Below are 57,671 nucleotides of genomic sequence, written 5' to 3'. Positions count from 1 at the left end.
GTAACTGATTAATATCATTTGGTTTAACCAAGATTACTTTACGCTGTGCATTAACTTCTATAGATTGTTTTAAGGCCGCAATATCTGGGTGATTTATTGCTGAAACTATTGCAATTGTTGATTTTTGATCGATTATTTCGACTGCAAAATTCTTGATATTATTGTAGCTATTTTTCTCTTTTGCGTTTGATGAAATATTGGCTCTAAAAATTTGTAATCCTACTTTATCTGCAGGTAAAAGCAAATTTAAAGTGGCTGTTTTTTTAGATGGAGAAAAAGAAACTTTCTCTTTTGCAACAACTGAATTTCCCTGCGAAATTGTAAAATCGGCAGTTGTGGTTTTGTCTCCGGCATATTGCAGGAATACTTCAACGGGAAATTTATTTTTGTGGAATGCATATTTATTTACGTTTAGCTGATTTATTTTTAAATCAAAAAACGTCGTTGTATCTCCTACAACCAACGGATAAACTTTATTGGCAGGATCGAATCTGTAAACGTAGTCGTTTCCTGTAGTTTGATTTCCGTCGGTAATAATAACCGTTGGGAAAGTCAGGTTTTTGTTAATGCTTTTTAAATTCTTGGCAACTTCGTCTAAATTGGTTTGTTTTCCTTTGAAATCAAATTTATCTGAGGTTTTAAATTCGTCGTCAAATTGATACGACTGAATTTCGAATTTTTCTTTTAAAGCAGGATTTGAAATTAGCTTTTGGTATAATTCGACTGCTTTTTTATCTGATTTTAAAGCTGTTATTGAACTCGAATTATCAAATGCAATGGCTAATGGTGTTTTGGTTATTTCGAGCGAACTTTTAGAAATTATCGGATTTATCAATAAAACCAATAATCCAAATATGGCCAGAAAACGTAAAAAAGCCAAAAACCAAATCAGATTTGATTTGTTTTTGGCTTTATAAAAGTATTGAAAGTACGACAAACCACCCGCTATTACTAAAGAAAGTAATAATAATAAAATCGTGTTTGTAGTCATATTTTTTTAGTAATTGGAAGATTTAACAATTCAAAGATTTCAAAATAAAATCTTTGAACCTTTGCAACTTAGAACCTCAGTACCTTAAGTAAGCATTCCTCCACAAACATTAAGAACTTGTCCTGTAACGTATGCACTCATATCTGAAGCTAAGAAAAGACAAGCGTTTGCAACATCTTCTGTAGTTCCACCACGTTTCAACGGAATTCCGTCTCTCCATCCTTTTACTACATCTTCTGGTAATTTTGCAGTCATTTCAGTTTCGATAAAACCTGGAGCGATTGCGTTGCAGCGAATATTACGAGAACCTAATTCTAAAGCTACTGATTTTGTAAAACCAATTGCTCCGGCTTTTGAAGCTGCGTAGTTCGTTTGACCTGCGTTTCCAGAAACTCCAACTACAGAACTAATATTGATAATAGATCCTGCACGTTGTTTTAAGAAAGTTTTTTGGATTGCTTTTGTCATATTGAAAACAGATTTCAAGTTAACATCTATAACTTGGTCAAAATCAGCTTCAGACATACGCATTAGTAAGTTATCTTTTGTGATTCCGGCGTTGTTAATTAAAATATCAACTGTTCCAAAATCTGCTAAAACAGCATCTACAAAAGTTTGTGCCTCATTAAAATCGGCTGCGTTAGATTGGTAACCTTTTGCTTTAACTCCTAAACTATTTAACTCAGCTTCAAGAGCTTCTGCAGATGCAGCAGATGAACTGTATGTAAATGCTACGTTTGCTCCGTGTTTAGCAAAAACTTCTGCAATTCCTTTACCAATTCCGCGGCTCGCGCCAGTAATGATTGCTACTTTTCCTTCTAGTAATTTCATATTAAGGTATTCGTTTTTATTTTTCGAATTACAAATATAGAGTATTTGGGCATTTAATAAAATTTGTTTTATAAAAATTGGCTCAGAATTTTCTTTTATTACAAACAAAAAAACAGCTCAAAAAACTGAGCTGCTTCCACCAAAATAAATAAAACTAAAATCTTAACATCAATTTTTAAAGGATATTTTATTTCTACTGATGCTAGTTTTCTTTTTTTCGTTTTAAACGATCATATATTATAGCAATAACTGCAAGAATTATAGAGATATATAAATAGTATCTTAAATACTCATAGTACATCTCATTTATAAATAAAAGCCCTATTCCCCAGATGAAAATGGCAATATTTGCTGGTGTTATATATTTTTTCATACTAATCTATTCTTTAGGATATCTGATTTTAATAAAAAAACAGCTCAAATGAATGAGCTGCTTTCTCCAAAATAAAAATTAAAACTAAAAATTACTATAATTGATATGTTGTTGTTCTAAAGTTATTCGTAGGACTTGTAACTGTATAGATGTTGTTTGTAAACTGGATTTTAAATGCTTCTTTTTTCAAGTAAAGTCCTGCTGCGTTGAAGAATTCATCGTCAAGATTTTTTAAGAATGCCGGAGCCGGAATAAATGCTGATCCGTTATCCCATGAATCGTGAGTTAGAATAATTCGTTTGTTTGTATCATCTGCACTAGTTGTAAAGTTGTGATAAACGCTTGGTCTTCCGCCTGCAAAACGATATTCGATATAGTTACCAAAAGCTGAATTGAAATAAATTTGAATTCTGGTTATTTTTTGGTTTGCTGGTAATGTAGCATTTGCAGCATCAAATAATGTTTTAAAGTATGTTGAAGTTGTTGGCGCTGTGTAAAGGTTTGCAGTAATAAAACTTATAACCATTTGCGGTTTACCATCTAAGAAGTTTTTATAGTCATCTGTAATGATTAAAGGTTTACTAGAATATTTAATTTCAGCCTTAACTCCTCCAGTTCCGGTAGCTGTAAAACTTCCGTCTGCATCATTATACACAAAATTGGTTAATTTTTGTCCGCCTACTTCTACCGCAGGACTTACTACAATTCCTGTTGGCGTATATCCTACACCCATGTTGTAGCTGATAGAGTAACCAGTTTCGATAGAATTTGACTCTGCAAAACGAGTTATTTCGCTAAAAGAAAAATCAAATTTGTGCGTTGTTGTACCGTCAGTAGTTTCTAATAATCTAAAAAGTGGTCTTGTGTCACTTCCAATTACGTTTTCTTCCATTACCAAATTCTGAGGCAGTTTTGCCCAATCATCAGCTGTTGCTTTTACAAAACGAATTTCTGTACCGTTTCTGTTTGCTTTAAAAATGATTTCTCCGTTTTCTTGTCCGTAGTATAAAAACTGAAAATCTCCTAAATATCCTTTGGCTCTTAATGCCGGAATTGGATAACTATCTGAATCTGATAAAAGGTGAATTCTGTTATTTGTTGTAAACGTCAAACTAACTGTACTTCCAAGTTGTATGGCGTATTCACTTTTGTAAACATTAGTATCAGCATCAAAATCAGAAGCCATTTCTACAGTTCCATCTTGTGCAAACTTAAACAAATGTGTGTATCCGCCTAAAACTGTATTATCTGTAAAATAAACCGCTTTCCAACCAAACTGTGATGAAAGTAATGCAGTATTAAGTTCAGATTTTTGATTGTTTAAACGTGTTGTAGGCGTTTCGTCAAATAATTGGTCGGCATCTGTATTGTTATTACAGCTGCTTAAATGCAGTATCAAAATAGCTGCAAATAAATACTTATATATGTTTTTTATTTTCATGATACTTGTGTTAGTTGTTTATTACAGCAGTTGTGTTTTTCTCAGCTTCGTCTCTTAAAGCATAAAAATCCATGTTGAATGCTTCTTTGAAATATTTTACTACCAGCGCTTCTTTTGTTTTTAATGCCTGATATGCAAAAGGGCTTTCGATACCATCTAAAAATGCTTCGTATTCTGCTTTTGTAAAAATTAAAATCATTGAAGCTGTTTCTGCAAAATCTTCATTAATATTAGATCTTGCATAAGATGTAATAAACCCGATTTCGTTTGATTCCGGAATATCATAATTATACCAATCAGCCGTATATCCTACAGGTGTTACTGCAGCCCATGCTTTTTCGTCAAAAGGTTTGTTTTGATTCAAAATATGGATGTACTCGTGTTGGATTGTATGTATAAATTCTGAAACGTTTCCACGATCTGTCTGATCAATATAATCTGTTTCAAACAATGTAACTCGTTGTCCTCCTTCGGCTATACCTAAGGTTCTTGTTCCTACACTGTTTAAGTTTACTCCTCCAACCAGAACAATTTCTCTTGGTGCAATTTTCTTCACGAAATCTGCCCCGCCAACTGTTGAGTAGCTTTTTAACCAAATTTCTTCAACAATTTCAAGTGCCGGCTGTACTTTTTCAACTGATGGCGGAAATAAATAACGGCTGTTATCTACTGTATTTTGGTTCCATTTGTATTGTACATTAATATTAAATGGGTTTAAATATGTAGTTGTAATCCAATTATCTAAGGCTGTTTTTGTTGGCTGTGTAAAGTCTAACTGGCTTTCTCCCGGCTGATCGTCGCTTCCGCATGAAATTAGAGCTGCAGAAACCAAGGCCATAACGATAATTTTATTGTATTTGAATAGTTTCATAAGTTTTTAATTTTAAGATTATCTAGGATTTAATTCGACACCTGTATTTGATGCGTGCAAAGGAATTTGTATTGCTCTGCGGTTGTCATCTTTTACTAATGTGTTTACCGGTTTGTTTGTTGTTTCGTGATTCACTACAATGTTAAAACGTTTTACATCAAACCATCTCATTCCTTCGTGTATAAAATCTCTACGTCTTGTTTCTGCAATTGCTTTTACGTATGATGTTTGTACTGGCGTCATTGTGTAGAATGGCGTGTATTCATCTGCAATTACAGGATATTTTGCTACCACTTTTGCTTCTGTAACTTTGTCTGTTGGCACATATCCTACAGTTCTTGTTGATAGAAAATATTCTAACTCGTCGTTTGCTGTTGCAATATCTCCTTTCATTACGTGAGCTTCGATTCTGTTTAAGAAAAACTCATCATTACTTAATAAAACTTCTGCAACATATGGATCTCCAATTCCTGCTGTTACATTTGAATATTTGAAATATTCATAAAATTTAGGGAGAAATACTGTAATACTGCTGTTTGATGAGTAAAAATTGTATAACCAAGGTTTATTAAACAAACTTGTTGCTGTACCAAAAATATCTGGATATCTTGCTCCCGAAAGGTAAAAACGGTTTGAATAGTAAGATCTGCTTACGATTGAATTTGCTGAAACGATTAATAAATTTGTTTCGGCATCGCTGCTTGCGTAAGCTAATCTTTGGTCAACGGCACTAAGTAAATCATAAGATGCAAAATCTCTTAATTTTCCTACTGGTTTTGAACCTAAATCGCTTGTTAATTCAAGTACTCTGTCCCAGTCACCTTTTATTAAATAAAATCTGCTGGCAAAAGCTTTTGAAGCACTTACGTTGAAGTGAAATTTCGGTTGTTTGTAATCGTTTGTTACGATTTTTAAACCGTCTTCGATATCTTTTTCAATAAAGTCAAAAACTTCTTTTACAGTATTACGTTTGTATTTTGTTACTAATTCTGTTTCTGGTTTTGTAACGTAAGGAATTCCTAAATCTGATGCAGCAGTTGCAGGATTATAACGTTTTGACCAAAGTGAAACCAGCATAAAATGAGAATAGGCTCTTGCAATTAATGCTTCTCCTTTTTGCGGATTTAAACTTGCCGGGCTTCCTAAATCTTCAATTGCTTCAAGTGCTTTATTAGCGTGTGCAATTGCAGTGTAGCAGGCATCCCAATAGTAAGCCTGAGTGTCTATATCTGTTGTTTCTGTTTGAATATCCCAGTTATAACTTTGCTCATTTTTTCTTAATGTTTCCGGCATTCCGCTGTCAAAAACATTATCTGACATTGTTTCTGCAATATCAAAATAACTCATTTGCGGATAGGCTTGAACTAGTAATTCTGAGATTTTTGCAGGTGTGTCAATTTCTGTTCTGTTATCTGGTTTTTCCGAAAGGAAATCATCACAGCTAGTAATACTTATTAGTATTAATAGGGATAAAGCTATTTTTAAGTTTTTCATGTTTCTGACTATTATAATGAAAGGTTTAAAGTAAAGGTGTATTGAGATGTTACTGGTAAAGCAACTCCTCCAGAATTACGAAACTCAGGATCCTGACCGTTTAATCTTTTATCAGAGTAAAGTAACCAAGGATTAACTGCAGAACCTTTTAATGTAAAAGTGCTTAGTCCTAATTTTTTCTTGAAATCTTTAGGAAATTCCCAGCTTAATGAAATGTTTTTCAAACGAATGAAATCACCATCTGCAATACGAGCATCTGAATAGTTATAAGTATTGTAAGCTCTTGCAAGTGTACGTTCTCCACCATAATTAGCATTTAAACGTCTGTCTGCAATAACCGGAATATTTGTAATATTCTCATCTCCAGGATTGATCCAACGGTTTGTAAAATCTTTTGTAAATACTGTTAAATCATCATAAGTACTATCATACACAGGGTTTAAACGAACTTTGTTTCCTCCTGATCCAACAAAAAACACATACAATGACCAGTTTTTATAAGTAAATGTGTTTGCTAAACCTATCGATTTGTTTGGCTCGATTGATCCTTCATATTTAAGATATTTCGTAACATTTAAGTTATCCTGAAAGTTAGCATCTGTAATATTATTTTCTGCTCCGTCTTGTAAAATAAAGGTTGGAAGACCTTGATTGTTTAAACCTGTAAATTGGTAAGAATACAATGAGTTTCTTGGGTGCCCAACTGTGTTTCCTCCGTTTGGATCAATTAAGTCGAATGCCGTTGGTGTGTTTTCTAACTTCGTAATTTCCTGGTGATATACCGAAAAGTTCAGTGTTGTAGACCATTTAAAATCTTGGTTGTCAATATTTTTAGTTGTAATACCAACCTCTAAACCTTTAGTTTCCATATCGGCATTGTTTCCTTGTCTGATTCTTTGTCCTCCAATTCCTGAAGTAATTACATAATCAACTAAGTCAAATGCTTTACGACGGTAAATATCAGTTGTTAACTGTACTCTATTATTGAACATTCCAAGGTCAAGACCAATGTTTGTTTCAAATTGTTTTTCCCAAGTTAAATCACTGTTTTGTAATTCGTCAATTCTAATTCCAGTTTCTCTGTCATCAAGACCAAAACGATCTGTAATAGCACTTTTGTAAATTGCCAATGAGTTTGTTGCAGGTCCTGCAGTAGCTGTTAAACCGTAAGAAGCTCTAACTGCCAATGTATTTACTGACTCAACGTTTTTCATGAAGCTTTCTTCGGCAACGTTCCATTTTCCACTAAAAGTATACGTTGGTAACCATCTTGAAGAATCGCTGTTTCCTTGTCTGTTTGATCCGTCATAACGTCCTGTTACAGAAGCTGTATAACGACGATCGTATGTGTATCCAATTTTTCCGAAGAAACCTACTGTTCTTTCTTTTTCTTCATTAAATCCGTAGTAAGAATCTCCACCATTAATGATTTTTTCAATGATTCTTGGATCTGTAAAAGCTGTTAAACCTCTGTCGTATTGTAAACCTGCAGCGGTAAATTGATCGCTTGTTCTGTCTACAACTCTCATCTCTGTTCCAAATAAACCTTCTACTTCGTGTTTATCTGCGAAAACATTTCTATAGTTAACACTATTTCTTAAGTTATAAGATGTCATGTCGTTTGTAAATTTTCTTAAGAAACCTCCATTTGGTAAAACAGAAACTTTTGGCGCTGTTAAATCATTTGGATCCTGGTATAAGAAAATATTCTGATCTCTTACTAATGTGTTTACACCATCTTCTCCATCTGGAGTTCCAGCTTTGTAAGCACCCACTACGTTTGAGTTTTCTAAAATTTTATGTTCGCGGCTTGTGTTTGCGTAACGTGCTGAACCTGTTAAGTTATACGTTAAATGCGGCGTAATTTTATAATCAAGATCTAACTGGAAACGGATATCTTTTACTTCGATTTCCATGTAGTTGTTTTTCAACTCATTGATGATATTCATTTTAGCCCAGTTGTTTCTGTAGTATTCTAAGTTTCCATTTTCGTCATAAGGACGTAATGTTCTACTTGTGTTTAATACATAGTTAAACGGGTTGATATCGAAATCACGAGTTACTTTTCCAAAAACTACGTCTTTCTCACTTTCGTAACTTCCAGGAGCGCCCTGATCACGAATAGAGGCCAATGTAGATAATGTAATATTCAATTTATCGTTTACATAAAATGTTCCTTTAATATTACTTGAAATTTGTTTTACATCATCAGCAATTGTCCATCCCGGATCTGTATAATATCCTAAAGATGCGTAGAATGTGTTGTTTTTTCCACCACCAGAAAAACTTAAAGAGTGGTTTTGTGTAATAGATGGTCTAAACAAAACACCAAACCAGTCTGTATTTGCTAATTCGTATTTTTTCAAGAAATTGTTACGGCTTACAGGATCATTGTTTACTAAATATCCTCCAGTTTCTGGTACGTAAGTGTTGATTGCTCTCCCTAAAATGTTATAAGCTCCACCGTATCTTCCGTTTACTGTTGAAGGTAAATCTAAATATCCTTTTTGTTCCATTTCTTTTAAAATACTCATAGATTCCTGAGAATTTAAAATATCATATTGGCTGTAGTTTGGCACCGCTCTAACAGTTTGCTCTAAACCGTAAGTAATTTTTAAAGGAGCATCTCTACGACCTTGTTTTGTTGTTACAACCACAACTCCGTTTAATGATCTTGAACCATAGATAGAAGTTGCCGATGCATCTTTAAGGATCTCAATGCTTTGAATATCATTTGCATTTAAACCTGCTACAGATGAACTTAATAATGTTTCTGAGTTTCCAGATGCTAAATCTGCAAATGACATATTGATAATATCTTCCTGAACTACACCATCAATAACCCATAATGGTTTTGTATCTCCAAAGATAGAAGACGATCCACGAACTGTAATTTTTGGAGCTGTACCAAATGTTCCTGTAACGTTTTGTACTGTAACCCCTGCTGCTTTACCTTCAATCATTCTGCTTACGTCAACAACACCATCCACTTTTAATTCGGCACCAGAAATTTTACTGATTGCTCCTGTAAAGGTTCTTTTTGATGTTTTTTCGTAACCTGTTGTTACTACAACTTCTTTTAAGTTTTGTCCTACTTCACTAAGTACTACGGTTGGTGTAGTATTTTCTATACCAATTTCTTTCGTGTCCATACCTACGTAAGAAATGATAAGTCCTGTTGAATTTGCAGGCATTTCGATAGAAAAATTACCATCAAAATCTGTTAATACTGCTATTTTAGTACCTTTTGCCATAACTGTAGCTCCAGGAAGCGGGCTTCCTGACTGGTCTGTAACTTTACCTTTGATAATTGGACCTGCAGTTAATACTTCAAAAAGTGTATCATGGTTATCAGCACTTGCAAATGGATCTGCGCTGGCAGTTTTTTGCAAAATAATCTGATTGCTTACTTCTGAAAATGTAATATTAAATGGAACCAGAACTCTGCTCAATATACTTGAAAGCGTTTCCTGATTGGCCTCTATACTTACTTTGTTACTCAACTGAGGAAGTCTTGAGTTATACGAAAACTTTACATGTGCAGACTTTTCAATTTTAGACAAAGCATTATCAAGAGTCAAATTTTCAACTGTAATTGTAACTTTGGTATCTAATTTCTTTTGCCCATTTACATTATTTGCCACTGCAAAGCTTGAAAACACAAGTGCTAAGACAAACTGAAATAGTGTTATTTTCATGATTCTATGGAGTAATCGTTGTTTAACAACTGGTTTTTTCATAATTTTGATTTGTTTTGATTAATACTGATTCGAGTGTATTTTAAGAAACGTATGAATAACTCTTTACAGAGAGAAATTCGATTTAATGAAGTGTCGATAATGTTACAGCATTTCGGCACTTTTTTTATGGTATTCACTTTTACATAGGCATTTAGTTATTTCTGGTTGAGTTTAGTTTTTGGTTGAGTTTAGTTTTTGGTTGTTATTTTGGTGAAATAAATTACATTTCTTCCAAGAAATGAAAGGCTTTACTTCGAAAAATTAATTATTAGAAACAAGGGTATTTTTGGTGTAATTACAGTTACACTAAAAAAGATTAATTACAACCGTCTGAGGTAATAATTATTTGGTTCCCATTCATTTCAAAACTGGTATTATTGCCTATGCTTTTACAGACAATTTTTAGTTTTTCTGTTAAAGGCTGATCACTTAATGATGTCGTTAAGTGGCAGTCAGTTAATTTATTTTTTGGATAATCGATATTTACTAAGTAAGCCTGCTCTATTGTTTCAAAAATCTGCGAAACCGGAATATCATTAAATTCAAAACTCAACTGTTCGATGTTTCCAACACTTTGAGTTAAAGCTGCATCCTGAGTAATATTGGTAATTTTATTAAACTTTAAATCGCTTCGCAAAAATCGTAATGCCTGATTAGGCAGTAAGATAATTTCTTCTTCATCAGATTTAGAAACCAGTTCATTTGACTTTACCTTAACTTTACCGGTGCGAACAAGAATTTCTACATCAGGCTGGTCAGAATAAGCTTTAACTCTAAAACTAGTTCCAACAACCTTGGTAACAATTTCGTTTGCATAAACGAAGAATGGTTTGTGGGGATTTTTACTAATTTCAAAGAAACCTTCGCCGGATAAATACACCTTTCTTTCGTTTCCGGTAAAGATTTTAGGATAACTTAATTTACTGTTAGGCTGCAGTAATACAGAACTGCCGTCTGATAAGGTAATAATTTGAGGTTTGTCAGAATTATTAGTTTGCTCAACTAATCCTTCGCTGTTTTCGTCAATAAGTTCTTTATAGGTTACAACGGTACTTTCGGTTTTAAAATAGCTGTTATAAAACCAAACAGCCATAAAAGCAAAAAACAATGTTGCTGCTACGCCAGACAGAAATTGTCTGCGGAAAAACTTAACTTTTAAATTTTCTAAAGTTTTTTGATTTTCTTTATCTCGAACTTTGATCCAGGTATTGTGCAACGCCCTGTGAATATCAGAGCTTGAAAGATTGTTTTCGGGAACTTTCATTGCCAGAAGCAGTAATCGTGCATCTTCAACTAATTTAGCACGCTGGCGGCTTTCTAAAGTCCACTCTTCCCAGCCATCTTCATCAATTTTGGATAAAACCCACGATTGGAATGATTCATCAGATAAAAAATCTTCTATTTCGGTATATTTATTACGTTTTTGCATCTAAAAAATAAGGTTACAAAAACATAGAGGACAGCTTTCTTATTATATACTCACCAAATTATGATTTTTTTTAAGTTTTTTTAACTTTTTTTAAAGAGTGCTTGAAAATAGTAGTGTGATTAAGGCAAAACTACCCTTCCATTCTTTACGAAGAGTCAGTAAACCACGGTGCAGTAAATTACTTGCCGACTGATAATTAACATCCAGCATTTCTGCAATTTGTTCTACAGATAAACCTTGGTGATAACGTAAATAAAGTGCTTCTTTTTGTCTGGCAGGTAATTCGTTAAGTAATTTGTTTAGATATATTACTTTTTCCTTCGCTGCATAATCGTCGTCCAGAAGTTCGTTTTCTACAGAAAATTCTAAAAGAAAAGCAATCGCATCTGTACTTGCCGTTTTTCTAAAAATATGATCACGTTCATACAAACGGGCAATTCTTTTTCGAACGCTCGATAATAAATAAGCTTTTACCACTACTGATTCCTGCAGGGAATTGCGATAAACCCAAATATCTGTAAAAACATCCTGAATACAATCTTGTACTTTTTCGGCGTATGGAGAAAGGGAATTTCCATAATTTACAAGATCACTATAGTATCTTTCGAACAATAACGAAAATGATTTTTCATCTCCATCTATTAAGTTATTCCAAAGTGTATTGTCATCAATAGCATTGATCGGCAGGATTCGCGTCTTCATATTTTGGGGGGCTTATAGTTCTGCAAAGGCAATGTTCCTTAATGCAGAGAATACATTATTTTAACATTATCATTTACTTTTGTTCGATAAATATATAAAAGCAAAAACTTAAAAACAATTATTTTACACAAAAGAGACAGTTTCCTAATATGGAAAACTGCCTCTTTGGTTGATATAACTGGGTTCTTAAGGAAATGTTAAAATTATTATTTAACTAAAATTAATCCATAAAATATAAGATTTATCTTAATTAAATAGAATTGCATTTTATATAAAATCTATACATAGAGGTTTTAAAACAAAAAAGCCCTGCTAAGTTCTAGCAAGGCTTTTCTATATTTATTAAGTTCAGCTTAAAAAGCCACATTCCATCTTGGTAATTTTGCATTTTCATCTAAGAAATTTTGCAAAACCTGTCCTTCAACTGCAGTTGGAATTGCTTTTACATCTGCATTAAAAGTTTCGTACCAAACTACTTCAAGAACAGAAATATTCTCTAATTTCATTTGAGCCGGCCATGAATATTTTCTTCCTGTTTTAGCAAATTGGTGTCCGTTTACAATTTTATCGTATAATCCGCCATTTTTGCTTTTTAGCGTTCCATCATTTTGAACAGTTCCTGTAGAACCTACCATGATTAATTCTTTTGCATCTCCGTCAATTTCATAAACTACAAAGATTCCAGCACTTCCTTCCGGAGCATTGCAAACTTCTTCTAAACTATCATTTACAGTAAAAGTAAAACTATTACTTGCTTTAAACTTTTCTAATTCTTTACTCATCATTTCTTTTTTAAGTTTCTAAGATACTGAGGTGCTAAGATTCTAAGTTTTTTCTTTTTGCGCCTCAGCCTTTAAAATGTAAAAAAGTCTCAACAAAATATTGAGACTTTTTGGAATTTGTTATTTTGAATATTTGGAGATTATCCTAATACTTCTTTTACTTTTTTACCAATTTCAGCTGGTGAATCAACAACGTAAATTCCGTTGTCTCTCATAATTTGTTTTTTAGCAGCAGCTGTATCATCAGAACCACCAACAATAGCACCTGCGTGACCCATTGTTCTACCAGCAGGAGCAGTTTCTCCAGCGATAAAACCAATAACTGGTTTACGGTTACCATCAGCTTTTACCCATCTTGCAGCATCAGCTTCTAATTGACCTCCAATTTCACCAATCATAATGATCGCTTCAGTTTCTGGATCGTTCATTAATAATTCAACAGCTTCTTTAGTTGTAGTTCCAATGATTGGATCTCCACCAATACCAATAGCTGTAGTAATTCCTAAACCTTGTTTTACAACCTGGTCAGCAGCTTCGTAAGTTAAAGTTCCAGATTTAGAAACGATACCAACTGTTCCTTTTTTGAAAACGAAACCTGGCATAATACCAACTTTAGCTTCTCCCGGAGTGATAACACCTGGACAGTTTGGACCAATTAATCTAGAATTTCTTTCTTTAACATAATTATTTGCTTTAATCATATCTGCTACAGGAATTCCTTCTGTAATAGCAATAATTACTTTAATTCCGGCATCAGCAGCTTCCATAATTGCATCAGCAGCAAAAGCTGGCGGAACAAAAATGATAGAAGTATCAGCTCCGGCTTGATCTACAGCATCTTTTACTGTATTAAAAACCGGACGGTCTAAATGGCTAGTTCCTCCTTTTCCCGGAGTAACACCACCAACAACATTAGTACCGTACTCAATCATTTGAGAAGCGTGGAAAGTACCTTCGCTTCCTGTAAATCCCTGAACAATTATTTTGGAATCTTTATTAACTAAAACACTCATGATATATATTTTATGTAGTTTTTAAAATTGTGTTGCAAAAATAAGGTTTTGTAATGTAATTTGCCTCTTTTATTGTCAAAAAAATATTAAGAAAATTGACTCATTTGATAACCTCTATAAAGCTTATCATCTTTTATTTGCCAAATCGTTGAAAAATGCGCCAATAACATTTCCTCACGCGGATTCTCGATTGTTTTTACATAATGAGAATAACGTACTGAAACTAAGTCATCTTCGGCAAGAATGTGGCTGATTCTAACTTTAGAACGCACATAAGCTCTGCTGAGTTCATTTGTTAATTCAACTATAGCATTATGATCTAACTGAATAAAACCTTTCGTACTGTTCCATTCAATGATTACCTCTGGATGCAGATACGTTTTTAAAATTTCACTATCAATTAAGGCATCCGACTTATAAAATTTTTGAACAAACTCTTTTATAGACATATTACTTCAATTTATTTAGAATTTCAGGAATCTTTTTGATATTGGCTAATTGTTTTAACTTTTCTCTTGATTCTTCAATTGGAGTTCCAAAATAGGATTTTCCTCCTTCAACCGATTTAGTAACTCCAGTTTGTCCCATAATAACAGCCTTCGCTCCTATCGTAATACCGCTGGTTGTTCCAACTTGTCCCCAAATTGTAACTTCATCTTCAATAACAACACAGCCTGCAATACCAGTCTGTGAGGCAATTAGACATTTTTTTCCGATAACAGAATCGTGTCCAACATGCACTTGATTGTCGATTTTTGTACCTTCTTTAATTGTAGTGTCTCCCGTAACTCCTTTGTCAATTGTACAAAGTGCTCCAATCCCAACATTATCTTCAATTACAACTCTTCCGCCAGAAATTAACTGATCGAAACCTTCCGGACGTTTTTTATAATAAAAAGCATCTGCGCCTAGAATAGTTCCGGCATGAATAATCACGTTATCACCAATTACGGTATGATCGTAAATAGAAACATTAGAGTGAATCAAACAGTTTTTTCCGATTTTTACATGATTACCAATAAAACTATTAGGCTGAATTACAGTCCCTTCTCCAATACTAGCTGAAGATGAAATCGCAACATTTGCAAATTGGAATGGTTTAAAATGTCTCGTTAAAGTATTAAAATCTCTGAAAGGATCATCAGAAATTAAAAGAGCTTTACCTTCTGGGCATTCAACCTTTTTATTTATTAAAACAATTGTTGCTGCAGATTGTAAAGCTTTGTCATAATATTTTGGATGGTCAACAAAAACAATATCACCTGGTTCTACAACATGAATTTCGTTCATGCCTAAAACCTCAAAGTTTTTGTCACCAATAAATTCGCAGTTAAGCAAATTTGCAATTTCTTCTAAAGAGTGAACTTTTGGAAATTTCATATTTTTTAATTAGAAAATTTGTCAATTAGAGAATGTGTCAATTAGAAAATGAGTCAGTTAGGAATGAATGTTCAAATTGTCGATTCACACATTATCTAATTGACTCATTGACAAATTATCTTAATTAATAAACTACTCTTTTACACGCTCCATGTAAGAACCTGAAGCAGTATCGATTTTAATTTTATCACCTTCGTTGATGAACAACGGAACGTTTACAGATGCACCAGTTTCTACTGTAGCATTTTTTGTAGCGTTTGTAGCTGTATTTCCTTTTACTCCCGGTTCAGCGTAAGTAACTTCAAGAACTACAGAAGATGGCATATCTACTGATAAAGGTAAATCTGTTTCCGTATTTACCTGAACCATTACACTTGTTCCTTCTTTTAATAATCCCGGAGCATCCAAGATATTTTTATTCAAAGAAATTTGTTCAAATGTCTCTGTATTCATAAAATGAAATTCATCTCCTTCAGCATATAAAAACTGATAATTATGTGTTTCTACACGAATAACGTCGATTTTATGACCTGCAGAAAATGTATTATCTAATACTCTTCCTGTAGTTAAACTTCTTAATTTAGTTCTTACGAAAGCTGGACCTTTTCCAGGTTTTACGTGAAGAAATTCGACTATTTTATAGATATCGTGATTAAATTTAATACACAATCCGTTTCTAATATCTGATGTAGATGCCATTTGTTTTTTATTTTAGATTTTTGAATGTAGATTTTAGATTTTGAAAAACTGATCTACATATTTTTTTTTAATGTTTTAATGCTTAATTAATTTATAATGTTTAGAAATCTAAAATCAGAAATCTAAACTCTAAAATTAATAATTTCCTGAATAACCTTTCATAATTCCTCTTGATGAATTTCTGATAAAATCTAGAATTTCATCTCTCTCAGGAGTCGCTTCCATTTCTGCTTCAATAATACTTAAAGCTTGTGTTGTATTGTAATTCTTTTGATATAAAATTCTGTAAATTTCCTGAATTTCTCTAATTTTTTCAGTACTAAATCCTCTTCTTCTTAAACCAACTGAATTGATACCAACGTATGATAATGGTTCTTTAGCTGCTTTTGTATAAGGAGGAACATCTTTTCTTACCAAAGATCCACCAGAAATCATTGCGTGATCTCCAATATGAATAAATTGGTGAATTGCTGCCAAACCACCAATTACGGCGTGATTACCAACAACTACGTGTCCTGCCAATGCAACACCATTTACAATGATAGCGTTATTACCAATCTCACAATCGTGTGCAATGTGAGCATAAGCCATAACTAAACAATTGTTTCCCAAAATAGTTTGTCCAGAAGCTACTGTACCTCTATTAATAGTAACACATTCTCTAATGGTACAGTTATCTCCAATAATTGCAAGAGAATCTTCTCCTCCAAATTTTAAATCTTGCGGCACCGCAGAAATTACTGCTCCTGGAAAAATGTTACAATTTTTACCAATACGAGCACCTTCCATGATGGTCACATTTGAACCAATCCAAGTACCGTCTCCAATAACAACATTATTGTGAATTGTTGTAAAAGGTTCAATTACAACATTTTTAGCGATTTTAGCGCCTGGATGAACATATGCTAATGGTTGATTCATCTATGTTTTATATTTTAATTAAAATAGTCTAATTTTTAGGGCAACAAACCTAAACAATAAATTTGATTAATTATTGTTTTCTTGCAATTTGTGCCATTAATTCTGCCTCAGTTACTAATTTTCCGTTAGCGTAGGCATTTGCCTGCATATGGCAGATTCCTCTTCTGATAGGAGAAATCAACTCACATTTAAAAATTAAGGTATCACCCGGCAATACTTTGTGCTTGAATTTAACATTGTCAATTTTCATGAAATATGTCAAATAATTTTCAGGATCCGGAACAGTGCTTAAAACCAAAATTCCACCTGTTTGTGCCATTGCTTCAACAATTAAAACTCCCGGCATTACTGGAGCTTCAGGAAAATGCCCTACGAAGAAATTCTCATTCATAGTAACATTTTTCAAACCAACCACATGACGATCAGACATTTCGATGATTCTGTCAATCAACAAAAATGGCGGTCTGTGAGGTAACATAGCCATGATTTTATGAATATCCATCAATGGCTCTTGGTTTAAATCATAAACCGGAACATGATTTCTTTGCTCTATTTTAATGATTTTTGCCAGTTTTTTAGCAAACTGAGTGTTTACAAAGTGACCTGGTTTATTTGCAATAATTTTTCCTTGAATACGAACTCCAATTAAAGATAAATCTCCAATAACATCAAGTAATTTATGTCTTGCAGCTTCGTTTGGATAATGTAAAGTTAGATTGTCTAAAACTCCGTTTGGCTTAACAGAAATCTCTTCTTTACCAAAAGCTTTCTTTAAATTAGCCATTGTAGATTCAGATATTTCTTTGTCTACATAAACAATAGCGTTATTTAAATCGCCGCCTTTAATTAAACCGTGCTCTAATAAAGATTCTAGTTCATGTAAAAAACTAAAAGTTCTTGAGCTTGCAATTTCTTGTTTAAAATCTGATAAACTTTTAAGTGTAGCATTTTGAGTACCTAAAACTTTTGTACCAAAATCTACCATTGTAGTTACTTGATACTCATCGCTTGGCATAACAAGGATTTCGCTTCCAGTAGCTTCATCAGTAAATGAAATAACTTCTTTTACTACATAAACATTACGGCTTGCGTCTTGTTCTTCGATTCCTGCATTTTCAATTGCTTCAACAAAATATTTTGATGAACCATCCATAATAGGTAGTTCAGAGGCATCCAATTCAATAATAATATTATCCAAATCGCAACCAACTACTGCCGCTAAAACGTGTTCCGGAGTTTGTATTTTAACACCTAATTTTTCTAAATTAGTTCCTCTTTGCGTATTAACAACATAATTAGCGTCAGCCTCAATGACTGGCTGGCCTTGCAAATCTACTCTTACAAAAGTGAAACCATTATTAATTGGAGCTGGTTTAAAAGTCATTGTAACTTCTTTTCCAGTATGTAATCCAACGCCTTTTAGTGAAATTTCATTTTTGATGGTCTTCTGTTTAACCATTATTTCCATTTTTTGGGTTTATTATTTGTTTTTTTATTTCTTCAACTTCGGCAACTATTTTAGGAAGATTTTTGAAATGAACATACGACTTATTAAAGTCAGTATATCCAAGTGATGGCGTTCCTTGCAGAATTTCATCATCTTTAATGTTTCTCGCCACTCCAGACTGCGCCTGAAGTCTCACATTATTTCCTATTGTTAAGTGGCCTGCGATACCAACCTGTCCGCCAATCATACAATTTTCGCCAATTTTAGTAGAACCTGCAACACCGCTTTGCGCAGCAATTACAGTGTTTTTACCAATTTCAACATTATGGGCGATTTGAATTTGATTGTCTAATTTAACTCCTTGTCTAATAATTGTAGAACCCAGAGTTGCTCTGTCAATTGTAGTATTTGCGCCAATATCTACATTATCTTCAATAATTACATTACCTATTTGCGGCACTTTACTATAAACTCCTTCTTCATTTGGTACAAAACCAAAACCGTCTGCACCTATAATAGTACCTGAATGTATAGTGCAATTATTACCAATTATAGTCTCTGAATAAATTTTTGCACCGGCAAAAATAAACACATTATCGCCAATAACAACATTATCGCCAATAAAACTGTTTGGATAAATTTTTACATTATTTCCTAAAACTACATTCTGACCTATATAACTAAAGCTTCCTAAATACAGATTTTCGCCATATTTAGTTCCTTCAGACATAAAAGACTGTGGTTCTATTCCGTTTTTATTCAATTTTACCTGATTATAAAAATGCAATAGTTTAGAAAAAGAAGCATAAGCATCTTCAACCTTTATTAATGTAGTAGTGATTTCCTGTTCAGGTATAAAGCTGTCGTTAACAATGGTAACAGTTGCTTTTGTAGTATATATATAGTTGATATATTTCGGGTTAGCCAAAAAAGTAAGAGATCCTTCCTCTCCTTCTTCTATCTTAGAAAGTCGAGAAACTTCGGCATTGGGATTCCCAACAACTTCTCCTTCTAAAATTCCTGCTATTTGTTCTGCTGTAAATTTCATCGCGACAAAAATATAAAAAATAGATTTTAAATGTTAATTTTAGATAAGTTGTTTTGGAAAACAGATATAATATTTTGTCACCAATTTAGATAACGATTTCAGATTCAACTGATCAGAAGCTTCGACAACATCCTCAATTGTTTTATCTTTTTTCAAAATTCGTATTGGTTCGGCAGCTTTACTATAAGCCTGATTCTTAATTTTACCTCTAAAAATAAAATAACCGGCATCTAGTGCCGAAATATTATGTGCTTCTGCAAATTCTTCTTTTAAAGATTGGGATTCTTCCATCGGAATTTTGTCTGCACTAAGTTTAATCTTTAATAAATCTCTGTTAATGATCATTTTACTTAAAGTAGAAAGTATAAAATCAGGATTTCTCTGCCATGCTTTTAAAGCACTAATGATATCAAAATCATCTAACTGTGAAAATAAATCCAGTTTTTCGGCATCAAAATCTTCAAGACTAATTTTGTTTTGCATAAAATACAAAAGCGGTTCACTACAAGGAAGTTTAATTCCTTTTAAAGTCAATTCTTTAGCTCGTTTCAGTACTTTCATCAAAATTAACTCGGCAACCAGACTTGTTTTATGCAAATAAGCCTGCCAATACATTAATCTTCGCGAAAGCAGAAATTTCTCTACAGAATAAATACCTTTTTCCTCAATCACCAAAACGTCGTCAACTACATTCATCATCTGAATCAAACGTTCTGAATTCACATTTCCCTCTGCAACTCCAGTATAAAAACTATCTCGTTTAAGATAATCCATTCTGTCCATATCTAATTGACTTGAAATCAATTGCAACATGAATTTTCTATGATATTCACCTTTAAAAACCTGAATTGCAAGGCTTAATCTTCCGTCAAATTCATCATTAAGCCTGTTCATAAACAATAATGAAATAGCTTCGTGATTTACATCTTCAACAATACTTTTTTCCATAGCATGCGAAAACGGCCCGTGCCCAATATCATGCAGTAAAATAGCAATTAATAATGCACATTCTTCCTCATTTGAAATCGCAACGCCTTTAAAACGAAGACTTTCAACAGCCTTTTGCATTAAATGCATGCAGCCCAATGCATGATGAAAACGAGTATGATTTGCTCCCGGATAAACTAAATACGATAATCCCATTTGCGATATACGTCGCAAACGCTGAAAGTAAGGGTGTTGAATTAGGTCGTAGATTAGTTCGTTCGGTATTGTTATAAACCCGTATATTGGGTCATTGAATATTTTTAATTTGTTAATTTGAGTCACTCCTTGGTTATTTTTTGGTCAACAAATATAAGTAATTAAGTATAAATTCATTTCAGTTTTTAACTTAAAAAACAGATATTTACTATCAGTATTTTCTTAAACATTAAAGAGACTAAAAAAATAATTCTAAATAAATTTCAATTTGTCATCCCTAAATTTATACTATTTTTAATACTTTTTAAGTTCTATACATTTAAATTGCATTAAAATTAAAACTGTTTATGGATAAGATTAAAATACTTTGGGTCGATGACGAGATCGATCTTTTAAAGCCACATATATTATTTCTCGAAAAAAAGAATTATGAAGTTACAACAAGCAACAACGGTCTTGATGCCATTGCTTTGTTTGAAGAAGAAAATTTCGACATTGTTTTCCTTGATGAAAATATGCCGGGAATGAGCGGACTTGAAACTCTTTCTGAAATGAAAGAGAAAAAATCGGCCATTCCGATGATTATGATTACCAAAAGTGAGGAAGAATATATAATGGAAGAAGCGATTGGTTCTAAAATCGCCGATTATTTGATAAAACCGGTAAATCCGAACCAGATTTTATTGAGTTTGAAGAAAAATCTGGACGATTCCAGATTAATTTCAGAAAAAACGACGCTCGATTATCAGAAAGAATTCCGCAAAATTTCAATGGAATTAGCGATGGTTAATTCATATGAAGACTGGGTTGAATTATATAAAAAACTCCTTTTCTGGGAATTAAAATTAGAAAACATCAACGATCAGGCAATGGTTGAAATCCTTGAATCTCAAAAGGTTGAAGCCAATTCTCAATTCGGAAAATATATCGAAAGAAATTATGAAGACTGGTTTGCACCAAAAGCAGATAAACCTATTCAATCGCATAATTTATTTAAAGAATTAGTCGTTCCTGAAATCAAAAAGAAAGACAAACCAATCTTGTTTGTTGTAATTGATAATCTTCGTTACGATCAATGGAAATCTTTTGAAACCGTAATTTCTAATTACTATAAATTAGAAAAAGAAGTTCCGTATTTCTCTATTCTTCCAACCGCTACACAATATGCCCGAAATGCTATTTTCTCTGGTTTAACACCTTTAGACATGGAAAAACAATTTCCACAATATTGGAAAAATGACGTTGAAGACGGTGGAAAAAACCTTTATGAAGCTGAATTTCTTTCGGCACAAATAAAGCGTTTAGGATTAAACATTAAAGAAGATTATTTCAAAATCACCAATTATGCAGGCGGTAAAAAGCTGGCAGAAAACTTTAAAGCTTTAAAAGGAAACGACTTAGTAACGGTTGTTTACAATTTTGTGGATATGCTTTCGCATGCTAAAACAGAAATGGAAGTCGTAAAAGAATTAGCTTCTGATGATAAAGCGTATCGTTCACTTACGTTGAGCTGGTTTAAGAATTCTCCTTTATTAGAAATTATTCAACAGGCACAAGTTTTAGGTTTCAAATTGATTTTAACCACAGATCACGGAACAATTAATGTAAAAAATCCGTCGAAAGTTGTGGGAGATAAAAATACAAGTTTAAATTTGCGCTACAAAACAGGCCGCAGTTTAACATACGAACAAAAAGATGTTTATGTAGTTAAAGAACCTAAAACAATTGGTTTACCTGCCATAAATATGAGCAGTTCGTTTATTTTTGCCAAAAATGATTTTTTCCTGGCTTACGTAAATAACTATAATCATTATGTGAGTTATTATAAAAATACCTATCAACATGGCGGAATTTCGTTAGAAGAAATGATTATTCCGTTCTTGGTATTTAACCCTAAATAAAGTTTTCAGTCTCAGTTTTCAATAAGAACTTGAAACTGATTTAAAATAGATTTTGCCACAGATTAAAAAGATTAACACAGATTAAAAAATCCTTAAAATCCTTTTAATCTGTGGCAAAAAAATAATTTCGCTTTCGCGGAAGATAATTGAAATGAATAAAAAAGTTTACAGTCGCAGTTAACAGTTTTCAGGCTGAGACTGTTAACTGCGACTGAGACTAAAATAAATAAACATAAAAATGAATATCGTTTTTTCATTAGATCAAATTCAGGAAGTTGTACAGCAGATTTTAGATTCAAACCCTAAAAAAATCATTCTTTTTAATGGAGAAATGGGTGTTGGAAAAACTACTTTAATTAAGCAGTTATGCAAAAGTTTAGGAGTTCAGGATGCTACCAGCAGCCCGACTTTTTCTTTGGTAAATGAATATTACACCTCTAATAATCAAATCGTTTATCATTTTGATTTCTATAGATTAAATAAAGAAACCGAAGCGCTTGATATGGGCGTTGACGATTATTTATATTCAGGAAACTGGTGTTTTATCGAATGGTCTGAAAAAATTGCGAACCTGCTTCCAGAAGAATATTCTACAATTAATATTGAGCTATTGGCAGACGGAAAAAGAGAACTGAAATTAGTATAGAAAACTTTGCGAACCTCTGTGAATTCTTTGTGAATCTTTGCGGTAAAATTTAACACAAAGATCCTCAAAAAATAACTTAACATTAGACTTTACTATTAGCAGAATTTTTGCACTAATTTTAAAACTTTTTACGTAATTTGTACCCTTAATTTTTTGCACAATCCATGTCAATTACTTTAACTCCATTTACAAAACAACAATTGCTTCCGCAAGAAGAAAAACTTGAGGTTGGTCGTTTTAAAAGAGAACTTTTCATAGGAATTCCTAAGGAAACAAGCTATCAGGAACGTCGTATCTGTCTAACTCCCGATGCCGTAAATTCCCTTACTTATGAAGGTCATCGTGTTATGATTGAATCTGGAGCCGGAGAAAGTTCGAGTTATACCGATAAGGAATACTCAGATGCTGGAGCAGAAATTACAAAAGATACCAAAAGAGTTTTCGGTTGTCCGCTTCTATTAAAAGTAGAACCGCCTACATTAGCTGAAATTGAGATGATAAATCCGGAAACTACAATCATTTCGGCCATTCAATTAAAAACCAAAAAGAAAGCTTACTTTGAAGCTTTGGCACAAAAAAAAATTACAGCTTTAGCTTTTGAATATATTAAAGATGAAGACGGTTCTTACCCTGCCGTGAAATCGCTAAGCGAAATTGCAGGAACAGCTTCTATCCTTATTGCGGCCGAATTAATGATTACCGACGAATTTGGAAAAGGGCTTTTATTCGGAAATATTACCGGCGTCCCTCCTACTGAAGTTGTAATTCTTGGAGCGGGAACAGTTGGTGAATTTGCTGCAAAAACAGCAATTGGATTGGGTGCAAACGTAAAAGTTTTCGATAATTCAATAACAAAATTACGTCGTTTACAAAATAATTTGAACCAGCGAATTTTCACTTCAACGATACAACAAAAAGGCTTATTAAAAGCTTTAAGACGTTGTGATGTTGCGATTGGAGCGATGAGAGGAAAAGAAAGATGTCCAATTGTAGTTAATGAAACTATGGTCGAACACATGAAAAAAGGTGCTGTAATTGTCGATGTAAGCATTGATACCGGAGGTTGTTTCGAAACTTCAGAAGTTACAACTCACGAAAAACCTACTTTCATAAAAAGTAATGTTTTACACTATTGTGTACCAAATATACCTTCACGTTATTCTAAAACTGCCTCATTATCAATCAGTAACATCTTAACACCTTACCTGCATCAGATAGCCGAAGATGGTGGTTTAGAAAGTGCGATTCGATGCAATAAAGGACTTAAAAACGGAATTTATTTATATCATGGAATTCTAACAAATAAAGCTATTGGCGACTGGTTCGACCTGCCAGACAACGATATTAATTTACTTGTATTTTAAAGGAACTTTAATGTACCTTTGCCAAAATTTTATTTCATGAAGTTCGTACACCGTTTTGCATATTATTTGATTGGATTAATTATGGGATGCTTTTTTGTAGCCCTTGTATTTAGTGGTAAAGACACTCGCTGCAATTATTTTCCAAACGCCAGAGTTTTAAACAATCTAAGAACAAAGCCTTTTGAATATTCCGATAAAGCAATTCAGACTTTAAACGAAAAATGGGTTGATACTGCCGATATTAAAAATACTTTAACTTACGGTGATGTTGATTTTGATCAAAGTAATGTTCCATTCAATAAAGGAAAATTATATATCATTGAAGGAAAAACAGTTAAAAACCAAGAGATCATTCTAAAAGTTACAAACTACGAAAACAAAGCTGTTTTAGAAGAAATTATAAAAAAATAAAAAAAGCCAGTTTAAAAACTGGCTTTTTTGTTACTCTTTAATGATCTTCTTTAAATCAATTTTGTTTTCTTCATCAACAACTTTAAGAAAGTAAATTCCTGAACTCAGGTGTTTAATTGAAATCTTATCTTCATTGTCTCTAGAATATCTTGTAAGTACTAATTTTCCTGTGCTGTCGTACAAAAATACCGTATGCAACAAATTATCTTTTGAACTAATATTTATCATATCCGAAGTTGGATTTGGATAAACGACAATGTTAGAAACCTTGTCAAATGCCTTGACATCTAATGTACCGCCGCACATTTCACCAAATGTTTTATCTAAAAATGCGATTCTTTTTGTAAGCCATTGTGAGATATAATTTAATTCATCTGAATTAGCTTTATAATCATTCCAAACTAAACTTTCTCTTTCATAAGCTCCATTTTGTTTTAAAACATTATAATTATTTGTAAACATCAACATTAATTTATCGTGAGTAATTACTGTTTTTCTTAATTCCTTCCATCTAGAACTTAATCTACTGCAAAAACCACCTTCGGAACAATCATTTAAAAGAAGATTGAAAAATTTATCAGCCTGTAAATCATCCGTAACGTCCTCATGATCACCATTCCATACATTTCCAAAAGTTGCATCTAAATCCCATGGTACAAAGAAAAAAGGCTCACCGCTATTATACTTGGCGATATAAAAGTTTTTACCCAAATTATCTGTAGCTCTAATTAAGTTTAGAAATATAAAATACTCTGCATCATTATTAATCCTAAATTCAGACTTAGGATCGTTATACAACTTGGCATTAAAATTATTGATTACAAAATCAGTCCACTTATAAAGGTTAGACCAATCTACTTCATTAGGATATTTGCATTCATAACCGCTCCACTCTGCCCTGTTGTTATCATACGAGGTCATATATCGAAATAGAGTTGCACCTGCATATTTTTTGGCTTTGTACAATTCTCCATGAACTTTTTCATTGTACTTTTTTAATTTCAAAAGTTTTCGATTTACTTTTTCACCTACACAATATAAACCTTGATATTCACCATTTAAAAATAATTCAGCATATTCCTGTTGAATACCACTTACTGCTTCTGGTTCTTTGCTCGAATAATATGGTGTGCAAATTGATCTCCAAAGTTCCCAGCCAGTTTTATTATTAAACCTAAGAGGTTCATTATACATTGCCTGCAAATTCCAACCATCATCAGAGTGCATTCCTAATAAGCTTTCGTCATGAGTCACTTTTCCTTCATCATCATTCCAAAAATTAATTTCATAAGGCTTTTTTTCAAAAAGCTTATAAGATGTTTCACCTCTGTAACTTATACCAATTTTTGAACTGACAAATTTTTTATTACTCTCGATTAATTCAAAGTTGGCTAATTTACTTTCATCTCTAATTATTTCATTTTCTGTTGAAATTCTAATTAAAGGTAATTGTGTAAAATAAAGCGTGTACGTTTTATTAGTAATTGTATTTACTATACTATAAGGAATACCTATTTTAATCTCTGAAACCGGTGTCTTAAAATTATATAGTACATCAAAAGAAATAGAACTCTTTTCTCCTGACAAGCTGGAATTTATTGAATTTACATCGAGGTTAGTTATAATTAAAGATTTGCTGTTATCAATACCATATTGATTTGAAGGAACATCAATTCTTTGATTCGCATAAAAAGTATAAAAAGAAAAAAATAAAAAGAACAAAAGTATTCTTTGTTTCATAACATGCATTTTAAAATTAAAATGCAAAAATAATATTTTTCAATATAAAATATAAGAAAATACTTGTTTTAATGAATAATAAATAAAAGAATTAAATTACAAAAATACTTGTAGAAATTTTAGTTAAACAACATTAATATAACAATTGAATTGCAGCTATTGTATCAATTATACAGGAGTATTTTTCTTTAAAAAAGAGGAAATTTGACAAATAAATAGTGATATAGCTTATTCCGTTCATTAATATTAAATCAATATACTTCGAAACAAAAAAATATTACCACTCAATTTCCTTAAGTCCTTTTGATTTTAGAAAAGCATTTGTCTGGCTGAAATGTTTATTTCCAAACCAAAATCCTCTGTTAGCACTTAAAGGAGATGGATGTCCTGATTTTAAAATATGATGTTTAGAAGCGTCGATCAATGCTGCTTTCTTTTGAGCAAAACCGCCCCAAAGTAAAAACACAACATTTTCAGATTCAGCAGAAATTTGTTTAATAACAGCATCAGTAAATTTTTCCCAGCCTTTTCCCTGATGACTTCCGGCTTCAGATTGTCTAACGGTTAAAGTAGCATTTAAAAGAAAAACACCCTGATCTGCCCAGCGCTCTAAATTTCCGGTTTTAGGAAGCGGCTTTCCTAAATCAGTTTCGATTTCTTTGAAAATATTATATAGAGATGGAGGAAACGGAATTCCTTCATTTACAGAAAAACACAAACCATTTGCCTGATTAGGCCCGTGATAGGGATCCTGACCAATAATAACTACTTTTACCTGATCAAAATGACAATGATCAAAAGCTGAAAAAATCTGGCTTCCTTTTGGATAACAAACCTTAGTAGAATATTCTGATTTTACAAAATCAATTAATTCATTGAAATAAGGTTTTTCAAATTCTTCATTCAAAACTGGTTTCCAAGAAGAATGCATTTTTACGTCCATAATTTTTTTTATGCGAATTTCAGAAATTTTTAAGTTAAATCATACTTTAACAAACAATAAAATAACACTAAAACTTTACAGTATTCAATGATACTATTTTTGTATTTTTGCCTGTACTTTCTTAAAGAAATTAAATGATTAGTATTACCGAAAAAACATTACAAGATTTACAATTTCCAACAGTGCTCGAAACCATTTCAGCAGGCTGTAATACAGATATTGGAAAAGAAAAAGCTTTACAAATAACACCATTCAGAGATAAAGAAACCTTAATGCAGTCTTTAATGCAGACTTCAGAATATGTTTCGTCTTTTGAAAATAACAACGCAATTCCAAATCATGGATTTGACGCTATAACGCACGAAATTAAGTTTTTAGCAATCGAAGACAGTTTTCTTGAAGTAGGCAGTTTTAGAAAAATTGCCAATCTTTCTGCTACTACAAATGTCTTATTGAATTTCTTAAAAAAATTCGATGATTATTATCCAAACTTAAATGCAAGGGCTTCTCGTGTAGAATTAACAAAAGACATCATAACGTATATTGATGCAATTGTTGACAAATACGGAGAAATTAAAGACAATGCTTCTCCTGCACTTTTGAGTATTCGTCAGAATATGAATTTGGTTCGCGGAAAAGTAAACCAAAGTTTTGGTGTAGCTTTAACGCAATACAATGGCTTAGGATATTTAGACGATATCAAAGAAAGTTTCGTTCAAAACCGTCGTGTTTTGGCAGTTCTTGCTATGTACAGACGTAAAGTAAAAGGCTCAATTTTAGGTAGTTCCAAAACTGGAAGCATTGCTTATATTGAACCTGAAGCTACTTTAAAATATTCAAGAGAATTAGCGAATCTTGAATACGAAGAGAAGGAAGAAGTTACGAGAATTTTAAAGAATTTATCGAATATAATTCGTCCGTATTTACCTTTACTAATTGAATATCAAGACTTTTTAAGTGACATTGATGTCGTTGCCGGAAAAGCAAAATATGCCAACCGAATCAACGGAATCTTACCAACAATTACTGAAGAAAGAAGATTATTTTTTAGAGAAGCGTATCATCCAATTTTGTATTTGAACAACAAACAAAAAAATGAAGTTACACATCCGCAGACAATTGAATTAAAACAAGAAAACAGAATTATTGTAATTTCTGGTCCAAATGCCGGAGGAAAAACAATTTCCTTAAAAACAGTTGGTTTGTTACAATTGATGCTGCAATCTGGTATATTGATTCCGGTTCATGAAAGAAGTGAAACTTTTTTGTTTGATAGAATTCTAACAGATATTGGAGATAATCAATCTATTGAAAATCATTTAAGTACATATAGTTATCGCTTAAAAAACATGAATTATTTCTTGAAGAAATGCAACAAGAAAACCATGTTTTTAATTGATGAATTTGGTACAGGTTCTGATCCAGAATTGGGTGGAGCTTTAGCTGAAATTTTCCTGGAAGAATTTTATCACCGCGAAGCATTCGGAATTATTACTACGCATTATTCAAATTTAAAAATTTTGGCTAATGAATTGCCTTTTGCTACAAATGCCAATATGATGTTTGACGAAAAGTCTTTAGAACCAATGTACAAATTGGCTTTAGGACAAGCAGGAAGTTCGTTTACTTTTGAAGTTGCATTAAAAAATGGAATTCCGTTTGGATTGATTAATCGTGCGAAAAAGAAAATCGAAGTCGGAAAAGTTCGTTTTGATAAAACCATTGCAACACTTCAAAAAGAAAGATCGAAACTCGAAAAAACTTCTCTTAATTTAAAAGAAGAAGAAACACGTGCACGTGAAGAAGGTAAAAAGATGGAAAACATCAATGTAAAAATTAAACAGAAACTAGAAAGCTATCAGGAATTATATGACAGCAATCAGAAAACAATTTACATTGGTCAAAAAATTGAAGATATTGCTGAAAAATATTTCAACAATAAAAATAAAAAAGATCTTATTGGAGAATTTTTGAAAATCGTTGAAATCGAAAATTCAAAACGTAAAAAAGCAACGCCAAAAGAAACTAAAGCAATTATAGAAAAGAAAAAAGAAATTATTGCCGAAGTTTCTGTTCAAGTTGAAGAAATCAGAAAAGAGAAAAAAGAAAAGAAACTCAAACCAGTTGTAGAAAAGCCAAAACCAATTTTAAAAGTTGGTGACCGAGTTAGAATGCTCGACGGAAGATCTGTTGGAAGTATCGACTCTATCGAAAAAAATAAAGCAACTGTTAATTACGGAATTTTCACTTCGAAAGTAAGTTTAGACGAATTGGAGTTTGTTGAAGCTGGGAAGAAATAAGTTTTTTTGAGTTTTCAGTCTTAGTGACAGTTTTTAGTTTGAAAAATGGGAGAAATTGAGACAAAATCAAAATAAAGCGATTTAAGAAGCGATCTTCAAAAAGACAATTACGAAGATGGGAAAATTTCAAAAATTGCTTAAAAATAATTTATGAAAGTCATTTTTAATTTGTAAAATTTATTGAATTTTTATTTTTAATAAATTACACTGATAGTTGTTTTACACTCTTTTTTGTCATTCGAGAAACAACAAATTACATATAACTTTGTCAAAGTTTCAAACTTTGACAAAGTTTTCATCTTAAGACATCAAAATGCAAGATTTACCAAAGCACAAAAAAATAATCCTCTTCGATGGCGTTTGTAATCTTTGCAACGGCGCAGTTCAGTTTATTATTAAACATGACAAAAAAGATATTTTTCGTTTTGTGGCTTTGCAGTCAGATTTGGGAAAAGAGATTTGCAATTATATAGGTGTCGATCAAACTAAAATTGACAGCATTATTTTATATAATCCTGGTGTTGCTTATTATCATAAATCATCTGCAGTTATAGAAATTGCAAATGACTTAGGCGGATTTTACAGCTTACTTTCTGTTTTTAAAATTTTACCTGAAAAACTTCGAAATTACATTTACGACTATATTGCTAAAAACCGTTATAAATGGTATGGCAAAAAAGAAAGCTGTATGATTCCTACTCCGGAATTGAAGGCTAAGTTTCTTTAAATCCCAATTTATAAAATTCCAAATTCCAATACTTTACGCAATATTGTCATTTCGAGGAACGAGAAATCTTCGCAAGTAACTCCGTAACGAAAACCCAATCTTTGTCGAGCTTCTCGCGAAGATTTCTCGTTCCTCGAAATGACAAACAAAACGGAAAAACCTAATAAAAACAAAAATCCCAAATTCACAACAATTGGAATTTGGGATTTTTTTTATTGAAAATTTAGATTTTATTATCTAATCAATTTTCTGTATTTCAAACGTTTTGGAGTTAAGTCACCACCAAGACGCTTCTTTTTGTTTTCTTCATAATCAGAGAAACTTCCCTCGAAAAAATATACTTCAGAGTCACCTTCAAAAGCTAAGATGTGTGTACAAATTCTATCTAAGAACCATCTGTCGTGAGAAATAATTACAGCACAACCAGCGAAATTCTCTAAACCTTCTTCAAGTGCACGAAGTGTATTTACGTCTAAGTCATTCGTAGGCTCATCCAGCAAAAGTACGTTTCCTTCTTCTTTCAATGTCATTGCTAAGTGCAAACGGTTACGTTCTCCACCAGATAACATTGAAACTTTTTTGTTTTGTTCTCCACCACCAAAATTGAAACGAGATAAATAAGCTCTTGAATTAACTTGCTTTCCTCCCATCATCACTAATTCCTGACCGTCGGCAAAGTTTTCCCAAATAGATTTATTCGGATCAATATTAGAGTGCGACTGATCTACGTAAGCGATTTTTACAGTTTCTCCAACCGAAAATTCTCCGCTGTCAGTAGCTTGCTCTCCCATAATCATCTTGAAAATGGTAGATTTACCAGCACCATTTGGTCCAATAATTCCAACAATACCTGCTTGTGGCAAAGTAAAGTTTAAGTTATCGTATAATAATTTTTCACCAAAAGCTTTGGCAACATTTTTAGCTTCAATAACATTCGTACCTAAACGTGGACCATTTGGAATATAGATTTCCAAGTTTTCGTCCAATTGTTTTTGGTCTTCATTTAATAATTTATCGTAATTCTGTAAACGTGCTTTTTGTTTTGTCTGACGTCCTTTTGCTCCTTGGCGAACCCATTCTAACTCGCGCTCTAAAGTTTTTCTACGTTTAGAAGCCACTTTTTCTTCCTGAGCCATACGGTTTGATTTTTGATCTAACCAAGAAGAATAATTTCCTTTCCACGGAATTCCTTCTCCTCTATCCAACTCAAGAATCCAACCTGCCACATTATCAAGGAAATATCTATCGTGCGTTACAGCAATTACAGTTCCGGCATATTGTGCTAAGTGCTGCTCTAACCAAAGAACAGATTCAGCATCAAGGTGGTTGGTAGGCTCATCCAGTAACAATACATCAGGCTGCTGCAATAACAAACGACATAAAGCTACACGACGACGCTCACCTCCAGAAAGGTTTTTAATAGGCGTATCACCTTCTGGCGTACGCAAAGCATCCATTGCAATTTCTAATTTTGTATCGATTTCCCAAGCACCAAGAGCATCAATTTTGTCTTGTAAAGCTGCCTGACGATCCATCAATTTATCCATTTTATCTGGATCTGAGTAATTTTCTTCAAGACCAAATAAATCATTAATTTGGTTGTATTCTTCCAGAACAGCCATAGTTTCAGCAGCTCCTTCACGAACAATTTCGATAACAGTTTTAGAGTCATCAAGAATTGGCTCCTGCTCTAAATAACCAACAGTATAACCTGGTTGAAAAACCACATCTCCTTGATAATTTTTATCAACTCCTGCAATAATTTTTAAAAGAGAAGATTTTCCAGAACCGTTAAGACCTAAAATACCAATTTTAGCTCCGTAAAAGAAACTTAAATAAATGTTTTTAAGTACTGGTTTGTCTGCTCCCTGATAGGTTTTACTCAATTTTTGCATTGAGAAAATTACTTTCTTATCGTCTGACATTCTATTTATTTTTTATTTTAATTAATTATTTTTTATTGATTTTATATTGCAGTTGATTTTTGCAATTGATATTGAAAAGATTAAACTCTACCTTTTAAAGCGTTAAAAACCCAAGCGTTAGCAAAAAAACCAACACCTGCCGCCGCAAATCCCCAGCCAGAAACGTCGCTATATCTAAAAGCGCCAAGACCTATAAGCAATAATCCCATAAGTACCATTATAAAAGTAGCCCATCCTAAAACGGTATTTTTATTCATTCCCATAATTGTGTAATTATTATTTTAAGTAGTAAAATTTTTAGAAAGGCAAATATCGTGAATTTTCACGGCTTAATTAAATATTTTATACAGCATTTCTTTTAACAAATCTGATTGTGGTAAAGCGTTGGCTCCTACACCTTTACTTTTCACATCAATATCTCGTAAAGCTCCAACAATCTGACTTACTTTTCGCATTGGATAATTTTTTACAGCCAAATCGTATTCTTTTAGAAAATACGGGTTTACACCAATTGCAGCTGCCACGTTCTTTGGGTTTTTATCTTTAAGTCCGTGGTATTTTAAAAGCTGTACAAAAAAACCAAAAACTAAACCGGTTGTCATTACCAGCGGATATTCCTTTGGATTATGAGCAAAATTTTCGGCTATCTTATAAGCTTTCAATTGATTCCGTTCGCCAATTGCTTTTCGAAGTTCGAAAACATTATAATCTTTACTAAAACCAATATTTTCTTCAATATGCTGAGGCGTAATCATGGTTCCCTGCGGTAAAATAATCTGCAGTTTTTCTAACTCATTATTTATTTTACTCAAATCAGTTCCTAAAAACTCAACCAGCATAGCGTTTGCTTTTGGGTCGATTGTGTACTTTTTCCCAGCCAGAACACGCTTAATCCAATCTCCAACCTGATTTTCGTATAGTTTTTTACTTTCGTAAACAATACCTTTTTGCGCTAAAAGTTTGGTTACTTTTTTACGTTTATCGAGCGTTTTATATTTATAACAAAAAACCAAAACTGTAGATGGCATCGGATTATCAACATACGATTCGATTTTATCAATTGTTCTGGATAAATCCTGCGCTTCTTTCACAATAACAACTTGACGATCAGCCATCATAGGATAACGTTTTGCTGTTGAAACAATATCTTCAATAGAAACATCTCTTCCGTATAAAACCGTTTGGTTAAATCCTTTTTCTTCTTCAGCCAGTACATTTTGTTCAATATATTCAGACAGCTTATCTATATAATAAGGTTCTTCGCCCATTAAAAAATAAATAGGTTTTATATCTCCTGCCTTGATATCATTGACAATTTTTACAACTTCGTCCATTCAAATATTTTTGTTTCAAATTTCAGGTTTCAGGTTCATGTTCCAAAACTTGAAACTTTAAACCTGAAACCTGAAACTATTTTATATTTTTGCTATATGTTAAAACTAAATTTCCCTACATATACTTTCCGATTCAAAAATAGCGAAAATAAAGTGTCTATTTTTGATGAAATCAGGAAAAAATTTATCATTCTTACTCCAGAAGAATGGGTTCGTCAGCATGTAGTTCATTATTTAATTAACGAAAAAAAATACCCAAAATCACTGATCAACGTAGAGAAAGTTTTAACTGTCAACGGATTACGAAAAAGATATGATGTTGTAGTTTTTAACTCAGACGGTTCTATACATATATTAGTAGAGTGCAAAGCGCCCGAAGTTAAAATATCACAAGCAACTTTTGATCAAATTGCCCGTTATAACATGACCATGAAGGCACGGTTTTTGAATGTCACGAATGGGTTAAGTCATTTTTACTGTCAAATGGACTTTGAAAATGAAAAATATCAGTTTTTACAAAACTTACCAGATTACCATATTAATAAATAAAATAAAACACTTTTGGATAAAATAGCAGTTGTCATTTTAAATTGGAACGGAGTTAAATTGTTAGAACAATTTTTACCATCTGTTTTACAATATTCAGAAGAAGCTACTATTTATGTAGCTGATAATGCATCAACAGATACTTCTGTAAACTTTGTTAGAGAAAATTATCCATCAATAAAAATCATTCAAAATAGCGGAAATCATGGCTTTGCAAAAGGTTATAATGATGCACTTCAAAGTGTAGATGCCGAAATTTATGCCTTAGTTAATTCTGATATTGAAGTAACCGAAAATTGGCTAAAACCTATCATTGAAACTTTCGATAAAGAAAAAGAAACCGCTATTATTCAGCCAAAAATTCTAGATTTTAAAAACAAAGAATATTTTGAATATGCCGGAGCAGCTGGCGGATTTATTGATAAATATGGTTTTCCGTTTTGTCGAGGCAGAATCTTTGATACTATCGAAAAAGATAATGGTCAATATGATGACAGCTGTAAACTTTTCTGGGCATCTGGTGCTTGTTTCTTTATTAGAAAAGAGGTGTATCATACTTTAGGAGGTTTTGATGAAGCTTTTTTTGCACATCAGGAAGAAATCGATTTGTGCTGGCGTGCTGCAAATGAAGGACATATTATAAAATACAATTCAGAATCAGTAGTTTATCATGTTGGAGGTGCAACTTTACAGCAGGGAAATCCTAAAAAAACATATTTAAACTTTAGGAATTCATTGTTAATGCTTGTCAAAAATCTTCCTAAAAAAGGATTGTTCTTTGTAATTTTCTTTCGAATGGTTTTAGATGGAATTGCGGGTATCCGTTTTCTTACACAAGGAAAGTTTGGTCATACTTTTGCAATTTTAAAGGCGCATTTTTCATTTTATTGCCTATCTTTAAAATATCTAAGCAAACGAAAAGATTTTCAAATACAGCAATACTATACTGTAAAAAGTATCGTTTTCCTTTATTATATAAAGAAATTAGAGGTTTTTAAAGAAATCTTTAACAGTAATCAAAATATTAAAAACTAAATTTGTAATCAACGTTTAATTAAATATAATACCTATGAGAAAAATAGTTATCGCACTATCAGTATTAATGGCCTTAACTTCGTGTGTATCTAAAAAGCAATATGCTGCTTTAGAGGCTAAGCAAAAAGAGACACAAGATTTATTAAACTCTTGCACAGTTAAATTAAATTCTTGTCTGGAAGAAAAAGCAGGATTAGCAGCAACAGCTGAAAGCTATAAACAACATAATCAAGACCTTATTAACAGCTCTAAAGATTTAACAGTTTTAACAACAAAAGGAGCTGAAAACTTAGAAAAATCATTAGAAAGCTTAAAAGAGAAAGATTTAAAAATATCTAGACTTCAAGATGCTCTTACTAAAAAAGACAGTGTAACGTTAGCATTAGTTACAAGTTTAAAAGGTGCTGTTGGAATCAACGATCCGGATATCGAAATCAATGTTGAAAAAGGAGTTGTATTTATCTCTATCGCTGATAAATTATTATTTAAAAGTGGAAGCTACGACGTAAGCGACAAAGCAAAATCTGTTTTGGCTAAAGTTGCAAAAGTAGTAAACGACAAACCTGATTTTGAATGTATGGTTGAAGGTCACACAGATGATGTTCCTTACAAAAGCAACGGAGTTTTGTTAGACAACTGGGATTTAAGTGTTAAACGTTCTACTTCTATCGTTCGTGTCTTAACAAATGATCTAGGAGTTAACCCAGCTAAATTAATTGCTGCTGGTAGAAGTTCATATGTACCTTTAGTTGCAAATGATACTCCAGACAACAAAGCGCGTAACAGAAGAACACGTATTGTTGTTATGCCTAAAATTGATCAATTCTACGATATGATCGAGAAAGAAATGAAAAAACAGGCAAAATAATTTTAAAGTAATATACTTTATATACAGAAAAGGCTGGTCAATTGACCAGCCTTTTTTTGTATCCTTAATCTTTTTTAACAACCAATTAAAAGAAATTAAGGACAACATTGCTTTTATTAACTAACTAAATTTTAACTATACTAAAGTTAGTTATAATTTTTTAAGTTTTATGCTATTTAAGTTTTTTTTTACAAAATATCAACATCCCCTTTTCCTTCCCTTACAACTACCGGCTCATGCTCTGATAAATCTATAATTGTTGACGGAATATTATCTCCATAACCACCATCAATTACCATATCAACCAGATTCTGCCATTTTTCAAAAATCAATTCAGGATCTGTAGTATACTCAATTACATCATCTTCATCACGAATCGAAGTCGAAACAATTGGATTTCCTAACTGACGAACAATTTCTAAAACAATATTATTATCAGGAACACGAATACCAACAGTAGTTTTCTTTTTAAACTCTTTTGGCAGGTTATTATTTCCCGGTAAAATAAATGTATAAGGTCCAGGTAAAGCTCTTTTTAATATTTTAAAAGTCGAAGTATCAATCTGGCGTACATAATCTGAAAGATTACTTAAATCATGACAGATGAAAGAGAAGTTTGCTTTCTCTAATTTTACTCCTTTTATTTTCGCTACTTTTTCTAATGCTCGAGAATTGGTAATATCACAACCTAAACCGTAAACAGTATCTGTTGGATAAATTACCAAACCACCATTTTGAAGCACTTTTACAACTTTTGCAATTGCAGCTTCACTAGGTTTATCTGGATATATTTTTATGAATTCTGCCATTTTGGTTTTTGTTTAAAGTTTTGTTTGTTTCAGGTTTCAAGTTCTCTGCTGTCAGGCTGAGCGAAGTCGAAGCCCACGTCCAATTGGAGCGCCCTTCGACTTCGCTCAGGGTGACAAATGTTTTCAAAAGCTGAAACTTTATTTATCCTACAACATCTAATTTAGCAAATCTTAATAGAAGTTTTTTAATTCCTCCTACTTCAAATTTAATTTCGGCTTTTTTATCAGCTCCAACTCCTTCTAAATTAATCACTTCTCCTTTTCCGAAACGTTCGTGCATTACGACATTTCCAATTGTTAGTTTACTGTCAAACAAATTAGTATTAGAACTTTCCGGCGCATTTCCAGATACAGGTTTTAATTTACGAATATTTAAGTCCGGTTTCGGGTTATTATCTGTAATATGCTTTGGCGGCGTTCCTCCTACTGGTTTTGCTAATCGTAATTTTGATTTATCAATGTCTCCAAAAATATCGCCGTCAATTGGAGATTTATAACGATAATTACTTTCTGACGGAGTTAGATATTCCAGAAACTGCCCGTCAATTTCTTCAATAAAACGTGATGGTTCACTATCTGTCAATTTACCCCAACGATAACGTGACTGTGCATAAGTCAAATACGCCTGGTGTTCTGCACGAGTTAAAGCTACATAAAATAAACGACGTTCTTCTTCTAATTCACTTCTCGTACTCATACTCATCGCACTCGGAAACAAATCTTCTTCCATACCAACTACAAAAACATGAGGAAATTCTAATCCTTTTGCTAAGTGAATCGTCATCAAAGCAACACGATCTTCATCATTGGTATCTTTATCCAAATCTGTTGCCAAAGCCACATCTTCCATAAATTCAGAAAGTGCACCTCTAGCTCCGTCAATTTCTCTTTGTCCTTCTGTAAAGTCCTTAATACCGTTTAAAAGTTCTTCGATATTTTGAATTTTTGCCATTCCTTCCGGAGTTGCATCTTTCTTTAATTCCTGAACCAAACCGGTTTTCTTTGCAACGTGATCTGTTATATAAAATGCATCTTGATTCTGATCGATAACTTGAAAACTCTGAATCATTGTCACAAAATCCTTCAATTTGTTTTTTGTACCAGCATTCAGTTTCAAGTCGATTTTATCAATATTTACCATTACTTCCCAAATCGAGCGTTTGTAATGGTTTGCGGCAATAGTCAATTTTTCTACAGTTGTATCTCCAATTCCACGTGCAGGATAGTTGATAACACGAATCAAAGCCTCTTCATCTTTCGGATTTAAAACCAAACGCAAATAACATAAAACGTCTTTAATTTCCTTACGTTGGTAGAAAGATAATCCACCATAAATTCTATACGGAATATCACGTTTTCTCAACGCGTCCTCCATTGCACGCGACTGAGCATTAGTACGATACAAAATTGCAAAAGCTCCATTATGCAATTGATTCTGCATTTTCTGTTCAAAAATCGTACTGGCTACAAAACGACCTTCTTCAGCATCCGTCAAACTTCGATGGACTTTAATTCTTGGACCAAAATCATTTGCAGTCCAAACTACTTTATCCAGTTTAGTTTTGTTGTGCTCCATAACCGTATTTGCAGCTTCCACAATATTTCGAGTTGAACGGTAATTCTGCTCTAAACGATACATTACTACACCTTCATAATCCTTTTGGAAATTCAGGATATTATTGATATTCGCTCCACGGAAGGCATAAATACTCTGTGCATCATCTCCAACCACACAAATATTTTGAAATCTGTCTGATAAAGCTCTAACAATCAAATACTGAGAGTGATTCGTATCTTGGTACTCATCAACCAAAATATAACGGAAACGATCCTGATATTTTGCTAAAACTTCTGGAAAACGAGTTAATAACTCATTGGTTTTCAGTAACAAATCATCAAAATCCATTGCTCCAGCCTTAAAACAACGTTCTACATACTGCTGATAAATTTCTCCTAATCTCGGCCTTTTTGCCATTGCATCAGCCTCGACTAATTCCGGATTATTGAAATAGGCTTTTACTGTAATTAAGCTGTTTTTATAACTAGATATACGGCCTAAAATCTGTTTTGGTTTGTAGATATCACGATCTAGCTGCATTTCTTTAATAATTGAAGAAATCAGTCTCGCCGAATCCTGAGAATCGTAAATTGTAAAATTTGAGGGATAACCTAAATGATCTGATTCTGAACGAAGAATACGGGCAAATATCGAGTGAAAAGTTCCCATCCAAAGGTTTTTAGCCTCAGATGCTCCCACAATATCCGAAATCCTGTGCTTCATTTCACGGGCTGCTTTATTGGTAAAAGTCAGCGACAAAATGTTGAAAGCATCAACACCCTGAGCCATCAAATAAGCAATTCTAATTGTTAAAACACGGGTTTTCCCCGAACCTGCACCAGCAATAATAATCATTGGCCCGTCTTTTTGTAAAACAGGCGCTCTCTGTGCTTCGTTGAGCTGGTCAATATATTTCTGCATGTAATTTTTCTCCTTTATGCAAAAATAAGAATTAAAAAAGAAAGTTCCTAAGATACTAAGGTTCTGAGATGCTAAGTTTTTTTTGAACCATATAAGTGATATAAGTTCATTTAATTCTGTAACTTAAACAAAACCAGTAACGCTTATATGGCCTAGATTTTCAAAATCTTTTCAAAGTGCAGCTTATAATTCCTTATATAACTTATATGGTTTAAAAAAACTACTTATAGAAAACGTCGTAAGCAAAGCGGATCAAAGTTCCCACAACCACAATCAAAAAGAAAATTCTAATAAAGCCATTTCCTTTATTGATTGCGAGTTTTGCTCCAAGCCAGCCGCCAAGTCCGTTACTTACTGCCATCGGGATTGCGATTGTCCAGATGATTTTTCCTTTTATCATAAACAAACAAATTGAACCGAAATTCGTTGCCAGATTTACCATTTTAGCATTCGCGGAAGCGTGCAAAAAATCAAAACCTAAAAGCGCAATAAATGCTACAACGAAAAAACTTCCTGTTCCCGGACCAATAAATCCGTCGTAGAAGCCAACAATTATACTAATGACAACTGCATAAATTATTTGAGTTGTTGCAGAATGATCTTTTGCAACATGCTGTCCGAAATTTTTCTTTACGTATGTATATATAAACAATAACGACAAAACGACAAGCAAAAGCGGTTTCATAAAATCATTGCTTACAAGTGTCAAAATAGTAGATCCCAAAAATGCCGACGGAACTGCTAAACACATCATAATCAAAAGCAATTTCCATTGAATAACTACCTTTTTCAGATATTGAAAAGCCGCAAAAGCTGTTCCGCTAAAAGCAGGGATTTTTAAAGTTCCAATTACAGTTGAAACAGGAAGATTAGGCAATAAAATTAATCCCATTGGTGTTTGGATTAATCCGCCGCCGCCCACTATTGCATCAATAAATCCTGCCGCAAAAGCTGCTAGGCAAAGAAAAAGTATTATGTATGAATCCATTAAAAGTGTATTAAAAAACAAGTTGCAAAAGTAAGTTTTACAATTTGTTTATTCGTGTAAATTTAAAGTGGATTTCTCGTCAAAAAGTATATTTTTGCTAAAAAAATTTACCCAAATGGATTTTACAAGAATTATAGAATTAGCAAGTTATACTTTACCTGCCATTGTTACCGGATTTGTAGCCTACAGTTTTTTTGAACTGCATATTAAAAACAATGATAAAAAGCGTGCTTTTTTGTTGAACAGACAAGCGCATAAAGAATCACTTCCGATACGTTTACAAGCTTACGAGCGTATGACTTTATTTTTAGAGCGTATTAATTTGACAAAATTATTAATCAGAATCACTCCAATTTCACACGATAAACATGATTACGAAAACTTTGTAATCGACCAAATCGAACAAGAATTCGAGCACAATTTAACGCAGCAAATTTATATGTCTGATGAATGCTGGACAATTATTACAACTGCAAAAAACTCAACAATTCAAATGATTCGTAAAGCTGCCATGAGCGACCGTGTTGACAGCGCAGATAAACTTCGTGAAGTTATTTTGAATGAACTTTTAGAAAAACAATCTCCAAGTAATGCTGCTTTAGGTTATATTAAAAACGAGGTTGCAGAACTTTGGTAGAATTTTATTGTTCTATTCGTTTCTTTAAAGCGTGTAACAATTTATTCTCAAAATCTGAAATTATATTTTTAGAACAATATTCCCCATATAACAGAATATTAGTTTTCATTTTATAATCGCATACAAGAGTTAATTTAGTTTTTGATTCACTAACTGCTTCTAGATTGTAAGTTATGGAATTAAAAACTAAATTTTCTTTTTTAAGAATGTGCCTAAAAGTTGGACTGTCGTCAAATTTTGATTCTTTAACGTTGATACTAAAAGATAATTTTTTAAACTTTTCTTCTTTAATAACTTTCTCGTTTAATATTATTCCGTTATTAAAATATCCTAATCTTACATTTGTATCAGGATTATATTCTGATTTTATCGGATTTGGAAAACCTAAATAATTATAAACTGAATTGTCGATATAATTTGTTAGTTCCGGAACCGAAAATAAATTACCCCACACAACCTCTTTTGGAGTGTTAATAATTATGGTATTTGAAATTTGATAATTAGCTTCTTTTTTCTCTGCATACTTTTCAAGATTTCCAAAAATTATGGGAATTATGAATAAAAATAAAGTACTTCTTTTTACACTTTTTCTATCATAATCTATCTTGACTTTAATGAAATAACGAATAATTAAGCTTACCAATAAAGAAACAATTAGATACGGAATAAATAAAATAAAAAAACAACCTATATCTTCTAATCGGCTTACAAAAGCGATAATTAAAAACAAAATTGTACCCGCTATCGGAAAGGAAACTACCCTGAATCCACTATTTATAAAAGCTTCCGGATCTAATAAAAAAGGAAGATAGCCCATTACAATTGGAACTAAAATTAGATAAACTATCGAATTAATTTCGAGAATATTGAATTCAACTAAAACTCTAAAAATCAACGCATAAATTACTGCAAATATAATTCCGTAATATTTTTTCATTCTTTATATTTCTGTTTTAAAACTACCTATTATCACTCATAACCTCAGACTTATTCTGAGCATATTCGTAACCTTGTTTCCACCATTCTTTCATTATTTCTTTGTTGAAAATTAGTGCATTATCGGTTAGTTTTGTGGGAGTGTAATATAAATTAAGTTTCACATCTTTAGTGTTTGCCATAAGTTTTCCTATAGCAATATCATGTTTTTCAACCTGATCTAAGGCAATTCGGAACAAATCAATCATTAATGAAAATGGATTTTTACCAATAACCATTTTGCTTGTATTGACTTCTGTTTCTAAAATAATAACATCGATTTCAGTTGCACCGCGATTGATAGCTTCACGAATTGGAACTAAACTTGAAAACCCGCCATCTCCATATTCGTAATTGTTTTTTGAAACCAAACTCATAAATGGAACATAATTACTGGAGATCCAAGACCAATCACAAAACTCTTCATAACTGCAATCTTTTACTGATTTGTATTCTGACTCGTTTTTAGTGAAATTGGTGACCGTGATAATTACGTCATTATTCATTTTTTTAAGGTTATTGAAATCAGAGAGCGAAAAGTTATTTCGAATGTATTTCTTTAAACCTTTGCTTTCGCCAAAAGTCCTCTTTCCCTTAAAAAACTGACGAAGTACATTAAAGTGATTAATCGTCACGATATCTACTCCTTCTTTTACTTTTACTACAAATGGGCAAATATTAAAAATACTGGACATCGTAACATTTGTATAAACGGAATGTATTTTTTTGATATGACCGAGAGCTAAATGCGGGATAAGTAAACTTCCTGTAGATGTTCCTATAAATAAATCGTATTCATGTCGTTTTTCTTCTATTAAATACTGTGCAACTCCTCCGGCAAAGGCGCCTTTACTTCCACCACCAGAAATAACTAATGCTCTCATAAAATATAAAGTAGGTTTTGTTTTTGGTTAGAGAATAGAGGAAAGAAAATAGAATATAGACTTACTTACAAATCTATTTTCTTTCTTCTATTCTCTATTTTCTATTCTTTTAATAAACGATTCAATTGAAACTGTTCATCGGGGGTCAAATTAGGTAAAATTCTATTAAATGAAGCACGCATTTCTGAATTTTTTAATAAAATCCTAATCGAATCTCTTCCAAATTTAGAAAACTGCCACATATGGTGCGTTGTAGCGTTAACCAAATTGGTTAAAACTTCATCGTTAATAAACTTAAAAGCAATTAATTTTTCTAATGCATTCTGGCGTGTAGTTGCTTCGTATTTTGTTGTCGAAAAAGAAATTAATTCAGTTATCAATTCCTCAGAATTACTGCTGTAATCCGGAGTAGACAAAGCAAGCGAAAGCCACAATGTACGAAGGTTATAATCATTAAAACCAATCCAGTTTTTAGATTTATCGAGATATTCTTTTCTATGACTTGGGAAGTTATTCCATAGATAAAACAAGGCAACTTCTTGTGTTTGATATGATTTATCGTCGAGAAGTGTTTCATATTCTGTTCTAAAATCTTCTGGGATTTTTGATAAAGTTTCTGCTAAAGTCTGGCGTAGCGGCACATTATTTTGATGCAAAGCTTTTAGTAGTAACTCTTTTTTATCTTCGTATTTTTCAGTTTGCAATTGCGAAATAATTGCTTCTTTTACTGAATGATGAACATCTGAATCCATGGTTTTATTAAAGAAATCAATCTTTTCTTTTAAAGGCGTTTTCTTTAATTTATCAACTTCTAAACGTACTTTAATTGCATTGTTTTTACTCAATAAAGCATTGGCTGTCGGCGTATCGAAAGCTGTAGATTCCAACCAGGTTTTCTGAAACTGAACCAAATCAAAATCTGAAACTTTTTTAATTTCATCAAAGAAATTCTCTGTGTTTACATTTTTGAATGCATATTTGTTCAAATAACTTTTAACTGCTTTTTTAAAAGCTTTGTCGCCAATAGATTCATGCAAAACGAAAAGTGCCCACGCTCCTTTTTCATAAAAAGTCAGCGAACTTGCTTTTCCATTCAAAACCGGAATAGTGTCAGTTCTTGAAGCAAATTTTATCTGCTGTGCCGTATCGTATAATTTGGCATAAAAATAATCGTCTCCAAAAATGTTTCTTTCAGCCAATAACGCATAATAAGTTGCAAAACCTTCCTGAAGCCAGTGATGTGTGCTGCTTTCGGCTGTAATTAAATCTCCAAACCAATGATGCGCCAGTTCATGTGCATCAACATTAGCATAATTTCGATCTGTAAAACCAATATCATCCACTACATAACGTGTGGTAAAAAGTGTAGTTGTTGTATTTTCCATTCCGCCATATAAAAAATCCCGAACCGGAATCTGTCTGAAAACTTTCCACGGATATTTTACTCCAATTTCTTTTTCCAAAAAATCAAAAATTCGCTTTGAATAACGATATGTTGGTTCAAAACGAGATGCATCTTTGTTTTCGATATAATATTCTAACGGAACTTTAGATTTCGAAGTAAATTGCTTTTTATCATATTTTCCAATAGAAAGCACCAATAAATAAGAACTCATTGGGTTTTCCATTTGGTATTGCCAATGCATCAGATTTTCTTTCTCTGTTTTGCTTTTTAAAACTCCGTTTGAAACGACCTGATATTCTTTTTTATAAGTTATTCCGAGATTGAAAATTACCTTTTCATTTACATCATCAAAACTTGGAAACCAATTGCTGGTGTATCTTCCCTGCCCTTGTGTCCAGATTTGAATATCATTATTTTCAATATCTACAAAATATAAGGCTTGTTTTGGTTTTGCGTTGTAACTGAAAGTCAGATGATTATTTCCTTTCTGAAAATTGTTGATTATTTGTAGTTCTTTGTTTGTATTAATAAAAATCACATCTTTTCCATCAATTTGAACATTGGTAAACTGCATGTTTTTGGCATCGATTTTTATGGTATCAATCGGCTGTAAAACCTCAAAATTATAATCTACTTGTCCGTAAATTATTTTTTGGGAATCAACGATATTTAATTGTCCCGAAACCGATTTAAAATCAACATATTTGGTTTGCTGTGCAAAAACGAAAGTGGTTATAAAAAAGAAAATGTATTTCATTGCAATTGTGAATTTATAGAATCCGTATCCCAAGATATTGGATTATTTTTAATATAATCATAAATTGTTTCAAATGTTTTGTAATTTCTAACAATATGATCGTGATAGTTTTGCTGCCAAATTGTTTCAAAACCATTGATTTGTTTCGTTGTAACCGATTTAAAAATAGCAACAAATGATGAAATGGAATTGGGTTTACGGGACAAATTTGGTTCGTTCGCAAATTTTGACAAAGATTGGTTTGATGAATTTGATAACGATTCGTTTGATAATTTTGATAATGATTGGTTCTGTAGAGGCGCACAGCAGTGTGTCTCCGCAAAGTATGTCGACAAAGATTGGGGTTCATTCGTTGTGGATGTGCCGGACGTAGACGCACTGCTGTGCGTCTCTACAATATGCGATGTGTTAATTTGTGATGTTGTAATCTGCGTGTTTAAATTTGATTCATTTAGTAATTTCGGCAACGATTCGTTTGATAATTGCGACACAGATTGGTTCTGTAGAGACGCACAGCAGTGCGTCTCCGCAAAGATTGTCGACAAAGATTGGGGTTCATTCGTTGTGGATGTGCCGGACGTAGACGCACTGCTGTGCGTCTCTACGATATGCGATGTGTTAATTTGTGCGTTTAAATTCGATTCATTTGATAATTCCGGCAACGGTTCATTTGATAATTTCGATAACGATTGGCTCTGTAGAGATGCACAGCAGTGCGTCTCCGCAAAGGTTGTCGACAAAGATTGCGTTTCATTCGTTGTGGATATGCTGGACGTAGACGCACTGCTGTGCGTCTCTACAATATGCGATGTGTTAATCTGCGACGTTTTAATTTGTGACGTTTCAACCCGTGTTTCCATATTTCCCTGAATTTCAATCAACAAATGAATATGATTTGGCATCACAATCCAATTATGGAAAAACCAATTTTTGCGAATTTTTATCGATTTCAAAAGCTCATTCTCCACAATCTTTCCATTTTAATTTAAAATCATTTTTCCATCTTCAACAGATCCAAAAATGCATTCTCTGTCTTTTGTAACCATCGTAATGAAATAAACTGCTTCACTAGAATAATCCCAATCTCTCAATCGATTGGAATCAATTTTTAATTTGTCCTTATATAATGTCATAAATTGGCGTGTAAAAGCCCAAAGTTACAAAGGTTCCACCAACAAATCGAATGAAATTTGTAAGTTTACCACACAAAAATAACCCAACGTGTCTATACCTAAAAAAGCCTTATTTAACTGGAGCAGCGGAAAAGATTCTGCACTAACATTATACAAAATTCTTCAAAATCCTGAATTTAAAATCGAATGTTTATTAACAAGCGTGAATCAGCAATATCAGCGAATTTCAATGCACGGAGTTCGTGTTGAATTATTACAGGCACAGGCAGAAAGCATCGGAATTCCATTAAAAATTATGCAGGTTCCGGAAATGCCAACAATGGAAGTTTATGAAACCGTAATGACAGAAACCTTGACTGAATTAAAAAACGAAGGAATTACATATTCTGTTTTTGGAGATATTTTTCTGGAAGATTTACGAAAATATCGTGAAGAACAATTGTCGAGAATAGGTTTTGAAGGTGTTTTCCCTATTTGGAAAATCCCAACTCACGATTTAATTCAGGAATTTATTTCGCTTGGATTTAAAACGATTGTGGTTTGTGTAAACGAAAGATATTTAGATAAAAGTTTTGTCGGCCGAATTATCGATCAGGATTTCATAAATGATTTACCTGAAAACGTTGATGTTTGCGGAGAAAATGGAGAATTTCATACTTTTACATTTGATGGGCCAATTTTTTCAAAACCTATAAATTTTAAAATTGGAGAAATTGTTTATCGAAAATATGAAAAACCAAAAAGTCAAGATTCATCCAATAAAGCCTGCGACACAAATGCTACAGATGCTTTTGATTATGGATTTTGGTATTGTGATCTTATTTAATTGTTCAATGTAAAAGCAAATTTATATGTCTTTGCAAGAAAGTTACGAAGTAAAAAAAGTACTTCAGTTTTTAAATGAAATTAACATCAATATAGTTGAAAAAGAATTGGGTACAACTTTTTTACCCGGATTGGATTTAGGGCCAAATTGCATTTATATTGATTATAATAATTTACTATATCCCGGAGATATTTTACATGAAGCCGGACATCTTGCCGTTACAACTTCTATAGAAAGAAAATTAATAGGTACAGATGAAATTTCTTCTGAATGGCCTACTCACGGAGAAGAAATTGCGGCTATTCTTTGGTCATTTGCCGCAGCCAAATATTTGAATTTACCGTTAGAATTTATATTTCACCCTAATGGATATAAAAATGATTCTGATTGGTTAATTTCAAATTTTAGCAATGAAAATTACATCGGATTACCTCTTTTGGAATGGATGGGTTTATGTCTGGGAAATGAACTTGCTGCTAAAGAAGGAAAAGCGGCTTTTCCAGCAATGCAAAAATGGATGCGGGATTAATTCTATTCTTCATACATTGCTAGCAAATTCGTGACCGTATTCAAGTTTCGCATTGTGCCAATTACATTGAGTTTTTTCTCTATGTATTTCAATTCCAGTCTTGTTTTTCCTGCGCCAACAGCATATTTAATATAAATTCTGTTATCGTCAATAGTTGCTTCGTCTGGTTTAAACTGACTGATTTTTAAATCATGTATGCTTTCTTTCTTTAAAGCAATCGCAACAAAAACAATATAAAGTTTTTTGATATCTATATCTTTTTCCTTCAAATAAAGATTGTTTGCAAAACACAATTCTAAATCCTTTTTTGCAATTACAATGGCGGGAACTTCATGCCCAAAAACCTTAAAAATTTCCTGTTTGATCATAAAACCCACTTTTGCAGCATCTTCTTCACTATCTACAAAAACATTTCCGGATTGCAGATAAGTACGAACGTTTTGAAAACCAATATTTTCAAGCATTGTTTTCAAAGCGTCCATTTTGATCATATTGTGACCAGAAACATTGATTCCGCGAAGAAGTGCTAAGTGTGTTGTCATTTTTTAAATTTTAGTCAAAGATAAATATTCATTTATGATTACGAGAACTATTCTTCATCTTCACCAATTTCAATATCGAATTTGATTAAAAAATCGTTGAGTTGTTTTTTATACTTTGCTTTTGCTTCGTCTACGATTTCATCCGTTTTTTCGTTTGATTCTATTGCATTTAAACCAAATTCCTTTTTAACCCATTGCTGAAACTCTTCTTTATTTTCATTCTCTTCATAATATTCTTCATCTTTATAGAAATAAGCGTTGTCAAAATCGACTGAAACTTCGGTATCAAGAGTTAAAAGATGAATTAATTTACGTGTATTTTCGGCTACAACATGAATTCCGCCTTCGTCGCCAAAAACCACTATCGGACAATTATTTAAATTTTTATCAATAAGCCAGTACGCATAAGAACTTCCTGAACCGTTTGCGCCTGCAAATTCAATAAAACTATTATAGAATTCTTCCTTTTCAGACCAAGTTTTTATTCCGGTTTTATCATCATATATTAATAACCCAAAACATTCTGAATAGGTTTCAGATCCATACTTTTGATCAAATTCATATAATTTTACTAAATCTTCGGGTAAAGCATAATTGCCAAACTGAACCGAATATTCTTCTAAAGAAAAACTATTATCATATTCCTGATATTCAGTTTCTTCATCGTCGTCTTCATCTTCTTCAGAAGGCTCTGCTGTCAATACTTCAAAAGCTTCTAATGCAGCACATTTAACAGTAAACATTTCTATTCCTGGCGCAGTTTCATTATTTGCCCATTGGTATTTCGTGTCTCCATCTTCATCAAGATATTCTAGAACTAACGTGATTTCTTCATCATCATGACACCATAAAGCACGCATTTTTATATTAAAACCATTTCCAATTTCTTCAGAAATCTGACTGTATTTTTTTCCTTCATAAGTAAACGGAATAAACGAATATTCGTTTGTACCGCTCTTTTTACTAATTCTGCCAATGTGTTTTACATATTCTAATTGAGACAAAACTTCCACCATATTTATAAACTGACTCCTAAAATCAGTATACATATATTTTTCTTTTTTATCATAATCAAGGATTGAAAGTCCTTCTTTAAAAACATCTTCGTGGTAATTATTCCCTAGTATTTCAGTTCCATATTTTGTATGTTCGATGAAAGAATCGTCGACAATATCAGATAATTTATGAGTGGATGGAAAGTAGTTATCAATTGTAATTATATTGCCGTCAGCATCACTCAGGTTGCTACAAATCATTATATCTGGTCTGTTTACACTCACAATCGCCTGAACATCTGTAAAACGCTCAAAATGCATTATCATATCGTCGCTGTAAATCAACCACGCTGTAACATCGCCTTTTACAAAAAGTTCTCCGTGATTATATTCACCAATAATAGTATCACATTTTAAGCCTCCGCCTAAATAATGAACGCTTCCAAATAAAGTAATATTGACCGTTTTAGTTTCTCCTAAAACAATTAATGCAGGAGAATTATCTGTATCAAAAGAACTTATGAGTTTGGTAACATTCAGATTTCCTTTAAATATAAATCCAAGAATAAAAATATCCTGATGTTCTTCTGTAGTGAAATCCATTTCGAAGGAATCCATTTCCACATCATTTTCTGCTAATAAAAATATTGGATTTTCTTCATAATCAGGAAAACGCCAGGCATCTTCAAAAACATTATAGATTTTTTCACCGCTAAAATCGGTAAGATCTCCAATAATAGTATGGGCTTCGTATCTATTAATTACTTTAAATGTAACACCTGCAAATTCAATAGTTTCAAAAGGAACTTTTTCTTCTTTATTCATTTTCTTAGTGGCTTATATTTAAAACAAATCTAAGAATTATCTTTATTTATTAAAATGGTAATATCAATATTTCAGATTTTCAAATTATGTAATTAAAATCTATCTTCGCTTTTTGAAAGAAAAAAGAGGAAAGAGAAAAGAAAATAGAATAAAGAAAATAGACTAAAATCTATTCTCATGCTTCTAAAATTTAAAATCAACAATCTAAAGTCTAAAATCTAAAATCCCTGCATGTCTAATAATCTCCTCGAAACCCCTATCGAATACTTAAAAGGTGTTGGCCCAAGTCGCGGTCAATTGCTTCGTAAGGAATTGGGAATTCATAAATACGGAGATTTAGTCAATTTTTATCCCAATCGATATATTGACAGGACGCGTTATTATAAGATTAATGAACTGCAGAATACAGGAACTGAGGTTCAGATTGTTGGAAAAATCATCAACATAAAAACGGTTGAATTTGCCAAAAACAAAAAACGTTTGGTTGCCAGTTTTGTTGATGAAACGGGAATGATTGAACTGAACTGGTTTCAGGGCCATAAATGGATTCGCGAAAGTTTAAAACTAAACGAACAGCTTGTTATTTTTGGAAAATGTTCTTTGTACGGAAGCCAATTTAGTATGGCGCATCCGGAAATAGAGTTGTTAAGCGAACACGAAAAAAGCCTTCGTTCTGCTATGCAGCCGGTTTATCCTTCTACAGAAACGCTGACAAATCGCGGAATTTCAAATCGAACGATCAATAAAATGATGGAACAATTATTTATTGAAACTCAGGCTTTGTTTACCGAAACTTTCCCGCCTTATTTAATTGAAGAATTAAAGCTGATTCCGAAAAGAGCGGCTTTATTTAATATACATTTTCCCAAAAGTGCAGATGCTTTGGCGAAAGCCCAATTCCGATTAAAATTTGAAGAATTGTTTTTTATTCAATTACAATTAATCACTAAAAACCTAATCAGAAAGCATAAAATAAAAGGACATCCGTTTACAAAAGTGGGTGAACTTTTTAATCATTTTTATCAAAATCATCTTCCGTTTGATTTGACAAATGCTCAAAAAAGGGTTATCAAAGAAATCCGCTCCGATATGGGAAGTAACGCCCAAATGAACCGATTACTTCAAGGAGATGTTGGATCGGGAAAAACGATTGTGGCTTTTATGAGCATGCTTTTGGCGATAGATAATGGTTTTCAGGCGTGTTTAATGGCGCCGACAGAAATTCTGGCAAATCAGCATTTTATCGGATTGTCTGAATTTGCTAATACGTTAAACATCAACATCAAAATATTAACAGGTTCGACTAAAACTTCTGAAAGAAAAATTATTCATGAAGAACTTGAAAATGGAAATCTGCAGATTTTGATTGGAACTCACGCTTTGTTAGAAGATAAAGTAAAATTTCAAAGTTTAGGTTTGGCTGTTATTGATGAGCAGCATCGTTTTGGTGTAGAACAACGATCAAAATTGTGGAAGAAAAATGATATTCCGCCGCACGTTTTGGTTATGACGGCAACGCCAATTCCGAGGACTTTGGCGATGAGTTTATACGGAGATTTAGATATTTCTGTAATTGATGAATTACCACCTGGAAGAAAACCTATAGAAACCGCACATCGTTTTGATAGTAACCGCTTAAAAGTATGGAAATTCCTGCGTGACGAAATTGCCAAAGGAAGACAGATTTATATTGTATATCCGTTAATTCAGGAATCTGAAAAAATGGATTATAAGGATTTAATGGACGGTTATGAAAGTATTTCAAGAGATTTTCCGCTGCCGCAATATTCGATTTCGATTCTGCACGGAAAAATGAAACCTGCGGATAAAGATGCCGAAATGAAACGTTTTTCTGAAGGAAAAACCAATATTATGGTTGCAACAACTGTAATTGAGGTTGGTGTAAATGTGCCAAATGCCAGCGTTATGATTATCGAAAGTGCCGAACGTTTTGGTCTCTCACAACTCCACCAGCTACGCGGACGTGTGGGCCGTGGCGCGGAACAGAGTTATTGCATCTTAATGACCAGCCACAAATTAAGTGCCGACAGTAAAACCAGAATGGAAACAATGGTGCAAACGAACGACGGTTTCGAAATCGCCGAAGTCGACCTTAAACTTCGCGGCCCAGGAGATTTAATGGGAACGCAGCAAAGTGGTGTTTTAAATCTTCAAATAGCTGATATTGTCCGCGATCGTGATATTTTATCTTTGGCACGAAACTATGCCTTAAAAGTTTTAAAAGAAGACGCTCCTTTGCAAAAACCAGAACATGCTATTTTAAAAATGGTTTTTATAGAATTGACGAAGAAGAAAAATATTTGGAATTATATCTCGTAAGATGCTAAGGTTCTGAGATGCTAAGATTCTAAGGTTTTTCTTTTTCATAAGCCTTCGACTTCGCTCAGGATGACAATTTGGTACTAAATTCTATTTAAGATAAATCTTCTTTTTTACTTTGGAGCTAAAAAAACTTAGTCACTTAGAACCTTAGCAACTTAGAATCTTAAAAAAAATACACTCCACTGCATCAATAAGTTTTACATATTCAGGTGATTAGATTTGTTGGGGAGCAAACTTTTGATTTGAATATTACGTCGACGCAATGAAGTATATTTATTAAACTATTTCTATTTCTTGGGCGGAGTTTTATCAAATAAACCGCTGAATAAGCCTTTGCTTACTTTGTTTTTATCATCTTTTCCTGTGGCGATTAAATGGTCGATATATTCCATATAGGTCTTTTTTCGCTCTTCTAAAAAGCCAACCAAATATTCTTCGGAAGCGATTAAACCGCTTGTTTCTTCTATTTGTAAAAGCTTTTTATATAATGGTTCAATAAATTTTGTAATGAGAGGTTCGGGAACCGATTTTCTGGTTCCAAAATAGCCTACAATATCTCCATCGGCATCGGCAATAATTTTAAAATCGGTTACAACCCAGTAATAACGACCAGTTTTTGCCATATTTTTTATAATAACATGGATATTTTCACTTGATTTAATACTGTCCCACAAGAATTTAAAAATCACTTTTGGCATATCAGGATGCCTCACAATATTGTGAGGCTGTCCTACAAGTTCAAATTCATCATATCCTGAGACATCTATAAAATCTTCATTGGCATAAAGAATTGTTCCGTTTTTATCTGTTTTACTAAGTAATACTTTATTTTTATTCCAATCGACTTCTCTGTCAGAAGGCGTTGGACGGTTAAATCTCGTATCCATAAATTTGCTGCTAATAATTAATAAATGGTTGATTGTGCATGTAAAAATGTTTGCCTGGGAAGTTGGTTTTTACAGTTTTTAATTTCTGGTATTAGTCGATTTTACATGAATATCATTTACTAAATCATCAATTTTTTTGGCACTTTCACGCATCATATCCAAATACGTCAAAAGCTTGTCATTATCCGTGTGTCCTTTTGAAACATCAATTAATTTTAAAACAGAATTCACCGGAAGTTTTAAATCCAAAGTTGTTCTGTGGATAAAATCGTTGTATTCTTTTGTTGCAGATAATGAACTGTATTTAGCAGAAGCCAGTTTCATGTTTTCTAATTCGTATTCATCAGAAATTTTAGAAATGTGATTATGGCTGTGTTCTTTAAAATAATAAGCCCAATAACCGTTCATAAAAAATACAACAGCAGCCAAAACAGTATGAATTATAAGTGTTTCTAAATCAAAATTTACCTGCGAAAAATAAACCTGAAGTCCGTTTGCATCATTATAAACGAAGTTTTGCAAATAAGCCAAACCAGCGTGATGAAGCACAACCAGAAGCGTTAATGGAATCTGCAGTTTCCAGTTTTGATAAATAATTAAAATCGTACTCGCAATGAAAACTGTAAAGTGCATTTCGAATAAACCGTGCATTTGGTAAATATACTGCGCCATAAATACTGCCAGTACAACCGACAAAACGTATTGATAAAATTTAGAATTTTTTAGAAAAAACTTGGCCGAATAATACGCCAAAAGGTTCAGCGTTCCAACTCCTACTCCAATTTCGAATGTATCATATTTAAAAGATAATCCAATTCCGAGAAGAAAATAAACGGCTAAAACATAATTAATAATGATATCTGATTTTTGTGTCATAGTCGACATAAAACTGTGCAGATAATCTTGCTCATTTAAACTGGCTTTTGTTTTCATAGGTTTAAAAATTTTAGTTAGTGATAGATTTTATTTAGTGCAATTTGGTAACGAACATCCGTAAGCTCTAAGAGCTAAAGCATTAAATGAGGGCGAAATATTTTGTTTTAACAGCGAGTCGATCGCCATTTGGGCGTAATTACTTTCAGCATCTGTGCAATATCTTGTTTTATTGTAATTACCACGATAATATAAATTGTGATCGGCATCCAAAAGAACAGCCTGCGGAGTCGAAATCACACCGCATTTTTGAGCGATGCCTTCATCAAAATAAACCGGGATTGCTGCTCCAAATTTTTGCTGGATTTCTTCGATAGAAAAAGTTTTCTTTTTGTTTAACACCACAATCTTAAAATTGACTTTATCTCCATATTTTTTAATTAAGTCACTTACATGCGGCACATTGAAGCGTGAGCAGGGGCAATCCGGATTAAAGAAGTGAAAAAAAACAGGTTTATTATCAAATGCACAGCATTGCGACAAATCAATTTTTGCGCCCATTGCTATAGCATGATAATTCTTCGGAATTGGCGTTGGCAGACTATATTTAAACTCATTCTGCCAAAAAAGATAGCCAATTGAAAATGATAAAAGTGTAAACCATAAAGCTAAGAGTAATTTTTTCTTCATATATTATTTTTTTAGTAATTAAGAATAAAAAATATAAACACTTGTTAATATAATTATTAAATAATTTCTGTAAAAACTTCAAAAAACAACACCTAACTCAACTTTTTAACAACTAATCTTACAGTATACTATAAGTATCATTGATAAAATCGACATTTTGTTTAACATAATAATGTTACAAATAAATTCGATAAAGTGCAAAAAAAATCGGACAAAAGCGAAAAAAAATTATGAAGTCTGAGCAATCATTGAAGATGCAACGAGATAAAATTCAAAAACATTAAATTTAACTTTGAAATAAAAAAATCACATCTCTTTGACTACAAGATATATAGCGTAAAAATCATTTCAGGTGTTAAGAATTATTTAAAAAAATAACATCTACATTTAAACCTTTTCTTGAAAACGATATCTAAAAGCAAACTTTTGCCATTATAGCTCATGAAAACGATTTGAAATTATTGTAATCCAAGTGTTAAATAAAAGCTAACGCCTTTTGGTTTCATCACAAAAAGTTAAATTTGCTAGTTGCATAAAAACATACAACAAAAAAACATTCACCTAAATTTTATGAAATTAAAACACCTAATCTACGCCTTGATAATCATCGTTTTAGGAGGATTTATTACTTACCGAATAATATCCAATAAAGGAAAAAATGACGAATCAAAAAAATCTGGCGATAAAGATAAGCCAACAACTGTAACCGGACTTGTTATTAAAACTTCGACTTTTGATAACAACTTATCATTATCAGGTTCAATCGAAGCAAACGAACAAATTGAAATTCACAGTGAAGTTTCGGGAATTGTAGAAGGTATTTATTTTAATGAAGGAACTTACGTGAATAAAGGTCAGGTACTTTTTAAAGTAAATGACATTGAATTAAAAGCACAATTAAGACAAGCCGTAACCAGAGAAGGTTTAGCTGCAGAAAATGAAAGAAGAGCAAAACTTTTACTTCAAAAAGAAGCAATCAGTCAGGAAGAAGCAGATGTTGCAAGAGCAGATTATGCTTCGGCGCAGGCGCAAAGTCAATTAATTAGAGCACAAATATCTAAAACTTCTGTAAAAGCACCATTTTCAGGAAAAGTTGGTTTACGTTCTATTTCACCGGGAACTTATATTACACCAACAATTGTAGTAGCAAAATTGGTTAATACAGGAAAATTAAAAATTACATTCTCTATTCCGGAGAAATATGCGGCGCAGGTAAAATCCGGTTCAATAATTGATTTTAATGTTTCCGGATCTGATAAAACCTATTCAGCAAAAATTTACGCAATCGAGCCAGAAATTGCAGTTGCAACACGTACATTACAAATTCGTGCTATCGCAGATAATACAGACGGAAAACTTTTTCCCGGAACTTTTGCCGATGTAAAATTACCATTAAACATTATTAAAGATGCTATAGTTGTACCTTCTCAGGCTATCATACCTGTTCAGGACGGTAAAAAAGTTTTTATTGCAGATATGGGCAAAGCCAAAGAAGTTATGGTTGATGCAACAACAAGAACTGATGCTTCTATTTTGATTTTATCAGGATTAAAAGCCGGAGATACTTTAATAACAAGCGGTGTTATGTCATTAAAAAATGAAGCACCAATAAAAGTTAAAGTTCAAAAATAAAAGTTATGAGTTATGGATTATGAGTTATGAGTTTATAAACACATACAATAATCTAAAATCTGAACTCTAAAATCTAAAATCACACATGAGTTTATCAACTACAAGTATAAGAAGACCTGTTTTAACCATTGTACTGAATTTATTAATCATATTATTCGGTTTTATTGGTTATACCTTTTTGGGTGTGCGAGAATTTCCTTCCATCGACCCGGCGCAGGTTTCCATTAGAACCAATTATACAGGAGCCAATTCTGATATTATAGAATCACAAATTACAGAACCTCTTGAAAAAGCGGTAAATGCAATTGACGGAATTCGAAACATAACATCATCCAGTAATCAGGGAAGCAGTAACATTACCATCGAATTTAATCTGGATAAAAATCTGGAAGAAGCGGCAAATGATGTTCGCGACAAGGTTTCGCAGGCTGTTCGAAGTTTACCTCAGGATATTGATGCGCCACCGGTGGTTTCTAAAGCCGATGCCGATAGTGAATCTATTATTTCTATGACGGTTCAGAGCGATACCCGAAGTTCTTTAGAACTAAGCGATTATGCCGAAAATGTAATTTCACAACGTTTAGAAACCATTCCGGGAGTAAGCGGGGTTCAAATTTGGGGACAAAAACGTTATGCCATGCGTTTATGGATTGATCCGATAAAATTAAATGCTTACAACTGTACGGTTTCTGATGTTCGGGATGCCTTAAATGCACAAAACGTAGAATTACCTTCCGGAAAATTAACCGGAAACAATACCGAATTGACCGTAAAAACCATTGGAAATCTTTCTAAACCAGAAGAATTTAATAACATTATCATTCGAACAGACGGAGAAAAAATTGTTCGTTTGAGCGATGTTGGCGGTGCCGAACTAGGGCCTGAAAATATCGAAACTTCTTTGACATCTTCTGGACTACCAATGATTGGTTTAGCCATTGTGCCAATGCCGGGAGCCAATTATCTTGATATTTCGAAAGAATTCTATAAAAAATATGATGCTTTAAAAAAGGATCTCCCAAAGGATATAAAACTAAATATCGCACTAGACAATACGCTGTTTGTAAAAAAATCGGTACTTGAAGTTGCCGAAACTTTAGGAATTTCGATCATTCTGGTAATCATTATTATTTACCTTTTCTTTAGAGACTGGGCAATTGCGTTCAGGCCTTTAATTGATATTCCCGTTTCATTAATTGCTACTTTCTTTATTATGTGGCTTTTCGGATTTTCAATCAACGTATTGACTTTATTAGCAATCGTTTTGGCAACAGGTTTGGTTGTGGATGATGGAATTGTAGTTACCGAAAATATCTTTAAAAAGGTCGAAGAAGGAATGTCGCCAATTGAAGCCGCTATTAAAGGTTCTAATGAAATTTTCTATGCTGTAATTTCGATTTCGGTAACACTTGCTGCG

The 57,671-nt window shown here is 32.7% G+C and carries 50 protein-coding genes (1 of these 50 running past the window's edge); 16 read left to right on the top strand and 34 right to left on the bottom strand.

The features are described from left to right. The 17 genes from B3C18_RS01435 to B3C18_RS01355 form a co-directional block, all read right to left on the bottom strand. On the bottom strand, positions 1–991 hold the beginning of the coding sequence (locus tag B3C18_RS01435) for a hypothetical protein (protein WP_291141233.1). Its footprint begins 1,037 nt before the window's first position; 991 of the gene's 2,028 nt are visible here — the first part of the coding sequence; it begins with the start codon at positions 989–991; its stop codon lies off the left edge, out of view. Positions 992–1,075: 84 nt separating this feature from the next. Further along, positions 1,076–1,822 carry a 3-oxoacyl-[acyl-carrier-protein] reductase gene (gene fabG, locus B3C18_RS01430; protein ID WP_073481292.1) on the bottom strand — a complete coding sequence of 249 codons (747 nt, stop codon included), beginning with the start codon at positions 1,820–1,822 and terminating at the stop codon, positions 1,076–1,078. Between the two features lie 467 nt (positions 1,823–2,289). Then, positions 2,290–3,636, bottom strand: a complete 1,347-nt coding sequence (locus B3C18_RS01425; protein ID WP_291141229.1) for a DUF4302 domain-containing protein — start codon at positions 3,634–3,636, stop codon at positions 2,290–2,292. Between the two features lie 10 nt (positions 3,637–3,646). Next, positions 3,647–4,507: a substrate import-associated zinc metallohydrolase lipoprotein gene (locus B3C18_RS01420; RefSeq protein WP_073481299.1), complete on the bottom strand. Its 861-nt coding sequence runs from the start codon at positions 4,505–4,507 to the stop codon at positions 3,647–3,649. An 18-nt stretch (positions 4,508–4,525) separates the two neighbouring features. Next, entirely contained in the window at positions 4,526–6,001 is a 1,476-nt protein-coding gene (locus B3C18_RS01415; RefSeq protein ID WP_073481301.1) for a RagB/SusD family nutrient uptake outer membrane protein, read from the bottom strand. A gap of 11 nt (positions 6,002–6,012) precedes the next feature. Then, positions 6,013–9,741 carry a SusC/RagA family TonB-linked outer membrane protein gene (locus tag B3C18_RS01410; protein ID WP_291141222.1) on the bottom strand — a complete coding sequence of 1,243 codons (3,729 nt, stop codon included), beginning with the start codon at positions 9,739–9,741 and terminating at the stop codon, positions 6,013–6,015. Positions 9,742–10,057: 316 nt separating this feature from the next. Then, the gene (locus B3C18_RS01405; protein ID WP_073481305.1) at positions 10,058–11,170 is read right to left on the bottom strand and encodes a FecR family protein; all 1,113 of its coding nucleotides are present in this window, start codon (positions 11,168–11,170) and stop codon (positions 10,058–10,060) included. Between the two features lie 90 nt (positions 11,171–11,260). Then, positions 11,261–11,872 carry an RNA polymerase sigma factor gene (locus tag B3C18_RS01400; RefSeq protein WP_291141217.1) on the bottom strand — a complete coding sequence of 204 codons (612 nt, stop codon included), beginning with the start codon at positions 11,870–11,872 and terminating at the stop codon, positions 11,261–11,263. A 353-nt stretch (positions 11,873–12,225) separates the two neighbouring features. Next, on the bottom strand, positions 12,226–12,654 hold the full coding sequence (locus B3C18_RS01395) for a hypothetical protein (protein ID WP_053471431.1): 429 nt from the start codon (positions 12,652–12,654) through the stop codon (positions 12,226–12,228). 140 nt (positions 12,655–12,794) lie between these two features. Beyond that, the gene (gene sucD / locus B3C18_RS01390) at positions 12,795–13,667 is read right to left on the bottom strand and encodes a succinate--CoA ligase subunit alpha (protein ID WP_053471430.1); all 873 of its coding nucleotides are present in this window, start codon (positions 13,665–13,667) and stop codon (positions 12,795–12,797) included. A gap of 86 nt (positions 13,668–13,753) precedes the next feature. Further along, positions 13,754–14,116, bottom strand: coding sequence for a nuclear transport factor 2 family protein (locus tag B3C18_RS01385; protein ID WP_291141210.1), 363 nt, complete (start codon positions 14,114–14,116; stop codon positions 13,754–13,756). A 1-nt stretch (position 14,117) separates the two neighbouring features. Beyond that, positions 14,118–15,047: a UDP-3-O-(3-hydroxymyristoyl)glucosamine N-acyltransferase gene (locus B3C18_RS01380; protein ID WP_291141207.1), complete on the bottom strand. Its 930-nt coding sequence runs from the start codon at positions 15,045–15,047 to the stop codon at positions 14,118–14,120. A gap of 132 nt (positions 15,048–15,179) precedes the next feature. Next, on the bottom strand, positions 15,180–15,746 hold the full coding sequence (gene efp, locus B3C18_RS01375; RefSeq protein WP_291141204.1) for an elongation factor P: 567 nt from the start codon (positions 15,744–15,746) through the stop codon (positions 15,180–15,182). 135 nt (positions 15,747–15,881) lie between these two features. Then, positions 15,882–16,667 (bottom strand): acyl-ACP--UDP-N-acetylglucosamine O-acyltransferase, encoded by a 786-nt coding sequence (gene lpxA, locus B3C18_RS01370; protein WP_029270176.1) that lies wholly within the window; start codon positions 16,665–16,667, stop codon positions 15,882–15,884. Positions 16,668–16,737: 70 nt separating this feature from the next. Further along, positions 16,738–18,126: a bifunctional UDP-3-O-[3-hydroxymyristoyl] N-acetylglucosamine deacetylase/3-hydroxyacyl-ACP dehydratase gene (locus B3C18_RS01365; RefSeq protein WP_291141182.1), complete on the bottom strand. Its 1,389-nt coding sequence runs from the start codon at positions 18,124–18,126 to the stop codon at positions 16,738–16,740. Further along, positions 18,119–19,162: a UDP-3-O-(3-hydroxymyristoyl)glucosamine N-acyltransferase gene (gene lpxD / locus B3C18_RS01360; protein ID WP_073481315.1), complete on the bottom strand. Its 1,044-nt coding sequence runs from the start codon at positions 19,160–19,162 to the stop codon at positions 18,119–18,121. Before lpxD ends, B3C18_RS01365 begins: the two co-directional genes overlap by 8 nt. A 39-nt stretch (positions 19,163–19,201) precedes the next feature. Beyond that, positions 19,202–20,431, bottom strand: a complete 1,230-nt coding sequence (locus B3C18_RS01355; protein WP_291141178.1) for an HD domain-containing protein — start codon at positions 20,429–20,431, stop codon at positions 19,202–19,204. 221 nt (positions 20,432–20,652) lie between these two features. Here B3C18_RS01355 and B3C18_RS01350 point away from each other — a divergent pair, with 221 nt between their 5' ends. The 4 genes from B3C18_RS01350 to B3C18_RS01335 all read left to right on the top strand — a co-directional run bounded on the left by B3C18_RS01350 (position 20,653) and on the right by B3C18_RS01335 (position 24,627). Next, positions 20,653–22,206, top strand: coding sequence for a bifunctional response regulator/alkaline phosphatase family protein (locus tag B3C18_RS01350; protein ID WP_053471424.1), 1,554 nt, complete (start codon positions 20,653–20,655; stop codon positions 22,204–22,206). Positions 22,207–22,444: 238 nt separating this feature from the next. Next, entirely contained in the window at positions 22,445–22,852 is a 408-nt protein-coding gene (gene tsaE / locus B3C18_RS01345) for a tRNA (adenosine(37)-N6)-threonylcarbamoyltransferase complex ATPase subunit type 1 TsaE (protein ID WP_291141173.1), read from the top strand. Positions 22,853–23,016: 164 nt separating this feature from the next. Further along, positions 23,017–24,216 (top strand): alanine dehydrogenase, encoded by a 1,200-nt coding sequence (locus B3C18_RS01340; RefSeq protein ID WP_053471421.1) that lies wholly within the window; start codon positions 23,017–23,019, stop codon positions 24,214–24,216. 36 nt (positions 24,217–24,252) lie between these two features. Continuing rightward, complete coding sequence (locus B3C18_RS01335) at positions 24,253–24,627, top strand: DUF4258 domain-containing protein (RefSeq protein ID WP_291141168.1); 375 nt, start codon at positions 24,253–24,255, stop codon at positions 24,625–24,627. Between the two features lie 30 nt (positions 24,628–24,657). Here B3C18_RS01335 and B3C18_RS01330 read toward each other — a convergent pair whose 3' ends face one another. Together B3C18_RS01330 and B3C18_RS01325 are read right to left on the bottom strand one after the other, a co-directional pair. Next, positions 24,658–26,367, bottom strand: coding sequence for a CotH kinase family protein (locus B3C18_RS01330; protein WP_291141165.1), 1,710 nt, complete (start codon positions 26,365–26,367; stop codon positions 24,658–24,660). A 277-nt stretch (positions 26,368–26,644) separates the two neighbouring features. Beyond that, positions 26,645–27,310 (bottom strand): uracil-DNA glycosylase, encoded by a 666-nt coding sequence (locus B3C18_RS01325; RefSeq protein ID WP_291141162.1) that lies wholly within the window; start codon positions 27,308–27,310, stop codon positions 26,645–26,647. Between the two features lie 134 nt (positions 27,311–27,444). Here B3C18_RS01325 and B3C18_RS01320 point away from each other — a divergent pair, with 134 nt between their 5' ends. Together B3C18_RS01320 and B3C18_RS01315 are read left to right on the top strand one after the other, a co-directional pair. After that, positions 27,445–29,610 carry an endonuclease MutS2 gene (locus B3C18_RS01320; RefSeq protein WP_291141159.1) on the top strand — a complete coding sequence of 722 codons (2,166 nt, stop codon included), beginning with the start codon at positions 27,445–27,447 and terminating at the stop codon, positions 29,608–29,610. Positions 29,611–29,923: 313 nt separating this feature from the next. Continuing rightward, complete coding sequence (locus B3C18_RS01315; RefSeq protein WP_291141156.1) at positions 29,924–30,337, top strand: thiol-disulfide oxidoreductase DCC family protein; 414 nt, start codon at positions 29,924–29,926, stop codon at positions 30,335–30,337. Between the two features lie 233 nt (positions 30,338–30,570). Here B3C18_RS01315 and ettA read toward each other — a convergent pair whose 3' ends face one another. The 3 genes from ettA to holA all read right to left on the bottom strand — a co-directional run bounded on the left by ettA (position 30,571) and on the right by holA (position 33,596). Continuing rightward, entirely contained in the window at positions 30,571–32,262 is a 1,692-nt protein-coding gene (ettA, locus tag B3C18_RS01310) for an energy-dependent translational throttle protein EttA (protein WP_031454670.1), read from the bottom strand. 80 nt (positions 32,263–32,342) lie between these two features. Next, the gene (locus B3C18_RS01305; RefSeq protein WP_056209547.1) at positions 32,343–32,525 is read right to left on the bottom strand and encodes a CAL67264 family membrane protein; all 183 of its coding nucleotides are present in this window, start codon (positions 32,523–32,525) and stop codon (positions 32,343–32,345) included. Between the two features lie 66 nt (positions 32,526–32,591). Continuing rightward, positions 32,592–33,596: a DNA polymerase III subunit delta gene (gene holA / locus B3C18_RS01300; protein ID WP_053471414.1), complete on the bottom strand. Its 1,005-nt coding sequence runs from the start codon at positions 33,594–33,596 to the stop codon at positions 32,592–32,594. 96 nt (positions 33,597–33,692) lie between these two features. Between holA and B3C18_RS01295 the strand changes: the two genes are divergently transcribed. The 3 genes from B3C18_RS01295 to B3C18_RS01285 are packed head-to-tail and all read left to right on the top strand — an operon-like array spanning position 33,693 to position 36,045. Further along, on the top strand, positions 33,693–34,145 hold the full coding sequence (locus tag B3C18_RS01295; RefSeq protein WP_053471413.1) for a type I restriction enzyme HsdR N-terminal domain-containing protein: 453 nt from the start codon (positions 33,693–33,695) through the stop codon (positions 34,143–34,145). 12 nt (positions 34,146–34,157) lie between these two features. Then, positions 34,158–35,177 (top strand): glycosyltransferase family 2 protein, encoded by a 1,020-nt coding sequence (locus B3C18_RS01290; RefSeq protein WP_291141142.1) that lies wholly within the window; start codon positions 34,158–34,160, stop codon positions 35,175–35,177. A gap of 34 nt (positions 35,178–35,211) precedes the next feature. Continuing rightward, positions 35,212–36,045: an OmpA/MotB family protein gene (locus B3C18_RS01285; RefSeq protein ID WP_073481336.1), complete on the top strand. Its 834-nt coding sequence runs from the start codon at positions 35,212–35,214 to the stop codon at positions 36,043–36,045. A gap of 188 nt (positions 36,046–36,233) precedes the next feature. Here the strand turns inward: B3C18_RS01285 and B3C18_RS01280 are convergent, their stop codons facing one another. From B3C18_RS01280 to B3C18_RS01270, 3 genes are all read right to left on the bottom strand, one after another. Next, positions 36,234–36,854 (bottom strand): L-threonylcarbamoyladenylate synthase, encoded by a 621-nt coding sequence (locus B3C18_RS01280; protein ID WP_291141135.1) that lies wholly within the window; start codon positions 36,852–36,854, stop codon positions 36,234–36,236. Between the two features lie 142 nt (positions 36,855–36,996). Next, positions 36,997–39,333 carry an ATP-dependent helicase gene (locus tag B3C18_RS01275; protein ID WP_053471409.1) on the bottom strand — a complete coding sequence of 779 codons (2,337 nt, stop codon included), beginning with the start codon at positions 39,331–39,333 and terminating at the stop codon, positions 36,997–36,999. A gap of 220 nt (positions 39,334–39,553) precedes the next feature. After that, the gene (locus B3C18_RS01270; RefSeq protein ID WP_291141130.1) at positions 39,554–40,321 is read right to left on the bottom strand and encodes a sulfite exporter TauE/SafE family protein; all 768 of its coding nucleotides are present in this window, start codon (positions 40,319–40,321) and stop codon (positions 39,554–39,556) included. A gap of 115 nt (positions 40,322–40,436) precedes the next feature. Between B3C18_RS01270 and B3C18_RS01265 the strand changes: the two genes are divergently transcribed. Continuing rightward, complete coding sequence (locus B3C18_RS01265) at positions 40,437–40,958, top strand: hypothetical protein (protein ID WP_053471407.1); 522 nt, start codon at positions 40,437–40,439, stop codon at positions 40,956–40,958. A gap of 4 nt (positions 40,959–40,962) precedes the next feature. Here B3C18_RS01265 and B3C18_RS01260 read toward each other — a convergent pair whose 3' ends face one another. From B3C18_RS01260 to B3C18_RS01250, 3 genes are all read right to left on the bottom strand, one after another. After that, complete coding sequence (locus B3C18_RS01260) at positions 40,963–41,895, bottom strand: hypothetical protein (RefSeq protein WP_291141123.1); 933 nt, start codon at positions 41,893–41,895, stop codon at positions 40,963–40,965. A gap of 22 nt (positions 41,896–41,917) precedes the next feature. After that, positions 41,918–42,817, bottom strand: coding sequence for a patatin-like phospholipase family protein (locus B3C18_RS01255; protein WP_291141120.1), 900 nt, complete (start codon positions 42,815–42,817; stop codon positions 41,918–41,920). Positions 42,818–42,918: 101 nt separating this feature from the next. Then, the gene (locus B3C18_RS01250) at positions 42,919–44,979 is read right to left on the bottom strand and encodes a M1 family metallopeptidase (RefSeq protein ID WP_291141117.1); all 2,061 of its coding nucleotides are present in this window, start codon (positions 44,977–44,979) and stop codon (positions 42,919–42,921) included. Positions 44,980–45,162: 183 nt separating this feature from the next. On the opposite strand from B3C18_RS01250, the gene B3C18_RS01245 reads away from it, so the two are divergent. Next, positions 45,163–45,849 (top strand): hypothetical protein, encoded by a 687-nt coding sequence (locus B3C18_RS01245; RefSeq protein WP_291141115.1) that lies wholly within the window; start codon positions 45,163–45,165, stop codon positions 45,847–45,849. A 110-nt stretch (positions 45,850–45,959) separates the two neighbouring features. Here B3C18_RS01245 and B3C18_RS01240 read toward each other — a convergent pair whose 3' ends face one another. After that, entirely contained in the window at positions 45,960–46,112 is a 153-nt protein-coding gene (locus tag B3C18_RS01240; RefSeq protein ID WP_291141112.1) for a hypothetical protein, read from the bottom strand. 94 nt (positions 46,113–46,206) lie between these two features. Here B3C18_RS01240 and B3C18_RS01235 point away from each other — a divergent pair, with 94 nt between their 5' ends. Together B3C18_RS01235 and B3C18_RS01230 are read left to right on the top strand one after the other, a co-directional pair. Further along, positions 46,207–46,938 (top strand): diphthine--ammonia ligase, encoded by a 732-nt coding sequence (locus B3C18_RS01235; protein WP_291141264.1) that lies wholly within the window; start codon positions 46,207–46,209, stop codon positions 46,936–46,938. Positions 46,939–46,963: 25 nt separating this feature from the next. Beyond that, positions 46,964–47,467 carry a hypothetical protein gene (locus B3C18_RS01230; RefSeq protein ID WP_291141110.1) on the top strand — a complete coding sequence of 168 codons (504 nt, stop codon included), beginning with the start codon at positions 46,964–46,966 and terminating at the stop codon, positions 47,465–47,467. Between the two features lie 2 nt (positions 47,468–47,469). Here B3C18_RS01230 and B3C18_RS01225 read toward each other — a convergent pair whose 3' ends face one another. Together B3C18_RS01225 and B3C18_RS01220 are read right to left on the bottom strand one after the other, a co-directional pair. Then, positions 47,470–48,009, bottom strand: coding sequence for a DUF1697 domain-containing protein (locus B3C18_RS01225; RefSeq protein WP_291141107.1), 540 nt, complete (start codon positions 48,007–48,009; stop codon positions 47,470–47,472). 47 nt (positions 48,010–48,056) lie between these two features. After that, on the bottom strand, positions 48,057–49,829 hold the full coding sequence (locus tag B3C18_RS01220) for a hypothetical protein (protein ID WP_291141105.1): 1,773 nt from the start codon (positions 49,827–49,829) through the stop codon (positions 48,057–48,059). Positions 49,830–50,060: 231 nt separating this feature from the next. Between B3C18_RS01220 and recG the strand changes: the two genes are divergently transcribed. After that, positions 50,061–52,169 (top strand): ATP-dependent DNA helicase RecG, encoded by a 2,109-nt coding sequence (recG, locus tag B3C18_RS01215; protein WP_291141102.1) that lies wholly within the window; start codon positions 50,061–50,063, stop codon positions 52,167–52,169. 290 nt (positions 52,170–52,459) lie between these two features. Here recG and B3C18_RS01210 read toward each other — a convergent pair whose 3' ends face one another. The 3 genes from B3C18_RS01210 to B3C18_RS01200 all read right to left on the bottom strand — a co-directional run bounded on the left by B3C18_RS01210 (position 52,460) and on the right by B3C18_RS01200 (position 54,622). Beyond that, positions 52,460–53,059 carry a PAS domain-containing protein gene (locus B3C18_RS01210; RefSeq protein ID WP_291141099.1) on the bottom strand — a complete coding sequence of 200 codons (600 nt, stop codon included), beginning with the start codon at positions 53,057–53,059 and terminating at the stop codon, positions 52,460–52,462. A 78-nt stretch (positions 53,060–53,137) separates the two neighbouring features. Continuing rightward, complete coding sequence (locus B3C18_RS01205; protein ID WP_291141096.1) at positions 53,138–53,992, bottom strand: hypothetical protein; 855 nt, start codon at positions 53,990–53,992, stop codon at positions 53,138–53,140. A gap of 30 nt (positions 53,993–54,022) precedes the next feature. Continuing rightward, the gene (locus tag B3C18_RS01200; protein ID WP_291141093.1) at positions 54,023–54,622 is read right to left on the bottom strand and encodes a TlpA family protein disulfide reductase; all 600 of its coding nucleotides are present in this window, start codon (positions 54,620–54,622) and stop codon (positions 54,023–54,025) included. 570 nt (positions 54,623–55,192) lie between these two features. On the opposite strand from B3C18_RS01200, the gene B3C18_RS01195 reads away from it, so the two are divergent. Both B3C18_RS01195 and B3C18_RS01190 read left to right on the top strand, forming a co-directional pair. After that, a complete protein-coding gene (locus B3C18_RS01195) occupies positions 55,193–56,254 on the top strand; it encodes an efflux RND transporter periplasmic adaptor subunit (RefSeq protein ID WP_291141090.1) in 1,062 nt (353 codons plus the stop codon). A gap of 85 nt (positions 56,255–56,339) precedes the next feature. After that, on the top strand, positions 56,340–57,671 hold a 1,332-nt coding region (locus B3C18_RS01190; protein WP_291141088.1), incomplete at its 3' end, for an efflux RND transporter permease subunit.

The sequence above is a fragment of the Flavobacterium sp. UBA7680 genome, from assembly GCF_002482975.1.
Lineage (GTDB): Bacteria > Bacteroidota > Bacteroidia > Flavobacteriales > Flavobacteriaceae > Flavobacterium.
This window is presented reverse-complemented; position numbering and strand designations above follow the sequence as displayed.

Bases quoted from the DNA above. Each gene is read 5' to 3' on its own strand.
- fabG (WP_073481292.1), bottom strand. From the start codon at position 1,822: ATGAAATTACTAGAAGGAAAAGTAGCAATCATTACTGGCGCGAGCCGC.
- B3C18_RS01425 (WP_291141229.1), bottom strand. From the start codon at position 3,636: ATGAAAATAAAAAACATATATAAGTATTTATTTGCAGCTATTTTGATA.
- B3C18_RS01420 (WP_073481299.1), bottom strand. From the start codon at position 4,507: ATGAAACTATTCAAATACAATAAAATTATCGTTATGGCCTTGGTTTCT.
- B3C18_RS01415 (WP_073481301.1), bottom strand. From the start codon at position 6,001: ATGAAAAACTTAAAAATAGCTTTATCCCTATTAATACTAATAAGTATT.
- B3C18_RS01410 (WP_291141222.1), bottom strand. From the start codon at position 9,741: ATGAAAAAACCAGTTGTTAAACAACGATTACTCCATAGAATCATGAAA.
- B3C18_RS01405 (WP_073481305.1), bottom strand. From the start codon at position 11,170: ATGCAAAAACGTAATAAATATACCGAAATAGAAGATTTTTTATCTGAT.
- B3C18_RS01400 (WP_291141217.1), bottom strand. From the start codon at position 11,872: ATGAAGACGCGAATCCTGCCGATCAATGCTATTGATGACAATACACTT.
- B3C18_RS01395 (WP_053471431.1), bottom strand. From the start codon at position 12,654: ATGAGTAAAGAATTAGAAAAGTTTAAAGCAAGTAATAGTTTTACTTTT.
- sucD (WP_053471430.1), bottom strand. From the start codon at position 13,667: ATGAGTGTTTTAGTTAATAAAGATTCCAAAATAATTGTTCAGGGATTT.
- B3C18_RS01385 (WP_291141210.1), bottom strand. From the start codon at position 14,116: ATGTCTATAAAAGAGTTTGTTCAAAAATTTTATAAGTCGGATGCCTTA.
- B3C18_RS01380 (WP_291141207.1), bottom strand. From the start codon at position 15,047: ATGAAATTTCCAAAAGTTCACTCTTTAGAAGAAATTGCAAATTTGCTT.
- efp (WP_291141204.1), bottom strand. From the start codon at position 15,746: ATGGCATCTACATCAGATATTAGAAACGGATTGTGTATTAAATTTAAT.
- lpxA (WP_029270176.1), bottom strand. From the start codon at position 16,667: ATGAATCAACCATTAGCATATGTTCATCCAGGCGCTAAAATCGCTAAA.
- B3C18_RS01365 (WP_291141182.1), bottom strand. From the start codon at position 18,126: ATGGTTAAACAGAAGACCATCAAAAATGAAATTTCACTAAAAGGCGTT.
- lpxD (WP_073481315.1), bottom strand. From the start codon at position 19,162: ATGAAATTTACAGCAGAACAAATAGCAGGAATTTTAGAAGGAGAAGTT.
- B3C18_RS01350 (WP_053471424.1), top strand. From the start codon at position 20,653: ATGGATAAGATTAAAATACTTTGGGTCGATGACGAGATCGATCTTTTA.
- tsaE (WP_291141173.1), top strand. From the start codon at position 22,445: ATGAATATCGTTTTTTCATTAGATCAAATTCAGGAAGTTGTACAGCAG.
- B3C18_RS01340 (WP_053471421.1), top strand. From the start codon at position 23,017: ATGTCAATTACTTTAACTCCATTTACAAAACAACAATTGCTTCCGCAA.
- B3C18_RS01335 (WP_291141168.1), top strand. From the start codon at position 24,253: ATGAAGTTCGTACACCGTTTTGCATATTATTTGATTGGATTAATTATG.
- B3C18_RS01330 (WP_291141165.1), bottom strand. From the start codon at position 26,367: ATGAAACAAAGAATACTTTTGTTCTTTTTATTTTTTTCTTTTTATACT.
- B3C18_RS01325 (WP_291141162.1), bottom strand. From the start codon at position 27,310: ATGGACGTAAAAATGCATTCTTCTTGGAAACCAGTTTTGAATGAAGAA.
- B3C18_RS01320 (WP_291141159.1), top strand. From the start codon at position 27,445: ATGATTAGTATTACCGAAAAAACATTACAAGATTTACAATTTCCAACA.
- B3C18_RS01315 (WP_291141156.1), top strand. From the start codon at position 29,924: ATGCAAGATTTACCAAAGCACAAAAAAATAATCCTCTTCGATGGCGTT.
- ettA (WP_031454670.1), bottom strand. From the start codon at position 32,262: ATGTCAGACGATAAGAAAGTAATTTTCTCAATGCAAAAATTGAGTAAA.
- B3C18_RS01305 (WP_056209547.1), bottom strand. From the start codon at position 32,525: ATGGGAATGAATAAAAATACCGTTTTAGGATGGGCTACTTTTATAATG.
- holA (WP_053471414.1), bottom strand. From the start codon at position 33,596: ATGGACGAAGTTGTAAAAATTGTCAATGATATCAAGGCAGGAGATATA.
- B3C18_RS01295 (WP_053471413.1), top strand. From the start codon at position 33,693: ATGTTAAAACTAAATTTCCCTACATATACTTTCCGATTCAAAAATAGC.
- B3C18_RS01285 (WP_073481336.1), top strand. From the start codon at position 35,212: ATGAGAAAAATAGTTATCGCACTATCAGTATTAATGGCCTTAACTTCG.
- B3C18_RS01280 (WP_291141135.1), bottom strand. From the start codon at position 36,854: ATGGCAGAATTCATAAAAATATATCCAGATAAACCTAGTGAAGCTGCA.
- B3C18_RS01275 (WP_053471409.1), bottom strand. From the start codon at position 39,333: ATGCAGAAATATATTGACCAGCTCAACGAAGCACAGAGAGCGCCTGTT.
- B3C18_RS01270 (WP_291141130.1), bottom strand. From the start codon at position 40,321: ATGGATTCATACATAATACTTTTTCTTTGCCTAGCAGCTTTTGCGGCA.
- B3C18_RS01265 (WP_053471407.1), top strand. From the start codon at position 40,437: ATGGATTTTACAAGAATTATAGAATTAGCAAGTTATACTTTACCTGCC.
- B3C18_RS01260 (WP_291141123.1), bottom strand. From the start codon at position 41,895: ATGAAAAAATATTACGGAATTATATTTGCAGTAATTTATGCGTTGATT.
- B3C18_RS01255 (WP_291141120.1), bottom strand. From the start codon at position 42,817: ATGAGAGCATTAGTTATTTCTGGTGGTGGAAGTAAAGGCGCCTTTGCC.
- B3C18_RS01250 (WP_291141117.1), bottom strand. From the start codon at position 44,979: ATGAAATACATTTTCTTTTTTATAACCACTTTCGTTTTTGCACAGCAA.
- B3C18_RS01245 (WP_291141115.1), top strand. From the start codon at position 45,163: ATGGAATTGGGTTTACGGGACAAATTTGGTTCGTTCGCAAATTTTGAC.
- B3C18_RS01240 (WP_291141112.1), bottom strand. From the start codon at position 46,112: ATGACATTATATAAGGACAAATTAAAAATTGATTCCAATCGATTGAGA.
- B3C18_RS01230 (WP_291141110.1), top strand. From the start codon at position 46,964: ATGTCTTTGCAAGAAAGTTACGAAGTAAAAAAAGTACTTCAGTTTTTA.
- B3C18_RS01225 (WP_291141107.1), bottom strand. From the start codon at position 48,009: ATGACAACACACTTAGCACTTCTTCGCGGAATCAATGTTTCTGGTCAC.
- B3C18_RS01220 (WP_291141105.1), bottom strand. From the start codon at position 49,829: ATGAATAAAGAAGAAAAAGTTCCTTTTGAAACTATTGAATTTGCAGGT.
- recG (WP_291141102.1), top strand. From the start codon at position 50,061: ATGTCTAATAATCTCCTCGAAACCCCTATCGAATACTTAAAAGGTGTT.
- B3C18_RS01210 (WP_291141099.1), bottom strand. From the start codon at position 53,059: ATGGATACGAGATTTAACCGTCCAACGCCTTCTGACAGAGAAGTCGAT.
- B3C18_RS01205 (WP_291141096.1), bottom strand. From the start codon at position 53,992: ATGAAAACAAAAGCCAGTTTAAATGAGCAAGATTATCTGCACAGTTTT.
- B3C18_RS01200 (WP_291141093.1), bottom strand. From the start codon at position 54,622: ATGAAGAAAAAATTACTCTTAGCTTTATGGTTTACACTTTTATCATTT.
- B3C18_RS01195 (WP_291141090.1), top strand. From the start codon at position 55,193: ATGAAATTAAAACACCTAATCTACGCCTTGATAATCATCGTTTTAGGA.